The sequence below is a fragment of the Paenibacillus kribbensis genome (assembly GCF_002240415.1).
In the GTDB taxonomy this organism is placed as follows: domain Bacteria; phylum Bacillota; class Bacilli; order Paenibacillales; family Paenibacillaceae; genus Paenibacillus; species Paenibacillus kribbensis.
Genome location: NZ_CP020028.1, coordinates 5,702,672 through 5,760,342, shown reverse-complemented (window position 1 = coordinate 5,760,342; position 57,671 = coordinate 5,702,672). Strand labels below are relative to the sequence as shown.

The 57,671-nt window shown below is 46.4% G+C and carries 43 protein-coding genes (2 of these 43 running past the window's edge); 14 read left to right on the top strand and 29 right to left on the bottom strand.

Translation table 11 applies throughout. The features are described 5' to 3' along the window. Window positions 1-941 carry the 3' portion of a MerR family transcriptional regulator gene (locus B4V02_RS25660; RefSeq protein ID WP_094156900.1) on the top strand. Its footprint begins 268 nt before the window's first position, so only the last 941 of its 1,209 coding nucleotides appear in the window; the start codon falls outside the window, past its left edge; its stop codon occupies window positions 939-941. Window positions 942-1,061: 120 nt separating this feature from the next. After that, on the top strand, window positions 1,062-2,003 hold the full coding sequence (gene nudK, locus B4V02_RS25655; protein ID WP_094156899.1) for a GDP-mannose pyrophosphatase NudK: 942 nt from the start codon (window positions 1,062-1,064) through the stop codon (window positions 2,001-2,003). A 147-nt stretch (window positions 2,004-2,150) separates the two neighbouring features. Here nudK and B4V02_RS25650 read toward each other — a convergent pair whose 3' ends face one another. Further along, entirely contained in the window at window positions 2,151-3,107 is a 957-nt protein-coding gene (locus B4V02_RS25650) for an endo-1,4-beta-xylanase (protein WP_094156898.1), read from the bottom strand. Window positions 3,108-3,599: 492 nt separating this feature from the next. Here B4V02_RS25650 and B4V02_RS25645 point away from each other — a divergent pair, with 492 nt between their 5' ends. Continuing rightward, entirely contained in the window at window positions 3,600-4,190 is a 591-nt protein-coding gene (locus B4V02_RS25645) for an RNA polymerase sigma factor (RefSeq protein ID WP_094156897.1), read from the top strand. Further along, window positions 4,151-5,218, top strand: coding sequence for a DUF4367 domain-containing protein (locus B4V02_RS25640; RefSeq protein ID WP_094156896.1), 1,068 nt, complete (start codon window positions 4,151-4,153; stop codon window positions 5,216-5,218). The genes B4V02_RS25645 and B4V02_RS25640 overlap by 40 nt, the downstream gene beginning before the upstream one ends. A gap of 478 nt (window positions 5,219-5,696) precedes the next feature. Here the strand turns inward: B4V02_RS25640 and B4V02_RS25630 are convergent, their stop codons facing one another. Both B4V02_RS25630 and B4V02_RS25625 read right to left on the bottom strand, forming a co-directional pair. Beyond that, window positions 5,697-9,686, bottom strand: coding sequence for a glycosyl hydrolase 53 family protein (locus B4V02_RS25630; protein WP_094156895.1), 3,990 nt, complete (start codon window positions 9,684-9,686; stop codon window positions 5,697-5,699). Between the two features lie 273 nt (window positions 9,687-9,959). Then, complete coding sequence (locus B4V02_RS25625; protein WP_007433155.1) at window positions 9,960-11,459, bottom strand: malate:quinone oxidoreductase; 1,500 nt, start codon at window positions 11,457-11,459, stop codon at window positions 9,960-9,962. A 479-nt stretch (window positions 11,460-11,938) separates the two neighbouring features. Between B4V02_RS25625 and B4V02_RS25620 the strand changes: the two genes are divergently transcribed. After that, window positions 11,939-12,478, top strand: coding sequence for a DUF4386 domain-containing protein (locus tag B4V02_RS25620; protein WP_094156894.1), 540 nt, complete (start codon window positions 11,939-11,941; stop codon window positions 12,476-12,478). Between the two features lie 8 nt (window positions 12,479-12,486). Here B4V02_RS25620 and B4V02_RS25615 read toward each other — a convergent pair whose 3' ends face one another. Then, window positions 12,487-13,071 carry a Crp/Fnr family transcriptional regulator gene (locus B4V02_RS25615; RefSeq protein WP_094156893.1) on the bottom strand — a complete coding sequence of 195 codons (585 nt, stop codon included), beginning with the start codon at window positions 13,069-13,071 and terminating at the stop codon, window positions 12,487-12,489. Between the two features lie 235 nt (window positions 13,072-13,306). Here B4V02_RS25615 and B4V02_RS25610 point away from each other — a divergent pair, with 235 nt between their 5' ends. Then, window positions 13,307-13,573 (top strand): hypothetical protein, encoded by a 267-nt coding sequence (locus B4V02_RS25610; RefSeq protein ID WP_094156892.1) that lies wholly within the window; start codon window positions 13,307-13,309, stop codon window positions 13,571-13,573. Between the two features lie 152 nt (window positions 13,574-13,725). Here the strand turns inward: B4V02_RS25610 and B4V02_RS27265 are convergent, their stop codons facing one another. Together B4V02_RS27265 and bglS are read right to left on the bottom strand one after the other, a co-directional pair. Continuing rightward, the gene (locus B4V02_RS27265) at window positions 13,726-13,887 is read right to left on the bottom strand and encodes a transposase (RefSeq protein ID WP_425270798.1); all 162 of its coding nucleotides are present in this window, start codon (window positions 13,885-13,887) and stop codon (window positions 13,726-13,728) included. Between the two features lie 105 nt (window positions 13,888-13,992). After that, on the bottom strand, window positions 13,993-14,706 hold the full coding sequence (bglS, locus tag B4V02_RS25600) for a beta-glucanase (RefSeq protein ID WP_094156890.1): 714 nt from the start codon (window positions 14,704-14,706) through the stop codon (window positions 13,993-13,995). A gap of 512 nt (window positions 14,707-15,218) precedes the next feature. Here bglS and B4V02_RS25595 point away from each other — a divergent pair. Next, the gene (locus B4V02_RS25595; RefSeq protein ID WP_094156889.1) at window positions 15,219-18,683 is read left to right on the top strand and encodes an S-layer homology domain-containing protein; all 3,465 of its coding nucleotides are present in this window, start codon (window positions 15,219-15,221) and stop codon (window positions 18,681-18,683) included. Window positions 18,684-19,324: 641 nt separating this feature from the next. Here B4V02_RS25595 and B4V02_RS25590 read toward each other — a convergent pair. The 4 genes from B4V02_RS25590 to B4V02_RS25575 all read right to left on the bottom strand — a co-directional run bounded on the left by B4V02_RS25590 (window position 19,325) and on the right by B4V02_RS25575 (window position 29,174). Continuing rightward, the gene (locus B4V02_RS25590; RefSeq protein WP_094156888.1) at window positions 19,325-20,221 is read right to left on the bottom strand and encodes a class I SAM-dependent methyltransferase; all 897 of its coding nucleotides are present in this window, start codon (window positions 20,219-20,221) and stop codon (window positions 19,325-19,327) included. Window positions 20,222-20,882: 661 nt separating this feature from the next. Beyond that, window positions 20,883-21,419 carry a hypothetical protein gene (locus B4V02_RS25585; protein WP_094156887.1) on the bottom strand — a complete coding sequence of 179 codons (537 nt, stop codon included), beginning with the start codon at window positions 21,417-21,419 and terminating at the stop codon, window positions 20,883-20,885. 703 nt (window positions 21,420-22,122) lie between these two features. Next, the gene (srtB, locus tag B4V02_RS25580) at window positions 22,123-22,902 is read right to left on the bottom strand and encodes a class B sortase (protein ID WP_094156886.1); all 780 of its coding nucleotides are present in this window, start codon (window positions 22,900-22,902) and stop codon (window positions 22,123-22,125) included. Window positions 22,903-22,922: 20 nt separating this feature from the next. Beyond that, window positions 22,923-29,174, bottom strand: coding sequence for a DUF7601 domain-containing protein (locus B4V02_RS25575; RefSeq protein ID WP_094156885.1), 6,252 nt, complete (start codon window positions 29,172-29,174; stop codon window positions 22,923-22,925). A 1,450-nt stretch (window positions 29,175-30,624) separates the two neighbouring features. Between B4V02_RS25575 and B4V02_RS26910 the strand changes: the two genes are divergently transcribed. The 3 genes from B4V02_RS26910 (at window position 30,625) to B4V02_RS25560 (ending at window position 32,298) form a co-directional block, all read left to right on the top strand. Then, window positions 30,625-30,990: a DUF421 domain-containing protein gene (locus B4V02_RS26910; protein ID WP_244188407.1), complete on the top strand. Its 366-nt coding sequence runs from the start codon at window positions 30,625-30,627 to the stop codon at window positions 30,988-30,990. A gap of 74 nt (window positions 30,991-31,064) precedes the next feature. Next, window positions 31,065-31,490 carry an exosporium protein C gene (locus B4V02_RS25565; protein ID WP_094156884.1) on the top strand — a complete coding sequence of 142 codons (426 nt, stop codon included), beginning with the start codon at window positions 31,065-31,067 and terminating at the stop codon, window positions 31,488-31,490. A 241-nt stretch (window positions 31,491-31,731) separates the two neighbouring features. Continuing rightward, window positions 31,732-32,298 (top strand): DUF4062 domain-containing protein, encoded by a 567-nt coding sequence (locus tag B4V02_RS25560; protein WP_094156883.1) that lies wholly within the window; start codon window positions 31,732-31,734, stop codon window positions 32,296-32,298. Window positions 32,299-32,573: 275 nt separating this feature from the next. On the opposite strand, the gene B4V02_RS25555 is transcribed toward B4V02_RS25560, so the two are convergent. The 10 genes from B4V02_RS25555 to B4V02_RS25515 form a co-directional block, all read right to left on the bottom strand. Further along, entirely contained in the window at window positions 32,574-33,953 is a 1,380-nt protein-coding gene (locus B4V02_RS25555; protein WP_094156882.1) for an FAD-binding oxidoreductase, read from the bottom strand. A gap of 544 nt (window positions 33,954-34,497) precedes the next feature. After that, window positions 34,498-36,282 carry a M3 family oligoendopeptidase gene (locus B4V02_RS25550; protein ID WP_094156881.1) on the bottom strand — a complete coding sequence of 595 codons (1,785 nt, stop codon included), beginning with the start codon at window positions 36,280-36,282 and terminating at the stop codon, window positions 34,498-34,500. A gap of 297 nt (window positions 36,283-36,579) precedes the next feature. Beyond that, window positions 36,580-36,693, bottom strand: coding sequence for a phosphotransferase (locus B4V02_RS26905; RefSeq protein WP_244188406.1), 114 nt, complete (start codon window positions 36,691-36,693; stop codon window positions 36,580-36,582). A 510-nt stretch (window positions 36,694-37,203) separates the two neighbouring features. Continuing rightward, window positions 37,204-37,533 (bottom strand): hypothetical protein, encoded by a 330-nt coding sequence (locus B4V02_RS26240; RefSeq protein ID WP_167383730.1) that lies wholly within the window; start codon window positions 37,531-37,533, stop codon window positions 37,204-37,206. 70 nt (window positions 37,534-37,603) lie between these two features. Continuing rightward, window positions 37,604-38,230, bottom strand: a complete 627-nt coding sequence (locus B4V02_RS25540; RefSeq protein WP_058712166.1) for a hypothetical protein — start codon at window positions 38,228-38,230, stop codon at window positions 37,604-37,606. Window positions 38,231-38,732: 502 nt separating this feature from the next. Beyond that, on the bottom strand, window positions 38,733-41,738 hold the full coding sequence (locus tag B4V02_RS25535; protein ID WP_094156880.1) for a type I restriction endonuclease subunit R: 3,006 nt from the start codon (window positions 41,736-41,738) through the stop codon (window positions 38,733-38,735). Beyond that, entirely contained in the window at window positions 41,735-42,997 is a 1,263-nt protein-coding gene (locus B4V02_RS25530) for a restriction endonuclease subunit S domain-containing protein (protein WP_167383786.1), read from the bottom strand. The genes B4V02_RS25535 and B4V02_RS25530 overlap by 4 nt, the downstream gene beginning before the upstream one ends. Further along, the gene (locus B4V02_RS25525; RefSeq protein ID WP_094156878.1) at window positions 42,994-45,105 is read right to left on the bottom strand and encodes a type I restriction-modification system subunit M; all 2,112 of its coding nucleotides are present in this window, start codon (window positions 45,103-45,105) and stop codon (window positions 42,994-42,996) included. Before B4V02_RS25525 ends, B4V02_RS25530 begins: the two co-directional genes overlap by 4 nt. Window positions 45,106-45,545: 440 nt before the next feature. Continuing rightward, on the bottom strand, window positions 45,546-46,025 hold the full coding sequence (gene rlmH, locus B4V02_RS25520) for a 23S rRNA (pseudouridine(1915)-N(3))-methyltransferase RlmH (protein WP_013312768.1): 480 nt from the start codon (window positions 46,023-46,025) through the stop codon (window positions 45,546-45,548). A gap of 147 nt (window positions 46,026-46,172) precedes the next feature. After that, window positions 46,173-47,036 (bottom strand): DNA-binding protein, encoded by an 864-nt coding sequence (locus B4V02_RS25515; RefSeq protein WP_094156877.1) that lies wholly within the window; start codon window positions 47,034-47,036, stop codon window positions 46,173-46,175. 165 nt (window positions 47,037-47,201) lie between these two features. Between B4V02_RS25515 and B4V02_RS25510 the strand changes: the two genes are divergently transcribed. Continuing rightward, window positions 47,202-47,546, top strand: coding sequence for a helix-turn-helix domain-containing protein (locus tag B4V02_RS25510; protein WP_094156876.1), 345 nt, complete (start codon window positions 47,202-47,204; stop codon window positions 47,544-47,546). Between the two features lie 64 nt (window positions 47,547-47,610). Further along, window positions 47,611-47,955: a helix-turn-helix domain-containing protein gene (locus B4V02_RS25505; RefSeq protein ID WP_094156875.1), complete on the top strand. Its 345-nt coding sequence runs from the start codon at window positions 47,611-47,613 to the stop codon at window positions 47,953-47,955. Window positions 47,956-48,059: 104 nt separating this feature from the next. Here B4V02_RS25505 and B4V02_RS25500 read toward each other — a convergent pair whose 3' ends face one another. The 4 genes from B4V02_RS25500 to B4V02_RS25485 form a co-directional block, all read right to left on the bottom strand. Further along, window positions 48,060-48,548, bottom strand: a complete 489-nt coding sequence (locus B4V02_RS25500; RefSeq protein ID WP_094156874.1) for a DinB family protein — start codon at window positions 48,546-48,548, stop codon at window positions 48,060-48,062. A gap of 27 nt (window positions 48,549-48,575) precedes the next feature. Next, window positions 48,576-49,511, bottom strand: coding sequence for a helix-turn-helix domain-containing protein (locus tag B4V02_RS25495; RefSeq protein ID WP_094156873.1), 936 nt, complete (start codon window positions 49,509-49,511; stop codon window positions 48,576-48,578). A gap of 120 nt (window positions 49,512-49,631) precedes the next feature. Continuing rightward, a complete protein-coding gene (locus B4V02_RS25490; RefSeq protein WP_094156872.1) occupies window positions 49,632-49,799 on the bottom strand; it encodes a CxxH/CxxC protein in 168 nt (55 codons plus the stop codon). 107 nt (window positions 49,800-49,906) lie between these two features. Then, complete coding sequence (locus B4V02_RS25485; protein WP_094157089.1) at window positions 49,907-50,671, bottom strand: class I SAM-dependent methyltransferase; 765 nt, start codon at window positions 50,669-50,671, stop codon at window positions 49,907-49,909. A 229-nt stretch (window positions 50,672-50,900) separates the two neighbouring features. Between B4V02_RS25485 and B4V02_RS25480 the strand changes: the two genes are divergently transcribed. Beyond that, window positions 50,901-52,622, top strand: a complete 1,722-nt coding sequence (locus B4V02_RS25480; protein WP_094156871.1) for a cellulase family glycosylhydrolase — start codon at window positions 50,901-50,903, stop codon at window positions 52,620-52,622. 92 nt (window positions 52,623-52,714) lie between these two features. Here B4V02_RS25480 and B4V02_RS25475 read toward each other — a convergent pair whose 3' ends face one another. Next, a complete protein-coding gene (locus B4V02_RS25475) occupies window positions 52,715-53,950 on the bottom strand; it encodes a S1C family serine protease (protein WP_007433187.1) in 1,236 nt (411 codons plus the stop codon). Window positions 53,951-54,453: 503 nt separating this feature from the next. On the opposite strand from B4V02_RS25475, the gene B4V02_RS25470 reads away from it, so the two are divergent. After that, entirely contained in the window at window positions 54,454-54,660 is a 207-nt protein-coding gene (locus B4V02_RS25470) for a hypothetical protein (protein ID WP_007433188.1), read from the top strand. Here the strand turns inward: B4V02_RS25470 and B4V02_RS25465 are convergent. The 4 genes in view from B4V02_RS25465 to walK are tightly spaced (at most 18 nt apart) and all read right to left on the bottom strand, a layout consistent with a single transcriptional unit that may run on beyond the window. After that, the gene (locus tag B4V02_RS25465) at window positions 54,629-55,435 is read right to left on the bottom strand and encodes an MBL fold metallo-hydrolase (RefSeq protein ID WP_007433189.1); all 807 of its coding nucleotides are present in this window, start codon (window positions 55,433-55,435) and stop codon (window positions 54,629-54,631) included. The two genes, B4V02_RS25470 and B4V02_RS25465, sit on opposite strands and share 32 nt — an antisense overlap. 5 nt (window positions 55,436-55,440) lie before the next feature. Continuing rightward, window positions 55,441-56,205, bottom strand: a complete 765-nt coding sequence (gene yycI, locus B4V02_RS25460) for a two-component system regulatory protein YycI (RefSeq protein WP_094156870.1) — start codon at window positions 56,203-56,205, stop codon at window positions 55,441-55,443. Window positions 56,206-56,223: 18 nt separating this feature from the next. Then, a complete protein-coding gene (locus B4V02_RS25455) occupies window positions 56,224-57,573 on the bottom strand; it encodes a YycH family regulatory protein (protein ID WP_094156869.1) in 1,350 nt (449 codons plus the stop codon). Then, window positions 57,570-57,671 carry the 3' portion of a cell wall metabolism sensor histidine kinase WalK gene (gene walK / locus B4V02_RS25450; RefSeq protein ID WP_425270797.1) on the bottom strand. The gene runs 1,653 nt beyond the window's last position, so the window shows 102 of its 1,755 coding nt (coding positions 1,654-1,755); the start codon falls outside the window, past its right edge; its stop codon occupies window positions 57,570-57,572. Before walK ends, B4V02_RS25455 begins: the two co-directional genes overlap by 4 nt.

Sequence of the window (57,671 nt, the reverse complement as noted above, 5' to 3'; positions counted from 1 at the left end):
CATTAAAAATGCAACGAGAGATCATTTTACAAAAGACAGCTCATCTGCAATTCGTTTTTAAAGCTATAGACGAAGCTATAGAAAAGTTAATTCATACAGGGGAAGAACACGTGGATTGGATGGCACTGGCTGAGCTTATTCATGCGGTACACATAGAGAAGGATTGGGTGGAGCAGTACCACACGGCAAATCGGTTACAAACTAGAATTGAATTATATGAAAAATGCGGCGTGAATAAACAGGGATGGCATCGATGGTTTTTTGAACATTTAGGCAATCGATCGAATATCAGAATTTTAGAAATAGGTTGTGGAGATGGAACTTTATGGTCTAGGAATGCGGACAGAATATCTGAATCATGGAAAATAACACTCACCGATCTTTCACCCGGTATGTTGGAAGAAGCTCGCAAAAATATCCGTGACACGACAGGGCAAATCAAATTCGTTGTAGCCGACGTTCAGTCGATTCCTTTTCACAACGAAGAATTCGATATCGTGATCGCCAATCACATGCTGTATCATGTGCCGGATATTCCAAAGGCAGTCTCCGAAATATACCGTGTGATGAAACCAAAGGCACTTTTCTATGCATCCACGATGAGTAAAAGCCACTTGCATGAAATTGACCTGATCGCACAATCATTCGATCCAGAGATTAAGGTACTAGATCCTATTATGAAGCGGTTCGAACTTTACAATGGACAAGAACTACTATTAAAAAATTTCTCGGAAGTTAAGTCAATACGTTATAAAGATCATTTAATTGTAGACGAAGTACAGCCGCTATTGAGCTATATAACATCAACACCTATGAATGCAAGAAATATACTGGTTAATACAAAACTGGAGCAATTCATTGCATTTATTCAAAACAAACTGAATCTTGATGGAACTATTCGGATTACGATGGATTCCGGTTTTTTCCTTGCACGTAAATAATGCTATTCAGGACTGTTCTATAGTAATTATCTCTTTTGTGGATTGGGCAAAAAAAGTCTTGCAGTTGACGTAACGTAACCCAATATAATGAGAGCCATCGAAAGAGAGGGGATACTTGGAATGAATCCGAAAATCAGAATTGTAAACGAAGAAATTTTGTCCGATAACTGGTATGTGCTTAAGAAAATTACTTACATGAGCGAAGCAAAGGACGGCTCTTGGAAAAGCCAGGCCCGGGAATCATATGACCGTGGGAACGGGGCAACCATTCTGCTCTATAATCGGGAGCAGCATACCGTAATTTTGACGCGACAGTTTCGGATACCGACTTATCTGAACGGGAACGAGACGGGGTTATTAATTGAAGCTTGCGCCGGATTGTTAGACAAGGAAAGCGCAGAAGACAGCATACGCCGGGAGGCCGAGGAAGAGACCGGTTACAGAGTGACAAAAGTACAAAAAATCTGCGAGGCCTACATGTCGCCAGGTTCCGTAACGGAAATTTTACATTTTTTTGTTGCAGAATACACGCCCACCATGAAGGTAGGAGAGGGAGGAGGGGTTGCTGAAGAGCAAGAAAACATCGAAGTAATGGAAATTCCTTTCCAGCAAGCACTCGAAATGATAAAAGAAGGCGAGATTAAAGACGCAAAAACGATGCTGCTGCTACAATATGCTCAAATAAACCGGCTACTGGACCCCGTTCCAAGTCAGCAGCATATACTCATAGCCGGCCCTTATCGTTCAGGGACGGGAGACGATCCACATTTGATTCAACGGAACATAGATTTTATGAATGATATTGCACTTAAAGTATACGAGGCCGGTCATTTACCTATACTTGGTGAATGGTATGCACTCCCATTAATCGAGAAAGCGGGATCACAAAGAATCGGAGACGAAATCTTTAATCGTATATTTCATCCATCCTCTGTTCGACTCTTGAAGTATTGTGATGCCGTTCTTCGTGTTGGAGGCCCTTCACAAGGCGCAGATGAAATGGTGAAAGCAGCGCTCAGCATGGGGAAGATCGTTTATAGAGAGTTAGGTGATATTTCTTAGATTATATATGCAGAGTCATCGAAATAAACAAGCGTCTGAGCGAGTAGAATTCGTTCAGACGCTTGTTGTACATTAAGGGAAATGAGCAAATATGCGTGCCAACCTAAATGATGCACACTGTTTTCCTTCAAGGCCTCGCCCATGGCACTAACTGCGCAGATATTGTCTCAACCATTGAAGCGCGGGGCGTTCCGTGCCGTTTGAATTCAGCAGATGTGTGTTCGCCTTCCAGGTTTGTCCCTGGATATACCCCCAGAGCGTAACCCCCTTCACTGAAGGATGCTGCCAGAGTACCGGGAACTTCTCCTTGTATCTGGCAAGTTGGGTGTTGTCATCACCAGTTATATCCAGTTCCGACACATAGATTGGCAACCCTGTTGCCGCTAGCTTGTTCAGTACAGTGTTCATCGTGTTGACTGAGACGGTATCCATATTGAACTGGTGGCATTGAATGCCAATTCCGTCAATCAAGCCTCTACTCTTGAGCTGATTAATAATATTGACATATTGATCGGTTAATGAAGGATCGCTGATAATTCCATATTCATTGATAAGCAGCTTGGAATTCGGAAAAGCTTGTCTAGCCTGTTGGAACGACCATATGACCCAATCCCATCCGGTCGATCCATCACCGCCAATAGCATTGCGGAAGGACGGCTTCGCATGCAGCGGCTCATTCACCACATCTACAAACGCTGCATTCGGATAGCGCTGGCCGGCTGCTTTGATCCACTGAGTCACTTCCGCTTTCTGATCGGCAGCCGACAGTCCGCTTACCCATCCTGGCTCCTGACTGCCCCATACCAAGGTGTGAAACTTGAACGGGAAGCCATTGCTACGAGCATAATTGTAGGCGGTATCGGCCTGCGACCAGTTCATGTTGTTACGGCTGCCTTCAACCGAGCCCCACTTGGTCGAATTCTCCGGCGTCACCTGATTCCAGTACGTTCCGTAACTTGCAGGGACACTGCCGGCAATAACATTTCCGAGGAATTTGCTTCCATTCACCAGACCAGCATCAGCCTGATTCACCAGAACAGACGATAACAGCACACCCGCCAACGCCAAACTGCTTACCAACTTGCCTACTTTAAGCCTCAACATTATCATTTCCTCCTCACACGTATAGTTTTTTGATACCTCTCACCTAAAAATAAAACACTTACATTCCCAATTATAATAATTAGTGGCTGTTTCTCGCAACGTGTGAAAATAAAGATCTTACCCAAGAAACTTTACATCATTGCGAGATAGCTAAACATCTGGCACTTCCTTTGATACATCGTTTCGAATAAATCCAGCTTCCTATAACCTCTTACGTATCCGGGATGACAGAGTCAGCCATTTTTGCGGACCAGGGTACGGTTCATCACGCTATCTGTAACAGCAAATTCAAAGGGCACCCAACCGGGTGCCCTTTGTGCGCAACACATGTTTTCACACATGCGGATATGGAAACATTCGTTCTGCTTTATCGTATTCTCTTAGAGAGTTGATATAACACCTAAATAGTTTTAGAAGGGGTGTCCCTTTTGGTCATCTTCATTTGTTATACAGATATAGTTTTCTTTTTGATCAGAGGAGGTGCCTAAATCCTTGAATGAGGAAATCGAATACAGAATCAAACGAGTTCAAGCTGGTGAAATCCAGGATTACGCCTACATTGTAAAGGAGCATCAGCGTCAGATTTTTGTGTACTGCTGGAGGCTATTAGGAAGTGAGCAGGAGGCGGAAGAAGCTGTGCAGGATATTTTCGTCAATGCTTTTGAGAAAATCAACATGTACAAGCCCACAGCGGGCTTCTCCTTCTGGCTGTATAAAATGGCTTATCGTCACTGCCTGAACCTAATTCGCAGGAGGAATCTACAGCGTAAATTTAGGACTATCCTATACACCTCAGCTAACATGATTTCAGACAGTGCAGCGCAGGTTATGGAACGTCAGCTTTTCAGTGAACCGCTGAGCCGGGCGCTGGACCAACTGAATGCAGAGGAGCGAAACTTGCTGGTGCTGCGCATTTTTGAAGAAAAATCGTTTGGGGAAATCGGAGAGATCATGAACAAAAGCGAGGGCGCTATCAAGAAAAAATACGGCAGAACAAAAACAAAGCTCAAAAAAATTATGGAACCCATAGAGGAGGAACAAAAATGCGTGAATTACAAAACAGAAATCAAGAACAAAGCCTGAAATACACCGATTTGCAAGACAGGGGATTAAAAAACATGGACACACTGACCGAGCCAGAGAACATTTTAAAAATCCAGGCATTTGACGTCTCTGACAAAGTGATGGAACATGTCTACCAAAAGGCGAAACCCCAAAAGGGATTCATTGTGAAAATGCGTTTTCAGCCGCGTATCACCGCCCCCATAATGATCATGCTTTTTGTATTAGGCGCCTCTGTGACAGGATACGCCGCTTCGCAATATCTTGAATTCCGAAACAGCAAGGGCGATGTCGTGTTAAGTACTGCCAAAACACCTACCGAAACGGACGCCTCCAAAACGTATACATACACCTACGCAAAGTGGAACGAAGAGGTGAGAGACCGCTTGCAGCCCGGAGAGTATGCCGCCTATTACATCAAGGACGATTCTATGAATCAAAGAAACCTGTCTAATCCGGTCCTATTTGCATACAAACCGACCGAACTTTCTAGCTTCAGCAGCTTGCAGGATGAGATCAAGCGGACAAAAGCTCCATTATTCCGTAATCCCACTCATCTACCGGATGGCTACCGGTTTGATTTCGGATACGTCTATCCAGTCGCTGCATATCCTGGGATGATGGACAAAAAGGAATATCGGGCTTTAACGGATAAACTGATGCATCAAGCCGAAACCGCACCGAAAGGTGAAAATCTGTTTACTCAGAAGCTAAGCTGGGACAAATCAGACTTCTCCTTCGCACGGTATGCGAGAGGAAACGACTATGTAAACATCACTGTCACCAAATACGCTCCTGAAGTCACGAAGACGATCGTGATGCAAAATGGACAGGATTCGGCTGAGGAACTGACGATCAAAGGAACCAAGGCCTATTACATCAGGGCAAGCGAAACAAGCAAGTCCTTGGAGGTAGGAAAAAACCGACTGGGCTGGCTCGATGAAAAAAGACGTTTACACTACAACATATCTGATAACCAGAACAGTCCGCTGACCAAGGAAGATCTAGTAAAAATAGCTGAGGATTTGCTTAACAGTTCACCACAATAGCTGTAACGTCAAAAATTTATACACTAGTTAGAAACCGCTTGGTGGCCAAAACGGGATATAGAGCTTCCCCCTCCCTATATCATCAGCGTCGCTTGGTCATTTGTTTTTGAATTTTATTTTTGATGCGCATACACTTATGCAAATGCAAAAAATGATGTCTGGTTGCCGGCATCAAGACCAATCCGGCAATAGTCTTTTTGCTCCAATATTCACCGATATCACATGCTTCATATAGAAGTGCATGTTCATCAAACAACCTTTTGATTCTGCCGGGATGGGCTTCCTTTCAATATAACATTTGACGGATTGATTTAATGGGCATTTCCTCACTAACTGTTTACCTTGATATTTTTTGTATTTATTCTGCATGTACGGATTATCCTATTGCAACAGGCCAGGTCTCTTGGGGAATCACCAACCGAATGTGATCCGTACATGCAGATAGAAAATGCAGATTGGCTTCGCCTATCGGTATATCCTAGTGAATCGGGGTTGTTGCTGCGGCAATGTCCCGGAAAGCCCAATGCCCGGCCGGGACATCGGACCACCTGGCCGAATCGGCGAAGGATACCGGCTCTCTCTTCCCTACCCGATTGAACAAAGTGACCGCCTCTGCCCGGCTCAGAGTCTGGTCCGGCTTGAAACTGCCGTCCGGCATGCCATGCATATATCCGGCTTGCTGCACCCGGGCAATATCACCTTCCGCCCAGTGTCCGGCCGTATCCGGGAAGGCAGTCGAAGCTGGACCGCTCAGATTCTGCCAGCGTGCCAGCACTGTCGCCATCTCCGCTCTAGTGATCGGACGCTCCAGTCCAAAAGTGCTGCCGCTATAGCCCTTCATCCATCCGGCCATTGTCACGGTATCAATCGCTCCGGTAGCCCAGTTCTGCCCTGCAACATCCGTATAGTTGACGCGCTTCTGCGATACTGGCGATTCCACCAATGGCTGCTCGGACCGTTCAGCAGCCAGACGGGACAGAATCGCTGCCAGCTCCGCCCGTGTCATCGTACGTGCTGGTTGGAAAGTCCCGTTCGGGTAGCCGTGCATATACGGCTGCGAACGCTTATTTTCCTGCGCTCTGCCTATGCTCGCGGTCTGCTTGTCTAGATGCAACACCGTAAAGGTACTGAACTTGTTTACACTAAAGCTAAGCCCTGCCGGCTGGTTCCCGTCCCATAGCAGCATCGGCTGCAACAGCTCCCTGGTTCCGTCGCTATGCTCCACATACACGGCCAGCTTGGTCAGGAAAGCCTGGAGTTCTTCGGCAGAGGCAGAGCTTGGCAGCGACTGCTGCGGGAGTGGCAGCACCAGCTCTACAGGCTGCCCCTGGAGATTCGTCTCGATCATCACCGGTCGGCCGATAACACGAACTTCACCCTGACCTGCCGCTGCTTGCACGAGGCCATTCTGCTTGGCCCGTTCCGCTATCGTCTGGATCGCCGCTGCACCCTTTACCGGACTGAGCGTAAACTGACGGTTCCCGTCCATCGAAGCAAGCGTTGATGGAGACAGAATCAGACGCGCATGGTTCGTGTATACTTCCAGACCAACCCCCGCATCCGCCAGCGTCTTCGCTGTATCCTGTGGCAGGGCGAATTCAAGCTCGGCGATCTCATCCTTTGGATCAGGCATCACCAGCCGCACGCTGGGACGTCCTTCGGCTTTCACGCTGCTCAATGCCTCCCGTGCCTGAGCAGCTCCATAGCTGACACGATCTTTTTTCGACCCATCGGACAGCGTTGTCCGCTGAATGACAACATTGGAGAGCAAAGTACTACTGTTCTTGCCGCCATCCACTCTAGCTGTCACATTCTCACTCTGTCCGCCATATGTACCGCCGTCGTCAGTAGACGAATTCCTGGAGGAGTCTTTGCCTGGTGCTGGCGTCGGTGTCGGTACTGGAGCCGGAGATGGATCTGGTGTCGAACCCGGTGCCGGGGTTGGTGTAGGTACTGGCTCAGGTGTTGGCGTTGTACCCTCACCCGGGTTCGTCGCCTCTGCATCCCTGACGAACGTCAGATAGAAATCATCCAGCGTTCCCCACGCCCCGCCGTCTGCCTGGATGGAAGCCCCCACCGTCAGCTTGCCGTCGATTACCCGTATATCACGAATGACCGGCTGCTTCCACTGTACCCAGCCATTTACACCGGTATCCACTGTATCTTCCTTGCCGCTGGTCGTGGCAAACAATTTCATCTGCGCGTTCTTCGCATCGCCGCCCTGGATTGACATCGAGAGATCATAGTAGCCCGGCTTCAAACCGTAGACAGCCTGTTCCACCCGGAAATTGACCGCATCCGCCGAATAAAAATGCAGCGAATACTGGCCCGACTTCGCATCGGAAGCTTTGTGCTGGTAGTCCGTGTGCGGCGCGCTTTCGTTACCAGCACTTTCGTTACCATAGGTAATCTTCCACATGCTCCGGTCGCTCTGTTCAAAGCTGCCGTTCACCAGCAGATTCGGCCGCCGAATCTCCAGCGTCGCCTGCACCGGATAACCGCCTTTGGCTGTGCCGTTAATCACGTAACTGCCCGCTCCCTGGCTCACCGCTTGCTCCAAGGCCGCTTGATCCCACTCCACAGCGAGTGTTCCGGTGCTGCCATCGTTATACGTGACGGTGACTGAATCCGGCAGCGAGATGTTCTCGCCCGCGCCCGCCGTTACCGTTACCGCTTGGACCTCGTCGATCTGGAGTGCAGCAACCGCTCCGGTGTTGACGTACTTAAACACATTCAGCGAAGAAAGCGGATGGCCTGTAAAATCAAACAACGCCTGGTTGTCTACCGCGCTGCCACCGTACCATTTTCCTGCATCGTCAGGGTCATATTCCGCAGCATAGCTGGCCGCCCAGCCGGAACCATATTGTTCCCACAGCCGTTTGTTCTGCTCGACATCTGCTTTCGGTCCCACTGGCAGCCAGGCCGGCTCCCAATAAAATACACCAATGCCTGCATCGCCTACATTGGACACCGCTTCAATGACATTACGGACTGACGTAGCCTGCCCCTGAGCACTGATCGGATAGTCCAGCGTCTGTCCCGAGCTTCTCGGAGCGGTGTTCTCATGTCCATCGCCATCTTCAGATGTATACGCATAGGATGTTTCTGCCACCATCACTTTTTTACCATACGTATCTGCAACCTGCTTCAGCACTGCTGTGAGATTGCTCAGCGAACCGTGCCAGAACGGATAATACGAGCTGGCAAAGACATCATAGTCCACATGATTGTCCGACAGCGCCTTCGCATAGGAAGCATAACGGCCCGGCGTCTCCGGGTTGGTAAAATGCAGTGCCACAAGAATATTCGGATCGACAGCACGCACCGCCTGGCTTCCCTTATTAAATAAAGCACTAATCCTCGTCCAATCCTTCTCCCCGACAAACGACTGATTCGTCTCATTGCCGACCTGCACCATCCCTACATCTATGCCCTGATCAAGCAATTGCTGCAGACTATTCCGGGTATAGTCGTACACCGCCTGCTCCTTGTCAGCAAAACTCAGGCTCTGCCAGGCCTTCGGCACATGCTGCTTGCCCGGATCGGCCCAGAAATCGGAATAGTGGAAATCTACCAGCAGCTTCAGGCCGTTGGCAGTCGCCCGCTTGCCGATTTCAACCGCTTTGGCCAGATCGTTATTCCCGCCGCCATAGCCGTTGCCTTTGGCATCATACGGATGATTCCACACACGCACCCGGATATAGTTTACGCCCGATTCCTTCAGCGTCCGGAATATGTCCTGCTCGGTGCCCTGTTCGTTATAAAAGCGTACTCCACTCTGCTCCAGGGAAAGAATACTGGATATATCGACACCTTTGATAAAATCAGGCTTCAATCCCTCAACCTTCTTCACGAAAATATCCGCTGCCACCGGCTGGGTCGTATCCGTGCTGACCTGCTTTAAGGAAAAACGGTCCAGATAGCCCCACGCAGCCGCAGCGCCGCTGATCCTCGCTCCAATGACCAGATCGGAAGTTTGCTCGGTCAGCACGAATTTCAAGGTCACGCTTCCCCATTGGTTGTAGCCTGACGTTGACACCTCACTGCTCTGATCGATACCTGCGAATACCTGTACATGTCCCGCTGCAGCATCGGAGCCGCCCATCGATTGCACCGACAGCTCATAGCTGCCTGGCTGCAACGTCAGAAGCTTTTGGCTGACTGTGACCTGCTGATTCGCCGGCGCAGCGTCGTTGATCCAATACTTGAACGCATACGTGTCTTCGGACGGCGTAATAAATGGATCACTGGCATAGGCATAATGCTGAATATCCACCTGCTTCCAATCCGATGCTTCGACCTGCCACGATTGATCACTCCAGAAGTTCGTCTCGAACCCCCCGTTTACGACTGCCGAAGGATCGGCCGATTCTGCCGCCGCTGCTGGTGTCAGCCGCATCGGCCACGAACCGAACACGAACACGATCGCCACCACCAGCAACAACCATGCCTGTCTCTTTCTTCTCATCTCCCTGTCCCCTTTCTTCAAACCCGAATAACCATAAGTGATTCCACTTTATAAAGCGCTTACACAATTACTGTGAACACTATATCAGACACCTATGATCGGAAACATGGGAGGATTGCAACATTTTGTATTCTTAAGCAAGCATTTTAGCGGTGGGAAGACCTCCCACCGCTTGGCGTTGTTGCTGATGTGATTTTAATGCATATCGTAGGATTATTTACCAGTGAATTGGGCCTGAGTCATTGCATATTTCATTATTCCTGCATTCAAAAATTAACGATGGAGCGGTTCTTTTTGTCCCAGACCAAGCGTCTGCGTTGTGGAAGCATGAATTTCTTGGAAAAGCTCCGGGTTTTCCGCTAGTGACACACCGTAAGAAGGAATCATTTCTTTTATTTTCGGCTCCCATTCTTTCATATGTTGTGGGAAGCATTTTTCTAATACTTTCAGCATCACGTTAACAGCAGTAGAAGCACCTGGAGAAGCACCGAGCAATGCAGCTACCGAGCCATCAGCCGCACTAACCACTTCTGTACCAAATTGAAGGGCTCCTTTACCAGCCTCCGTATCTTTGATCACCTGCACACGTTGGCCGGCTACTACGATCTCCCAGTCCTCGATTTTGGCGTTCGGAATAAACTCGCGTAATTCTTCCAGGCGCTTTTCATTCGATAACATCACTTGCTGGATCAGGTATTTGGTCAATGCCATCTCTTTTGCGCCTGCCGCCAACATCGTACAGAGGTTATTTGGTTTTACAGAACAGATCAGATCCAAATTTGAACCCGTTTTCAAAAACTTGGGTGAGAAACCGGCAAACGGTCCAAACAGCAGTGCTTTTTGGTTGCCGATGTATCTCGTATCCAGATGTGGAACAGACATGGGAGGCGCACCAATCTTGGCTTTACCGTATACTTTGGCATGGTGCTGCGCGACAACTGCAGGATTTTTACATACCATAAAAAGCCCACTTACCGGAAATCCTCCGATATGCTTGGACTCAGGAATACCGGTTCTTTGTAGTAAAGGCAGACTTCCGCCCCCACCGCCGATAAAGACGAACTTGGCAGTATGGTATTCGATTTTGCCGTTATCCAGATTTTGCACTTTGACTTCCCACGAGCCATCGCTCGTACGTTTAATATCTTTAATTTTATGCTTGTAATAAATCTCGACATTTTTACTTTTTAAATGATCAAACAACATGCGTGTTAAAGCACCAAAATTGACATCTGTTCCAGAGTCGACTTTGGTCGCCGCAATCGGTTCATTTAATGTACGGCCTTCCATGATCAGCGGAATCCATTCCTTCAGTTTTTCAGGATCATCGGAAAATTCCATTCCCTGAAACAGAGGAACATCTGAAAGCGCTTTAAACCTTTTTTTCAAAAAAGATACATTTTCATCACCTGTTACCAAACTCATATGAGGTATTGGCTTGATAAAGTCCTGTGGGTTACGAATTAAATTGCTGCTTACAAGAAAAGACCAAAACTGTCTTGAGAGCTGAAACTGTTCATTAATGTTTACAGCTTTACGAATATCTATAGATCCGTCAGCTTTTTCGGATGTATAGTTCAGCTCGCATAGTGCAGCATGGCCTGTACCCGCATTATTCCATTCGTTAGTGCTTTCTTCTCCTGCGTTTGCGAGTTTCTCAAACACTTTAATTTCCCATTCTGGTGCTAACTCTTTCAGCAATGATCCCAGAGTCGCGCTCATGACTCCGGCACCAATTAAGATAACGTCTGTTTTTTTCTGCATTCCGCTCATAAAAACCTTCCTTATCTTTTTGAATTTGCAAAAAAAGAGCAGGCCCTCCTGCTTAGGTGATACAAGAAGCAAGGCTCCACTCAGGAACATATCTTTTCTTTTCTGTCTCCATTATAGCTTAAATATAAGCATTTAAAAATTATATCGTCTTTCCTCTGATAATTATAAACTACTTTTGCTAAAAAGTGAGAATTCTCTTCAGAAAAAAAGGATTTAGCGTTAGAACTATTTTAACCGAAAATGGGGCCTTCGCAATAATCCATGACATACTAATGATGAGTGGATTATTGCTGATGGGTAATATTTTATCTTGCTGGAGATGGAATTATGTCTTAATCATATCCATATTATGCGGGCAGAGTTGTCGGGTGATTCATAAAAACAGTTAAAAATCTCTATGTCCCCTTGATTTAAGTCAATGATCGGTCTTACTCCTCCTATTAAAATAAAATTAACAATGTGTTATAGGAGGCTACTTTATGGCTACCTCAGTGAGAGAACTATCCAATGAGCGAAAATCCGCTTTAACTGCTGGTACATTACTTATCATCATGGCACTCGCTGCATTTTTTTCCTATGGTTTTGTCCATAGAAGTCTTGTGATGGAGGGTGATGCCAGCACCACATTTAACAACATCCTGTCATCAAATGGTCTTTTTGACGCCGAAATTTTGGGGTGGATCATCATCCTGATCGAACAAATTCAATCACTCATGATGCTGTTTCTTGAAGCATTCGAATTTATTTGGTCTATTGGTTTGATCTTTTTTGGAGGGCATCTGTTGATTGTGGGCTATGTGGCTTTAAAATCAGACAGCATTCCTAAAGTTATCAGCATTTTATTGTTGCTTGCTTCAATAGGCTATATTGTCATTCACCTAAGCAAAACGTTTCTTTCACAATATGATGGGGTAATTGCAATACTTAATCTTGTTTTTGCTATACCCATGATTGCAGGAGAACTGGGCTTTGGGATATGGCTGCTGCTCAGAGGAGCAAAACTTCTCAAAAGAGCATGACAGCTTTTCTAAAAATCATGGGTATTGATCCGCTTCTTGATTCTACTTAATGACTCTGGAGTAATACCAAGATAGCTTGCCAATTGATGCTGAGGTACACGATTGACTAGATGAGGTCTTTTTCGTAATAGTGCTTTGTAGCGTTCTTCAGGTGTAGAAGCTATAAATGAAGCCAATTCATCTTGTACCTCGCCCAGGTTTTCTTCCACCATCTTGCGTATCATGGATTCCAATTGTGAAAATTCGTCCAACATGTCTTTTTTGGCAATAAGATCACCAACAACTAATACACAGTCTTCTAGGCAAGTGAAGGTGTACGCAGATGGCTTAATTTGTTGATGACGGTTGAAAATCGAGACCGCTTGCTCTTCTGTGTAGAAATTGGATGTGACCTCTTTTCCCGTTTCATCTATCGAGTACTGCCTTACGCATCCTTTCAACACGAAATAACATGTTGTGGGTACGTCCCCTTGTCTAAGGAACACGGTTCCCTTTTTATATTCCTCAATAAGGATTTTTTCAGCGATAGCCTGTTGTTCCTCATCGTTAAAATATGTAAATTTCATCATATGATTGAACAATATGCTTTTCATTGTCCTCTCCCTTCAGCTCATACATTCGTTATTATGGTCAGTGTCATTCCATCTGAATCTCCAATTTATATCATGAACCTAGTTCCCAAGTAAAAATAGGAGTCGGTGCATGTTTGCTCCGTAAATCCGATTGGAGAGTCAATGTAAACAAAATAGGCCTGCCAAGCCTTGATCATTGTCCATTCCAATCTGCAGGACATGAATACGATGATATTGACAGGAGGTGACATTCTGCATGCCCAAAAAAACAGCAGCCCGCAATGTCGAGAATCAAGTCTATTCCAACCGTGTCGTCAGATCTGAGTTCGACCGGAATTGGCGAACCGTTGTGTCAAGAAGCGGCTACGTGATCTATATTGCAACAGCCAACCACGCGAAAGTGACCGTCTTGTTGGCTAACGGTTCGAGCAAGTTGCTCATCTTCAACAAAGGCGGACGAGTATTGGTTGGCGGCGGCGGAACAAGCCACTACAGCAAGCCGCATATAGCGAGAAATTTGTAGGTAGAATGTAAATAAAAAAAAATTGTCCTGCTTTCACCTTTATAGGGAAGCGGGGCTTCTTCCATCTGGACGGCTCATTAGACTTGCTGGCTGAAGTCAATCGCGAACAACCGCTGCTGCTCCCCTCCATCGGCAGACTGAACCGTCCTTCTTTATGCATCCCGATCGGCACGACACTTTCTTTCAATTCGGTTTATGCCGTGATATTCGCATTGCTTAATCCACATACGTAAGACTTCATGATGAACTCCTAATGATTCCGCTATGGATTTCACGCCTTCATTACCAGTCTGATATCTATGAATGACTTCCAATTTCTGTCCTAAACTGAATTTAGACAAAAAAACCGCACCTCCATTGTTAGTTGCGTCTAACAAATGGGGTGCAGTTCATATATAGGGCTGCTTTTGTATTGTGGGCTAATTGCTTGTATATTTCACCCAATCGTATTCCGCGTATAGCGGGTTAGCTCCGTTATACGGTCCTAACCAGTCGTCAACGCCAGTGCCATTCCATAAATTCATCATAATCTTGCCTGGAGTGCTCGGTATGTTCGTAGTTGCTGTATGCTTTAGAACCCCGTCAACGTACCACTTAATGTACCCTGGCTGCCAATCGAAAGCATAGGTGTGAAAGCCTGTTGATGCATCAAAGCCCAGATCGATAATCTTCTCATGACCACCAACCCCGTTTGTAAAATAGTTAAATTGTACTTTTGTCGTGTCTTTTCCTAAAAATTCAATATCTATTTCATCCCATTGCGTACCGTGAGCAGGTCCGGTATACGTGAAAAAGGAAGATACGATTCCTGTATTTTTAGCAGGCTTCATGCTGACCTCGTATAAGCCGTATCTGTAAGTATTAGTCGATCGATACTCTCCGCTGTCAAATTGATTGTACGCAGAGCTCGTTAGACCAAGCTTCATTTTGCCATCGTTAGTAAAATTGACATTGTTGGCGCGCCAAGTGCAATTAAACATGTTTCCATTGGAATATCCATCCGCCTTTTGCCATGCACCAGAATTGAAACCATCAAGTGGTTCCCAAAAAACATTCTCCGCATAAACGCTTACCGAAAAAAACAGAGAGACCATACCAATCGTCACTAGAGTGAACCAAGACTTCTTCTTCATCTTACACCTCCATAAAAGATTGTCCGAACATGAAAGAAGTCGCGAAAAACGATGAACTATTGCAAATATTCGCCATTTTGCTGCACAAAAATAGAACGCTTTCATACTCGGTATCTTCACTATATATCGATTTACTAAAAAAAAGCAATATTAGATTATTCTTCCCTCTCTTATTCCAACAAAAAAATTTCTTTTTTAACCTGCCAGAGCGCTAATCCAACGGACCTTCAAACCTTGAATCCGCTTCCATTATATACGCTATGCAAAGTTAACAATACTATGACATCTCGAAAACATAAAAATGATAAAGTGAGCTACGCAGCCGCGGAAAAGTATTTCCGCTTCTGCATGCATTCATCCATTTTAAATGAACAAGGAAGGAAGAACGGAAAATATGCCGAAAAATATCAGCCCCAAACGATCAACCAAAACAGGTAGTAGCTTCACATTTGGATTTTAAATGTACACGATGAACAGCATGAGAAAACATAACAGTTGGAGGCTTATTTAAAATGATACCCAAAAAACGGTTTTTTCGATTATTTTCGCTCTCCCTGGTGTGCAGCATGCTCGTTACAGGGCTCCCTATATCTAAAGGATACGCTGCTCCTGAAGCTCAGATTCAGACCGAAACTAGTAACGGAAAATGGATGACAGGTGAGTATCATACACACACCTATCAGTCTGATGATGCACAGGAATCCCTTACGAGCGTGTTGGACCATGCGTTTGAGCAAAACCACCTCGATTGGCTGGCCCTTTCCGATCATCTGCGGATGTCAAGCCGAGACGATAACGGAACTACGCTGTCTGGAGGTGCAATTCCGTTATCCAAGGGACTGGCACTTTACCAGGTGCCTAAAATAAAAGAGCTGCAAAACTCAGGAAAATACAAAGATAAAATTATCTTTTCCGGCTTTGAGTGGGACATGCCTCAATATGATCATGCAGGGGTAGGCCTCCTCACGGATCATCCGGGATCGGAAGAGGAACTAAAGGCGATTAACCAGTTCGAATATATGTTTACCAATCGAAGCGAAAGCTCGTTTGATCCCGCAAATGTAGCCGAGTGGAAGCTACAAGGCAACAGAGCTTACTCGACAAAACAAGATACCCGGACCGCCATACAATGGCTCAAAGATCACTACCCCGACAGCTATGTTTTCATCAATCATCCTTCGAGAAAAAAAGGGAGCAGCTCGGAAATTAAAATATCGGATATCCGTGATTTTAATAATCTTGCCCCTAATATTGCTTTTGGGTTTGAAGGCATGCCCGGCAACCAGATGTCTCCAGACAGAGGGGAAACCGTCGATGTGTATGGCGGGGCAGATATCACGCTTGCCAAAGTTGGCGGCGTCTGGGATGCGCTGCTTGGAGAAGGGCGTAAATTCTGGACTTTCTCCAATTCTGATTTCCATTTCAATATCAGCAAAGACCGGAAATACTCTAGTGGTTACTGGCCCGGCGAATACTCTAAAAATTACACATGGGTGAACGGTAACACCATGAAAGCCGTTGTGGACGGTATGCGATCAGGAAAATCATTTTCCGTCTATGGCGATTTAATTAACGCACTTGATTTTAACATCACCAGCGGTGGAAAAAAGGAAGAGACAGGCGGCAATCTTCAGGTCACACAAGGAGATAATCTTCAGCTTACGATCCGGTTCAAGAGCCCTGAAAAAAACAATAACGGGGAGCCTGTTCAGGTTGACCATGTGGATCTGATTGCAGGGGATGTTACCGGACCGGCAGCGTCTGGAACTGCTGAATATACCAAGAGCACCAATGATTCAACCAAGGTGCTTCGTCGATTTACCAGCAATGACTGGACGACAGACGCCGAGGGTTACCATGTCATCACTTATAAATTGGATGCTGCGAGCAAAAATCAATATTTCCGGCTGAGAGGCACCAACCTGGGAATCAACGTACCTGGAGAAACCAGTAACGGGGAACCTCTGATTGATCCAAAGAATACGACCACTGATAACGAAACCCGTTTTTCGGAAATTAACAAACGCAACTATTCCGATATGTGGTTCTATTCCAATCCGATTTTTGTGAGCGTTGAGCCTTACAGTGACCAACAGGCCGTCGATCATACAGCAGCCACCTTGAGCTTGGGTGATACAAGTCAAGTCACCGATGATATTACACTGCCGCAAGAAGGCGAGCACGGGACGATGATTCAATGGGAAAGCTCCAATCCGGACCTCCTGAGCCATGATGGACATCTGCTTGTTCGTTATCCGCGGGAGAACCAGCCGCTTACGTTGAAAGCTACCATTACGCGTGGAGACGTAAGTGTAACCAAACTGTTCGATGTAACGGTCAAAGGTCTTGACGACATAACATCCGTAGAACTTTTGGGCTCCATGAAAACAGCCGATGGACAAGGCTATACAGGTGGACAATGGACAAACCAAAGCGTTACCGCCAGTGTGTATTCAAGTGTATACGCCGAGCCTGTGACGTCCGTCAAGCTGGAGTTATCCATGGACAAAGGCGAGTATCAGCCTTATATAGCTAACCAACCTATTGAGGTTTCCCAAGAAGGCAAGCATACGCTTGATTTCAGAGCAACGGATAATTTGGATAGACAAGCCGTACTTTCCCTGCCGATAATTATCGACCATACGGCCCCGGTAATTACGCTAAAAGGGACCCATCACGTGACTCTGAAACAAGGGTCCTTATACAGCGAGCAAGGGGCCGATGCTACCGATAATTTCGGGGTTTCGGGAGACGTTCTGGTGAGCGGTACGGTAGATACCACAAGACCAGGGACATACACTCTACGTTACAACGTGAACGATCTGGCGAGGAACGCAGCACAAGAAGTCGTACGCACCGTATCTGTAGAGGCTGGGAAGAAAAACGATTCAAATGATAATGACAGCCAATCTGGGGGTAGCTCGAATAGCGGTTCAAACAACAGTTCCTCCGGCCAGACTAGTGGCGGTGGCGGTAGTGGTAGTGGAGAAACGAACACTAGCAGCAAGCCTGCAAACGAACAGCCTTCAACTATGCAAATAGATGTAAAGGCGCAGCAGGGATCGAAGGGGGCTCTCAACGGTGTGTTCAGCATAGACATTCCGACAGGGGCCGTGAATTCGGACGGTCAAGTTCGCGCTGTCGTTCTGCCGAAGGATCAAGCCCCAGCAGCGGGAAATCTTCAATTGTTAAGCCAGGTACTTGAATTGAACAGCACATCCGGTAATAACTTGAGCAAGCCTGTGAATCTCACCGTTCATTATCAAGCAGATAAAGTTGCCCAGGACAGCAAGCCAGCAGTCTATTATTATAACGAATCACAGCAAAAATGGATCTACCTTGGCGGAACTCCAAACGAAGACGGAACCGTCACCGTCAGCTTCAATCGCTTGGCTAAATTCGCCGTATACGATTATAAACCATTGGCACTCAGCGATTTGAATGGACACTGGGCGCAATCGTATACTGACCGTTTGATCGGTATGAATGTCATCCAGGGATTTGAGAACCAGACGTTCCGTCCCAATGATCAAATCACACGCGCTCAATTTGCCAAAATTCTCGTTAACGCATTGGGGCTGCGTCTGTCCGATGAGGAAACCACCTTTGCCGACGACGGCAAAATTCCTTCCTGGGCCAAGGCTCAAGTGGCAGCGGCTGCCAATGCCGGACTGATCACTGGCTACAAGGAGCAAGGAAAAACGGTCTTTAAAGCAAATCAGGTCATCACCAGAGCAGAAATGGCCGTCATGATCTCCAAAGCGCTGAACTCAAATGCTAGCGGCTCTCAAGGTACAGTGAATCCGTTCCGGGATACATCCAGTATTCCAGCATGGGCGCAATCATCGGTGAATACTGCGGTTTCCGCAGGCATCCTGAACGGATACGAAGATAGCACCTTCCAGCCGGATGCCGAGGCCACCCGAGCGGAAACGACCGCGATGATCTACAAGCTGCTTGACGCATTGCATATCTAACAGGTTTCCGAGAATATGATAGCTCCCCTTACAGTAGACAGGTTAAATCATAAAACCTGCTGCCTGCGAGGGGAGCTTTTTCATGTCAAAAATACAATCTAGTGCACCAGAGGGCAGAAATGCATACCGGGCAGATGGGTGTTAAGGCAGTGACTGTAAAAACGGCATAACTAAAAACCACCTTGGCAAAGTGGCGTCGTCGTTATAAATTTACAGATAAGAGGGATTAGAGACACGAAAAGCTTCAAGCGGTGTATGAATCTCTGCTTAAGCTTGAAGAAAGTGCCAACGCCATCTCTCTCAGTTTCTGAAAATGAACAACCAGGAAAAATTTTATTATAATTGATAAACCCAAGGACATGTGATGCGAATCGCCGCTGCATGTCCTTTTCATTTTGTCGCGGCATTCAAACGACTCTGGACCACCCTGCTGTGTCCGGATGGGATGGGAAGATCATGAGTTTCAAAACCGTGGTCCCGTTCTGCAAGAAGAATACCAAAAAGAGAGCCCGTCAAGGCAAGCTTTATGCCTTGACGGGCAGCAGGGGGAGATTTTAACGCTTTTCCTTTACTTGACTAATGGTAGTAATTTGACCGCATTTCATATTTAGTAATTTCGAATTTCATTATAAAATTATTGACTATAAGTTACATTCTTTCTTTTGGAAAAATCCAGTTAATTGCCTTCCAAATCCTAATTCCCCTAGTGCCGAATACAAATTTAATGTTTTTTCTATAGAAAGATCATTTAATAAATTTTCAATTGCAATTCGTTCTTTATGACACGAGTTCCCTTTTGTTGAATCATTAATATAATTAGTATTTGGATTAAACAAGTTTAAATCAATAGGATAATCACCGATGAAATATTCTTCAGAAAATCCCGCTTCTTTACATAAGCTTGCTAATCCCATTCTATTAAAATATGAAATATGATCGGGACTTACAACCCAATAATTTCTTGAAACATAATTTTCCTCATATAGTTTCTTTTGAATAGGCGAAAAGTCGTTTGGAACTTCTATGATAAGAACTCCATTGGGCTCAAGTAGGCTCGAGCAATACTTTAAGGTTTCCAAAGGATCGAGAAGGTGCTCAAGTACATTATCCAACAAAATACAATGGTATTTTCCCTTATTAAGACTTGATTTAATGGTCTTTTCAATATCCCCGACCAAAATGTCTTCTACACAATCCGGGTTAAACTGCTTACAGCCGTAATTACTAAAATCCATTCCTGTTACTTGCCATGACTTCTCCCTAAAAAACTTTAATGCCCAGCCTTCACCACAACCGATATCCAAAAATTTATAAGATTGATTAGAGTCCAATTCACCAATTAGTTTTCGAATAAGATAATATTTTCTTTCCAATTGATTATTGGAATAAGTAATTTCTTCGGGAGAATAGCTTGCTTCATAGCTCCCCTTAGGATCCTGATAATATTTTTTAGAATAATATTCATCAAGTTCGTCTTTAGTAGGCTTATTTTTCAATTCATAATAACCATATTGATTCAAAAACACATGTTCATACATTGAGCGGCTCCCCTTTTAGCAATGAAGGTATGATAAAAATTGAATAAATGAAAAATCAAAACGATCACATTGCTGATAAATAAATATAATCTACGTTTGCAAAGTCCTCTGGAAGAAAATTTAACAGGGGATAGTGGAACCAACTATAAAAAGCACCATCTATTAACCACGAATCACATAAAACACGTGTATTACACATGCGCTAGAAATATATTAACACGCATTCGAAAAGCTCTCCTCATTGTGAGATATAGTATTGACAACTTATTTATCGTCAAAACACGTCGACTATCTTAGACATTTTTCATAAACATAACAAATCCAAAATGAGTGTAAACTATGTTTCTATGTTCTCCTTATACGCTATAACGGCTAAATTTTGTTAAAGCCTTTGAAGCAGGCTGATTAACACCTTGATAACCCTAATTATTTCTCTCAAAAGAAAAAGACCTCACAGCTTGGTTAATAATTATCGGCAATTTTTCAACGATATCAAAAGAGGAAATAAACATGTATGGCGGCCATGAATATGTCAGGGTGCGGACACTTGGCAAATTTGATGACGAAGACCGGGATCATTTTTATTCCTTGTTAGAAAGTGATGGTGTGGGCTAGCCCCCTTCGAGTGGTCAAAGGGGGCTTAAAGTCCGCAGGTATACGATTATTCGTCATCCTGCGTGGCCGGACCAGCCGAAGGCATCAAGCCTTTAACGGCGCCGAGGAACGGACGAATGGACTTGATCATGCCATAGCCCATCTTCACGACCGGGACAAATTTCTGGATCATGCCGAACAGCCGCAGGCCGCCCCCAAGCATACCACCAAGCCCTCCTGCGCCCGCAGTGGCGCCGCCAAGCCCGCCCAGGCCGCCTAACAGCGAGCCCATCATCGGTAGGAATGCCGACACCTGGGCGTCCGGCTTGTGGGAGCGCGAACGGCCAGACGATTTACGCGCGCCGCTTCTTCGGTTACCGAGACGGACGCCCGGGGCATGCGCACCAGCTCTGCGTTTGAGAGATCGGGAGTCTTGCTTCCCGGAAGAAGCACGTGGAGGGGCTCCAGCGCTGGCAAGTACCAACCCGCCGCAATTAACGTCGGTGATGTAGCCGACGTAAGTCTCTCCGCTATGCAGAGTGACGCAGACCGGACGGCCCTGAAACTTCTTAGCCCGTGCACGCATCCCCTTCGATTGTGCCATGGAAGTTCACCTCGCTCACTGATTATAATTCAGTTTACGCCAGGGGCGGGCTGCCTGCCTGTGCGAATGGGGCATGCGCACCCCGAAAATCGCTTAATGGGCTCGCCGCCGCTCAAGTCCTCCCAAGGATAACCCCACTAACCATGGCTCCACTTTGGGGTCTCTAAGCCGAAACGCCTCACTTGTGCCTCCGCTTCGCTCGTCGCTTGTTTAGCTATTTAACGAGTAAAGCTTCAAAAAATCAGAATAGTATAACCGAGAAAAGACACGTCTCTAGCCTGCTGGGCTGGAGCCTTTTTTATGAACCCCACACAAAGAGTAAAAAAAGTAGGTGTTAAGAAGGAAATCGGCTATTGAGCATGTGATGGAGCAACAAGCGAATGAAAACGTGGATATTATGTATGTATGGGGATGCTAAAGGATTCACACAGCTATGGGATCAAATGAGTAGTGAGAAGAAAGGGCGCCCGCGGCCTTCACTTATGATACAGCTCAGTTTAACGGGTCTATCAGCGAAGAATAAGGGCACCTAAATGGGTGCCCCCTAAACTGGATCAATTGAAATAATTACTCGAACTTTGGCTCTCCTAAGGAAATGCTTAATAAGGTGCCGACTATAGCGAGGTTAGACCTACTTAAAAAAAATCACGTCCTCCAAGGGAGAACGCGATATGAAGCAACTTGACCCTGTGTTTCAACATCGTCATTTACGCTTTCGGGCGATTACCGCTAACCGGCCGTTTTCGGTCGAGTACTCACACGTTGACAGTACAATAAGCCTGTCGCCATACCGGGCTGTTACGCCCGTGTCGTAAAGAGCAAGTTTTTTGATGTTCTGAACATACGAATTGAACTCGGCTGGCGTATTTACCTTCTCAATCTGGTAGTATTTAAAAACGTCGTCCGATTTGCGATAAACTTTTGACAGAATAACGGCAACAATCTCATACTCTCCCTTTTCGTAAAGCGTACTGAACTGCAACGTAGCATGCTCTTTATAGAAGCTTTCTTTCTTGTACTTCATCAAATCTTTAAACATCCAGCCGCTGTTCATGTGATGCCCGTGAATCAGCAAAATGTCCGAACCGTTGATCTGGCTATGCTCGTCCAAAAAGGGGAGGCCGCTTTTGCTTTCCTTTTTATTGAAATCATGATTGAGATAGTACTGCGCATCCTGTGGATTCTGCATGACCGGGTACTCAATTCGTGTGCCGTCAATCTTCAGCCAACCGACGATGTCTGGGTTTCTCTCGTAAAGCTCTCGAAATTCGGGAAGCATGATCGACCCATGTGCTTTCGTGATTAAAGAGGAGGGGAGCGCCTCCCCTCCTCTTTTGTTCGATCCTTCCTCCCAAACTTTTGTCAGCTCTTCAATTTTCTGTTGCTCGGCATAATCCCACAGGAGTATTCTCGCAATATTGACGAGAGAAAATACCAACACAAGGAAGGAAACGACGATAAGAATTTTTTTAATTTTACTCATTTTCTTACCGCCTTTTCCGGTTACTGGATGTGTTTTTTCTTCTTGCTACTGAGTAAACAGAACCCGATCGTAATCAAGGACATCAGCGCCAAAGCCATATAGAACATTGGCGGTGCGCTGCTATCTCCTGTTTTCGGAACATTGTCCAGCTCGTTGTCGACGTTGCCGACTCGGTTGTCGCCTTCGTCGGTTCCATTGTCGACGTTGCCAGCTCCGTTGTTGACGTCGCCGGTTCCGTTGTCGACGTTACCAGCTCCGTTGTTGACGTTGCCGGTTCCGTTGTCGACGTTACCAGCTCCGTTGTTGACGTCACTGGTTCCGTTACCGACGTTACCAGCTCCGTTGTTGACATCGCCGGTTCCGCTGTCGACGTTACCAGCTCCGTTGTTGACATCGCTGGTTCCATTGCCGACGTTGCCAGTTCCGTTGTTGACATTGCCGGTTCCATTGCCGACGTTGCCAGCTCCGTTGTTGCCGTTGTCGGTTCCGCTATTGCTGTTGCCGGATCCAGTTCCGCCACCGCCACCGCCACCGCCGCCGCCATTGCCGCCGGAACTTACCGGCTTCAACTGTATATTGTAGGGTACGATGTCGCTTCCGACCGAGATAGTTGGGCTTGTATGCGTCTCATACCCGGCTTTCGTTACAACCAAATAGTAATCCGTGTCCGGGAACACCATATACGCATATGCGCCGTTTGCGTCGCTGTTCTGACTTGGGCTGACGTTATCGTTCGGCGCAAAGCCTGGAATCATAGGCAACGTTACTTTCATGCCTGGCACGATGCCTTTCGCCTTGTTCTCCGGTGTATCAGCATAGTACAGCGTCACTTCGGCACCTTCAATCGTTGTACCGGTCGTTGCATCCGTAATGATGCCATACGGGTCAACAAGCTCCTGAGAAATATTCAATTCCCCGTTCGCCTTCACGTCCAGCTCCGCATCCCGAATGATCGTCAGTTCTTTGCCCGGCGCAACTTCGTAACGCACTTCCATTTTGTAGTTCTTCGCGGATAAGCCATCCACAGAGAATGCCCCGTTCGGTTGCAAGTTGAATGCTTTCAGAGCGCCGTTCTCATCCACAACATATTGGCCGTTCGCATCCCGTAAATAAATGCGCATCTTCCCGGCGAGTTCGCCGTTCAGCAGCGAAGACTGCCCTGCAGGCTGCTTCAGAAGCACGACGCCTACAGCCGTAATGTGCGCTGGAACCAGCTCGCCGCCCTTCACCTCGCCGTCAACTTCCGCTTTTTGCGTGAAAGTGATCGACTCGTCAGTACCATTCACTTTGATCTGTTTCGTAAAGCTAATCGTATAGTCGCCACCATACTCCACAGGGTGGAAGTACGCGCCATTGGCATCGGTCGTGATCTCGTGCTTCTCGCCATTCTTTTCATCGGTGATGACAACGGTCGCATTCGGAATCACTTCTCCCGTTGTATTGTCGCGCAGCACTCCGGTGACAGCCGCCGGTACGGCGGTTACCTTCGTGTCAGCGGTCAATTTCCCTTCCGTCAGACTGTCCACCTTGGCCGTGATGTGATGCTCCTCGGGCGTTGTGGTGTTCAGCTTTGGCGGTGTATAAGGGATGACCGCTTTTCCTTGCGCATCGGTCTTGGCTGTTACTTCCGATTGATCAGGCAGTGTGAAGACGACATCCTGGTTCGCAACCGGCTTCCCTTCATAATCAGTCAACGTTGCCGTCAACTGCGAAGGCGTCGTGCCGTTGCCGGGAACGACCGCAGGATCTGCCGTCAGCGTCAGTTGGCCCGTGAGATACTTCGCATTGACGAAGCGGGCTTCGGCAATCTTCTTCTCCACGATCGTGCCGCTATACGTCCGATTCGCCGGATCGGTGGTGTAATCCTCGGCCGTATAATCGGTCTCGGTGACGATATAGCTGTCACCGCTCGGAATACCTTCAATAGCAATGGTTTCCCCATGCTTGAGAGTAATCTTATCGTCGGACTTGATCGTTCCCTGCGTGCCGTCCGACTTCGTGTAGGCGTACGCCTTACCTGTGGCGGCATCCGGGAATTGGACAGTAAACTCAAATTCTTTATTCTTGTCCGCCCCGGTGCCTTCCACCGTCTCCCCGATCAGCAGGCCGCCGTACACCATCCTCGTGTTGACGACCTCGGCTTTATGTTCGCCCTCCTCGGCAATGGTGCCGGTCGTTTGCCGGTCCGGCCAAGTTGTCGTGTAGCCTTCGTTCATATAATCGGCCTCGGTGACGGTGTAGGTTGTATCCTTGGGAATCCCAGCGATGACGGCGGTTTCCCCATGCTTGAGGGAGATCATGCCGCCGGACCCGACAGTTCCCGTCGCTCCGCCCGATGTCGTATACGTATACGTTTTACCCGCACCCGGGCCACCGAAAGTGACAGTGAACTCGAACGCCTTGTTCTTGTCCCCGCGGTTGCCCGCGACCGTCTTCCCGATCGTCAGCTTGCCGGGAAGGTACTTGGCATTGACGAACTTCGCTTCGGCAGTTTCCTTCGCCACAATGCTGCCGGTACGCGTCAGACTCTCCGGATTGGTAGCGTAGCCTTCGCCCGTGTAATCCTTCTGGACGATGGTGTAGGTGATGCCATCCGGGATATTCTTGATGGTAATGGCCTGGCCGCCTTTCAGCTTAACGGTTCCGCCGCTGGCCATGGTCCCGCTTACTGAGCCGGAATAGGCATAAGACTTGCCGTTGCTGAAGGTAACCGTATATTCAAAGTCCTTGTTCGGGTCTGCCCCTTTCCCCTCTATCGCCGTGTCCAGCTTCAGATCGCCGGGCACCCACACAGGGGTTGGCACAACCAGCGGTTTGGCGCTGGTTACCTCCACCCCGTCCACCCAGATGGGGTTCCAGGGAGTTGAAGCTACACGCACCTGATACACCGTCGTGGTCGGAAGATAGGTGATCGGGTCAATATAGGTTTGTTTGAGCACGTAAAGCCCCGCTTTGACAAACAGGCTAAGCTTGCCGTCCGCACCCGTAGTTCCACCAGTGACCTCAGTTACGCCGTCGGGCTCATACAACGTGAATACTACACCACTGAGCGGCTTGCCTGCAGGGTCGACCTTGAGCAGATCCAGCTTGCCCTGGGTCTCCGCGCTGCCGCCTACGTCACTGTTATCAACCGCGTGTTCGCTTTTGGCGCCAATGTTCTTCAGGGTGTCATCGCCCATCAGCTTAATCTCGTTGCCCGCCTTTCCGCCGCTAGGCACTGCGGTGATCTCCGTCTGATATACCAGCTGGTAGAGCTGATTCGGATTTTCCATGCGGAAGATCAGCCGGGTTGCGCCGCCTTCTGTGACGGCCTCCACCTTGACCTCACTGTTCGGGTCGTACAGGTTCAGCGCGTCGCCGTCCTTTGTCAGTTCACCGCTCGGGGTCAGCTTGGCGCGGTACACCGCCATGTCAGGGCGCCGCAGCGAAAGGTTCCCATTCTCGTCCTTACGCAGCGCCAGCCCCTCGCCAAGGGTATCCTGCAGATAGACGCCGTCCTTCACCTCGAAGGGCGGGGTGTAATTCACCGTCCACTCCAGCACGCCGGGGTTCGGCTTCGTCACTGATTTGCCCAGTGTCTGCATCGGAACAATGACCTTGCGGCTGGCTGCAACCGTGGTAGGCTCATCCCCCCATGTGATTTTCATCTCGGCGTTGTTCGTCATCTCATGCTTTGCTCCGCCGGTTTCAAAGTATTGACGGAGGGCCGCCTCGCTAGGTCTTGCTTTGACCAGAACGACATAGGGACTTTCCAGCTTGGTAAAGGAAAAGGTACCTATGTTCCCTGCGGCGGAGAAGCTCACGAGACCACTTGGGTCGGGAATAAGCGACGCAGCGCTAACAGTCGCTCCATAGTCTGCCCGGTTTCCTTTGTAAATCGCAAAACTCTGCCCCTCCGAATAGGGCACAAACTCCCAGCCCTCGGGCAGGGTATCGACGAGTTTGATGTCGCTGGCAACGTGATTGCCGCCATCCTTAGCCATCTCCTCGGTCTTCATGCCGTTCATATTGACCGAAAACCGGAAGGTCACCGTCTTGGTCACCTGATCATAGGCTGCCAGTGTATATGCTTGGTTAGCATCGTCTCGGATGTAGCTTCTGACATCGTTAGGAATAACGCTTGTTCCATTGGGTTTGGACGCATAGAGCATCTCTTTGGCCAGCATGCCGCTGTTGACCCGGTTAGAAGGCCGAGTTGAATCAATTGTTCGATTTGTACCTTCAAACAGGGACGCCCGATTAAACTGATCTGTGCTCTTATTGCCCGCGAAGTGCTCCCACTGTGTCATCAAGGAATTATATATGAAGGAAGCGGGCTTATCGGTATTGTATCCGGTGACCTGAAGCAAGTCCGCGACAGGCTTCCCGTCCTGTGAAAGGGTGTATACCTTATGCGTTAAGCCGTCACTTGACTGAAAGGAACCGGACTGAAAACGCTGGTAGTAATTCTCCCTATAGTTTCCCTTCAACTGATTCAGAATTCCAGAGTCAAGCGCCGGGCTGGCAGTAACCTTGGCGAAGTCGATTGAGTTCGCATCCCCATACACCAGCAGATCGTACACCGCACCGTCCGGCAGGGCCTCCTGAGGTGTGAGGGTAACCTTCCACGGCAATATGCCCAAACCAAGGGTATTACCGGTACCTACGCTCTTTGTCAAAGTATGGGCGCCAATGGTGATAACGGCGGTGTCCCATACGCTAGCTTGGTCATTGTTCTGCACAGTATTGACATCCAGCTTCCACTGGGCGGTGGCCTTGTTGGTGAAGCCGGTAGTACTGCCCGTAACTTCGGACACAATGACCAGCCGAATCGGGCCGTTTACCTCACCGAAAGAATACACATTATTTGCGTCGGGGGTAATCGGCGTTGTTGTCGCTGACCATGTCTTATTGACACTGTCCCACGACTGCCATGCGGCTGATTTCCAGGTAAGTCCGATCGGCAGGGCATCGGTGATCGTGAAGTCTTTCAGACCCTGCTTGCTGTAATTCTTGTTGACATCAATTGTCCATGTAATGGTGCGTGGATCTGTGGAGCTCGACCGCTTGTCCAGTGTACCGCTCTTCTGAATCCAGTCGGGCTTGAAAGTAACGCGCCACGGATCCGAAGAATGCAGTTTACTGTCCGACGCGTCCCTCAGCTCTGCGGTATTGGTGATGGTCTGATACCCATTATTACCGCTGTTATACTCATAGTAATATTTCGCCTTGGGAATCCACGTCTTGAAGGTGACGATCGCCTTGTCACCGAAACCCGCGGGGAAGGTGTAGGCCAGCGCGTTCGCGGTGCCGCTGTCCGGTGTCGCCGCGCTGCCGTTGACTTTGAGTGAACCCTCCACATAGGTGCCCACCTGGGCCGGATCGAGCGCGTCATACAGCTTCAGTCTGTCCAGCGGCTGCGGGATGGCAGGGTCAAACATATCCGTGGCGGCAATTTCCAACTGCCACTCGATTGCCCCCTCTACAAAAGCCGCCTGATCGATCCAGCCATTTTCGGAAGCGTTGCTGTTGGATCTCTTTGTGATGCTGTACGCAGGCGTGATCTCGGGGTTTTCGAGCATGTAGCTCGACCCGAAAATGCCAATCGGCTTTTTATCGCCATAGTTTATGTTCGACACATCCGCCTTTGCGGTGGATTCAAAGCCGAAGGTAACGTTCTTGCCCTGGCCATTGAAAAAACGTTCTTCGCCGTCAAACACAACCTTGACGCCCGCTTCGGAGAAGTGGGCGGTTCCGATTTTGAAACCCGACTTTTCCGTCAGCGTCATGGTGGCAGTCGGCAGAATCACTTCCGAAAAGTAGGTCGCTTTGTCCAGCATCACATAATCGCCATACAAAATGACCGTGTTGTCATCCACCGTGTTCGGGTCGGTGGCGTCCCCCTTCACCGGAACCTTGATGCCGGTCGACTTAAGGGAGAAGGGTTTTCTGCCGTGAATGGTGTCACCCGTCTTTAAGACATTCCCATCCTGTATGACTTCCAGCGGAAAGGACGAATTCGCCCCCATGAGCACCGCCGTTTTGTCAGCCGGATCTGCCGCCACCGCTGCGAGACTGGCCGACATAGCGTACACCGCCTCAGGTACTGACGACGGTTCGGTCGACGCAGCGTACACTGCCTCAGATACCGATGACGGTTCGTCCACCGTCCCGAAACCGTCTGGCGCGCTCCCCGCAAATGCGACAGCAGAGAACGTCACCGTCTGCAAGACAAGCAAAACTGCTAGGCAGAAAGATAGCACAGTTTTGCCCATACTGCGTTTTCTTTTCAAATAAATTTCCCCTTCATTCCCAAAATTTCGGGGATATCTGGCTCATCTCCCCGATTTAATCGCTCAAGCGAATAGACATATGCTATTTGCTTGATCCCAGCGGCCCTTTATATCATCGAAATCTTGAGGAGTCCCAGATGAACGTGTAAGTGCCGTGGGGTGCAGGCCGTTGATCATGCTTAGCAGCTATCTTCCCCTCTCCTTCGATTATCTTCGCCACTTACATACTGCAAATGGCAGAATGCACCCCGTTTACACGGCGTATTTCAACATTATATTACGAGGGACCTATACAAAATCTAAACAACCGCTCGACAATAAGTAGCGTGAAACTCGATCCCCACCATCACATGCAGTCCAGTCCGATCCGATCGGCATAAAACCGACTGCACGAAGAAAGTAATACCTCACCGAAACACGTGATTGCGCCGGGCCTTCTAAATGATGCTCATTCGCTTTGCCGCAGTACCTCCAGATCGTAGTAACTTGCTAAATTTCCTCTTTTTCACCTCCTCCTAGAGACTGATTGGCTTACTGGTTCATGTAGTAGTGTTCTCTTCCTGGTATCTTAATTTCGCTGTGAGCTACCATCACAAAAATCCTTTCAGATTGTAGAACACCGATTATAGGAAATCTACATATAACCAGCCTGTCTTAGTTCTTTTTTAATAATTAAAATTTGAAGAGTTTTCCTGTTCAGTGTAAGTCAATAAACTTTTTTCGACAAGACCCGAAAAACATATTTCTGGTATCTTGTCTAACAATGTTGAAAGAAGAATATATAGTTTAAATCTTAGCTTTTACAGAATCTCTATAAAATGCAGACCGTGCCCTCTCCTTGCAAATCTCAATAAAAAACAACCACTGACAGACTTCAAAGCGTCAGTGGTTGTTGGTCCATCAAGCAGAAACACAAATAGGCGAAGTTAATTGTTATATATCGACAATTCATCATTGAGATTTGCCATGGAAGTTCACCTCGCTCATTGATTTCAGTTCAGTCTACGCCGGGGGCGGGCTGCCTGTGCGAATGGGGCATGCGTACGCCAAAAATCGCTTGATGGGCTCGCCGCCGTTCAAATCCTCCCAAGAATAACACTGCTTTCATGACAATCTCCCCTCCCTAAATCTACCTACTTTTTACCTGAACCCTGGAAATATGTCGTTCATGTTCATTAGGTTCCTTTCACTGAACAAGTATAGGGGATGGGAATAAAGGCCAATCTAAAACTATCTGTTATGCAAGGAGTTCAGCACATGACGTATGAAGAAATTCTATTTCGTACGGCAACGTCCTTCGTTGCTCTACTCGTTTTGACGCGTCTGCTCGGTAAAAAAACAAGTCGGACATCTAACGTTTTTTAATTATGTAACAGGGATCGCCTTCGGCTCCACCACTGCCGAGATTATCGTCAACAGACAAATCACGCTGCTGCAAGGAATATCTAGCTTGGTCTTATGGTCGCTCTTGGCGTTCATCATCGCATTGATCGGATTGTACTCCGTCAAAGCTCGTGAGATTCTCGACGGCCAGCCTACGATTCTCATCAAAAAAGGAGAGATTTTGGAAAAGGCATTGGCTAAACAACACCTCAACATCGACGATTTAATCATGATGCTTCGGAACAAAGATGTCTTCTCACCCAAAGAAGTCGAATTTGCAATTCTGGAACCTGACGGTAAACTCAGTGTGTTGAGAAAAGAAGAACTACTGCCTGCAACAAAAAAAGATATAAAAGCAACCGTTACGCCTATTCAAAGAATCCCGACTGAGCTTATCATTGACGGCAAAATCGTCGAAAAACAAACTTATTAATTATGTTAATTTGGCCCAATCACTCTCTCTGAATCTTACATAAATTAGAGCATCACATAGGAGGAGTTGATATTGTGGTACGTATCCTTGATAAATCGGCCGTACAGTCGCTTAGTCGCTTTAACCCGGCCAAATCGTTTACTATTCGACGTTCCCCACAAAAATCTGGTATAGCAACGATCGCAATACGGATTCCAGTGAATTCTCAACCGAACCGGGTAGATTTGGTAGCATCCGTTGGTGTCAGAGGTATCAAAGGCATTGGGCAAGTTCTCTTTAGAGTCTTCCGCGGTAATACAGAAATTTTCAACACACAGCAAGGTATCGAATCTACGGGTTCAGAGCAAAATTATATCGTTACCTTCCAAGCTGAAGATAGAAATGTAAAAGCAGGTACTCATTCTTACACAGTCACAGCAGAAAACCGTACTGCAAATACAAGAGTAGATGTTGTAGGACCAATATCATTTAGTGGGTTAGCTGTTAAAACCAGAAACTAACATCGCCTCTTATCATCGATGTCACGCACAAACAGGCAGTTCACGTCCAAAACAACTGATTACTGCTGCAATAACCAGAGCACCTCAATTAGGAGGTGCTCTGGTTTCCTAAAAGAAATACGATTCTATTCGTTTCTCCACATGGGGAAAACATTCCCACATGAAACCCCCAGTCATTTTGACAAATAAAGCGAGCGAGTGGTAGATTCTATCTATACTAATTCTTTAATTTAGGTGGCCTATGAGAAAAAAATTACAAATTTACATATCGTCTACTTACTACGATCTTATTGAGGAAAGACATACCGCTGTTGAAGCCGTACTTCAAGCCGGTCATATCCCTGCTGGAATCGAGCAATCTTTCAAGGAAAGTCCAATGAAAATTAGGAAGAGATGGATTGACGAGTCCGATGTATATATCCTGATTCTCGGAGGATTCTATGGCTTAACGCTTCCTGATGAATCCAAGAGCTATACGCATTGGGAATATGAGTATGCCGGAGAAGCGGGCAAGCCTAGATTTGCTTTTGTTGTCACAGACGAAGCATTAAGACAAAAGCCATACGACTTCGCAGCAATTGAATACTATCAGGAGTTTCAAGAGTTTAAGCAATCGGTCATGGAACAAATCCCGATCTATTATGTTGAAGATGTACGGCACATTAAAATGGTACTTCGTGATCAATTGCCGGAGTATGCAGCAAGAGACGATTTGTATGGCTGGGTTTCCGGCAAGGTTGTCCCGGACGTTCAAAAGCTGTTGGAAGAGAATGCAAGATTAAAGGCGGAGTTGGAGAAAAAGAAATGAAAGAGGGGCTGGCACAACCAGCCCCTTTCTCCTGTCTTCCTTTAATATTCTCCTTTAATGAGAAAACGAACCCCGAAATGGTCCCCGCCTGCTTCTCAAAGGAATTCATCAATCTATGTCCTGCTTGAGTTGAATCTCCTTCCATTTCTCCTTCAAAGCTTTCAAATCTTGTCCTTATTTAGGATACAGTTCAGCTTAACGTCACTATCAGCGAAATGGCTAAAGGAGCTGCCGCCGTCAGCTCCTTGTTTTAATTCGATCTGGTGTGCGTATTGTCATTTTTTGACCTGTTTACCCACTGGAATACTCTGAGCAAAACGAAACACATTATGAGGATCGTACTTTCGTTTCACCTGCTTCAATCTGCCAAAGTTCTCGCCATAATACGCCTTGGGCCAGTTCTTAATCTGCAGATCGGGAAAATTCACATAATCCCCTTTAACAAAGGGACGCAACGCTCTACGGAACCTTTCCACCCACTGAATATTCCGCTCCTGCTCCCTGTTGTTTCTCCAGCGGGCTGACAGTTCGTAGATTGTCTCAGCCTTCCTATGAGGATAGGTCGTTGCAGTAGGCGATACTCGACTCACCGCGCTTCCTGTACCACCCAAGCTCTGACTCCACACGTTAGAATGCCTGTTGGGTGCTTTGGATAAAAAGTCGCGTATAATTCGTACTCCTTCAGGCGGCAAAGGTTGGAACCCGTAGGCCCCGGTTATTTTAAACTTTGGTTCCAAATTCAGGTCTGATTCGGCAAAAAATTTGGTTGCTTCAATAAAAGGCACTGTCTTCACCATCACCTTCACCGGAGTACCTGTTCGCAAGAGCGGTCTAATCAATCGACGCAGCTCCTCTGCACCGCCAAGCAATTGCCCGGTAGATACAATGGTCCCCACCTGCTTGGCAGCCACCTCAATGGTTGAGGTTAAGCGGTTCGTGACAGACGGAGCCCAGCGCTGCCAAGCCGGGAACACCTTCTCAAGATCACTCCATTTCCACGTAATACTATATATAGAAACCGATGAAATCGGTCTAACCCGAAATGTATATTCTGTAGCAACACCAAAGTTCCCTCCCCCTCCGCCTTGTGATGCCCACAACAGATCGGAATGTTTCTTCCTGTTTGCCACAATCGTCTTTGCCCCATACCGTCCCGAAGCTACGACCATCTTCACTTGTTTCAAGTTATCGCACGTAAGTCCATATTTGCGGGAAAGAAGTCCAATGCCTCCTCCCAGGGTAAGCCCAGCTACGCCTACGTCGGGCGCGGTTCCCGCCGGAATTGTCACACGCTTATTCCACAGCTTTTTGTACACACGGGCAAGTGGATTTCCCGTTTGTACAATGGCCACTCTATTTTTTCGATCAACCTTAACCTTATTCATCTCGCTCACATCGATAATAATACCGCCATTTACAGTTGAGAAGCCTTCATAGCTATGCCGTCCGCTGCGCACTCGCAGCCGTATGCCCCGCTCACGAGCCCATTTGACTGCGTTGATTACATCCTGAGTTCGTTGGCAAAAAACAATAACCCTTGGAAATTTGGAAAAGCGCCTGTTGAACTCCATTCTGGCCGTATTGTATGACGGATTGCCCGGGATTACGATCCTTCCGGTTAATCGTGTACTTTTCTTTTTCAACTTTTGTGCCATCTACTTTACACCATCCCTGCTTATGGCTTAAGCCTTCCTCATCAGCTTATTTCTATGTAGGGACACCTGTCCTAGTAACGGCAAACGCCCAGCTTGAATCGTAAAAGTAGCACATTATTAAAGTAGCACATTATTAGATTTACTACTCACGATAATTTCTTAGTTGCTTAGTTTCCTAATAGAGATTATTCAAGGTGCTAATTCCAGGTGCATCTTGGCTTCCGCCTCATCCCATGGCAGCGGTCGTAGCCGCTGAATACGCACCCTTAATCCAAGCATTTAAAATATCTTGCCGTTTATTCATGAGTCTCCCCCCATTATCATCTTGTAATCACTATTATAAAGCGCTCACCCTGTCATCTAAAGACAAAGAGAAAAGCTCCCCAACTTAGAGAGCTTACCAATGTACCATTCAATTATATTAGATTTCACTGCTTTTAACAGTGTATTGTATTCTATTCTTATTCCAGCTCTGTCTTTGAGTTAATCTTAATGACATTGTGCATGTGCAGGTTTACTAAATGCTTGTCATTTCCTGTTGTTATTATTCCCCATGGCGCCCAACGAAGCGCTGAATATCTTCCCCAATCAAGGCCAGCGCATCTCTCCAGAACTCTGGTGAACGCACATCGATACCCATTAACTGCCCGGCATCTGCAACCATGGTGGTGCTGCTGGCGGCCAAGAAGGCTTGAAATTGCTCGGCGAATCCGCCTTCACGTTTCTTATACTGCGCGAATAGCCCTTTAGAGAACAACAGCCCAAACGAATACGGGAAATTCAGAAACTCATTGCCTGTCATATAATAACCAGCCTTGCTAATCCACTGGTAGGAATGAATAGAATCCGGGTCAATACTGCTTCCATAGGCCGCAGACATGGCATCCTGCATCAGGCTGTTCAGTTCTTCCACCGTTAGCGAGCCTGATTTCCTATGCTCATAAAGCTGGCTTTCAAACAGATAACGGGCATAGAAATCAACGATATAATAACCGGCATCCGAGAGGCTCCGCTCCAGGATCGGCAAGACTTCTCCTTCCGATGCACTCAGCAGTAACTCTTGATTAATCAGACCCTCACAAAAGATCGACGCCGTCTCGGCAATCGGAATCGGATAATCTATATTGACCATAGTCTTTCCGGCAAGACAGTTGCTATGGTAGGCATGACCAATCTCATGCGCCAGTATACCAACATCCATATAGCTCCCGGTGAAGCTGGTTATAATCCGGCTCTCTTGGATTGGTGCGATATCAATGCACATGCCAAAGTTCCCTTTTCCTGCCCGTGACTCCGCATCGATCCATCTGGAGATGAACACCTTGCGGGCGAACGCACCCAGTTCTGTACTGAACGAGTTAAACCCGGCAACAATAAGCTCTTGTGCCTCCGGGTAGCTAATTTTGACGGAAGAGTCCTCGCCAACCGGAGCAAAGATATCATGGAAAGGGAGCGGTCCCGCGTGGCCCAGAAGCTTTGCTTTGTGAAGATAATACTGATGAAAGGCAGGCAGGCTCTCCTTAATCGCTTGCAGCATTGCTTCCAGCGTCTCCTGATCCATACGTGAGGTCTCCAGTACTTTATGCAGCGGCGATTTGTACCCTCTTAGCTCATAGATTCCTATCGCCTCTCCACACACCGCATTAAGACAAGCTGCACTCTGTTCGGCAACACTGCGGCAAGCCTTGGCTTCCGCTTCATATGCCGCCTGCCTAACCTGAGAATCATGGTCGTACACCAGATTGCGCAGCTCCGTCAAAGACAGCTGATGCATTGCCCCTTTCATCTCCACCTCTACACGCAAGGTAGACTGTATCTTCATGTACAGTCTCTCCCACGCTTTGGCGCCGGTAAGCTGCATCCGGGCAATGACTGCCTCAGCTTCTTCACTGAGCAAATACCTTGACTGCTGCTGCAGCTGACGCAAATAAAAAGCATGCTGACCCACATACTCACCCGAGCCAATAATAGTATCAAGCTCTTCCCCACTCATGCTTGCCAGCCATTTGCTGAAATTTGCTAGAGCTTCTTCGGAACCCGCAGCCATTTCTTCCAATGCATCCATCTGATTTGCTGCTTCTGTATTCCCGTTGTCAATGCTGAATACCAGTTCTGCATAGCTGAATAAGCACAGATACACGCTCCTGAATGCATTATATTGCCTAAGAAAATCTTCCGTTAGAATCGCAGCCTTCTCTTGAGTGTGTAAATGAAGCTTTTCCCTCGCACCAAGTTCATCTGCAAGCTCTGCTGCATGTTTATAATCCTTTTGATATTTCTCCGACTGGAATGAGGGATACAGACTCTCCAAGTCCCATGTTAAGTTCATCGCCGTTAATCTCCTTATCGTAAACACAAGCGATGCTATACGTATCCCGGCAACCGACCATATCGAACGTATAGCAGGCTGCGTTATATTTTATTGGGATAATTCGAATATTGTATTCTGCGGCTAAGACTTACATGTTTCCACCTCTTCCGGTACTTTGTTAAGCAAAGTTAATGTCAAGTATAACACGCCCACTTATTCCCTAATATGTGATAAGTCGCTGACCAATCTTCTTCTTCACTCACACCAAAAAGCCCCGCATCCGCAGGACTCGTCTCATTTTATCTTATTCATACCCTACAAATTGGTTGTAAAATCTATTTCCGACGATCCTCCACGGGCACTCTCGAAATCAATAATGCCAGCAACCTCATTACCATTCACCAATATATTACCTGGTCTAAAATCCATGTGAACAATGCATGGTCCGTCAGGATCCGGTAAAGCAGAGAAAACTCCATCAAAGTGAAGAATACATCTTTCATACTAGCTTAAAACCATCAGTCACATGGTAACCATATCCAGCAGTTTTAACCTCGTGGAGCATAGCATGATACACGCCAATTTGAAAAGAGAGTTTCTCATCAATGTCTCCTGTACAAGGCATACCTTGAATTGCTGAAAGAAGCAATGCTCCAGTAGTACTTTCATCCCCGTACCAAATGTCCAATACCCTAGGAACAGGTATTATACCCTTCAATGCTTCAAGCATCTGAAATTCACGGAATAGTTCATCCTTGTTAATGACTCTGGGACATCTTCAATATTCAAGACGTTCAACTTTAGCTTTTCTATAACTTTTAGAATAGAACTCATATGTAACCTCCTGTTTTGGAGCGATTCTTCCGGTTTGTTTCTCTGAAAATCGACTCAAATCCGACTACTTTTTCTCTTCTTCTTGTAAGGTGGCTGCCCCGCCTATTAAACAGGGAATCTGATATCATCAATGTCCATCATCTTATCTTTCTCTGCATCATAATACTCCCCGAATAAAAACAATGACTCATTTTTCCTATTCAATAAATAGGGGATAATTTTTTCACAAAATTCTGTGACACTTTTAAACATACACTCTGGGGCAATCCCCGATTCATCGATAACCAACAATTCCTTGTGTTCAATACGAGCAGGGTTGCGATTTAAATGATACAGTTGAAAAGAGTTACCCTCGCGATACACTTTATAAATTGGAACTTCTATGGTTTCAATGAAATCTCCATCCGTATAATTCAAAGTAAACTTTACGGTCATCTCTATTCTCCTTTCAACAAACCTCATCATTGTTATAGTCGTCGCTGCTTTTCAACTTCTTGGACTCAGCTTATCGAAGATTTCGTGATTCATAAAAACGATCTATCATTTGCTTTATTTTCATCGGAGTTCTCAACGAAACTTGCTTCCCATCTTCATCAAAGGTCAAGTGCCCCTTAAATGCTTCTGGCATATCCTGATATTGTTTCTCGACTTGTTGATATACCTTTTCAAAACAGGAATACCCGTATTTTTTAATTAGAAGAGGAAACCCGAAAGCAGACCTTAGAAACTCATATTCATAGTAGTTATAAGGAGTTGTCTCTGCTCTTTTTATTAAGAGCTTTAAGAAATGATTGATGACCTTGTCGATCTCTTGTTCGGTAGCATATTGGGCCAGTCCATGGATCGTGAGTAGTTTCATATCTAAGTATCGTTCTTTTTTATAAGCTTTCTGAAAAAAATCTTTCAACTCTAATTCCTTGCATTGGATGAGACCTCTCAGAATTTTATTTCGCCATGCGGCATTCTTAGATTTAAAATACAAGATTTCTATTAAGTCTGCCTCTTCTTTTGTTAAAAACTCATAGACTACATCATCTAATGCGCTCATAAACCTAGGATCATTTTCGCGAATCGGCGCAGTTGTGAGGTACTTAATCGATTCCTTGTGAAGCTCTTGATTATTTAAAGACATAGCGCATGCCCCTTTATAAACTTATTCAACATGAATGCTACATTTAGATACAAATCCATTAAGACAATAACAGATTGTAGAGTTAGCTTCAGCAAATCACTGTGACGGCCAATTTTGCCTCTGAAGTAAGTATGTCTCCTAAAACTTCCCTAAGCAAAGCAAATTATCAGGATTGAATAGAAAGTCATTAACCATTTTCGTGTACTCAGCTTTCCACCCTTTAGCATCACCTTTCAATACTACAAATCATATTTCCTCTAAACCTAACGTTATTCAGGAACTTTATATTTCTATAAGCATACGCTATAAAAATTTCGCCCTACTTATGATACGGTTCACCGTATCGGGTCTATCGGCGAATTTTTCTGGTAATTTCAAAAAAAAGCAGGTCACAGTAGCTAAGTGACCTGCTTCTTCGTCCGATGATTTGGCGAATAATCACGCCCACTAACAGAACGACTATAACTATGCCTATTGCAAGTAATACTGCGTCTATAAAGATTTACTCCCCTACTTCACGCAGACTCATATATATTTCATCAGTGAATATACCAAGCATTTGTTTCTTGATTTCATCGTTATCCAGCAACAACGAGAAGAAGTCCTTGTTTTGCTCAAGCCCCTCAATAAGCGCATCGTCAATGCTGTCTAAATAAGAAAACTCGAAGTCTTTAATCGTGTTGTTTTTTGCGGTTGTTTTCAGTTTAGAGGATTTCAGCAAAATATCCCTAATCTGTAACATTGCTTTCACGGCTACATCGTTATCGTAGTTTTTGCCTGTGCGTGAGTTAATTTCGGCGATAATCTGCGAAAGCCGCTCCTCCTTGACTTCGGTCAAGCCGAACTTATCTGCCACAGGCAGTTTTACTATAGGCTGCGCCACGAGGTTAGGGGTCTGGTGTTCCTCCGCTTTTTTCTGTACGAAGTTAGTCGCTTTAATCTTACCGTCAAGGTCAAAACCGCCGCCGGGGTGTTTAATATTGATATACGACAGCAAGTAAGTGATGAAGTTATACTTCTTATGTAAGTCCACATCTTCGAAAGAGGACACTTGAATTAAGAATTCATAAAACCGATTGAAATTCCGCATAAGTGAAACTATCTGAGTTTGCTCCATAAGATCGTAGTTTTCAATTTGTTTCTTTGCTTTCGAGAAATAGAAAGTCAGCTTTTTCTTATCCCTGGCATCAATGATGCTTTTGTAAAGCAGATCATTGGCGGCATCGATGTCGGAGGGGTCAAGTACATAATAAGCATCAATCTGTGCTTCCAAATCATAGATGGCCGTAGGAGTTACAGAATTGGAAAGCAACGTGGTCGTAAAGTACGGAGCAAACGCCGCCTTTATATCCTCGTAGCTGTTGGAAAAGTCCAGTATAAAAGATTTCTTTTCAAACGGCGGACAGATACGGTTAAGCCTTGAGAGTGTTTGAACCGCAGTCACACCTTTCAGTGTTTTCAGAACATACATAGCGCAGAGTTTGGGTTGGTCAAAACCCGTCTGGTACTTATTCGCCACAAGCAGTACATTGTAATCATCTTTATCAAACTGCTTTGCAAGTTTATCTTCCGAAAACCCATTCATACCCGCTTCGGAATACTCTTTTTCTTCTTTATTGCCGTTTTCATCTTTGATTTTAACTTTAACCTTGCCGGAAAAAGCCACTAGAGCGTGAATGTCGGTATAGCCTTTCTTGGTGATGTAATCTTCCAGAGCCTTGCGATATTTTACAGCTGCTTCACGGGAGGCGGTTACCACCATAGACTTTGCCATACCGCCGAGTTCTGACATTACGCTTGTGCGAAAATGCTCGACTATAACCTCAATGCGTTGCCCGATGTTCGTTTCGTGTAGCTCGACAAAGCGGGCGATTTGCCTTTTAGCATCGTTTGTTTTGCAACGAGGGTCATCCTCGACTTCTTTGTTAATCTGGTAGAACGTGTTGTACGTCGTATAGTTTTGAAGTACATCGAGAATAAAGCCTTCTTCGATTGCCTGTTTCATCGAATAAATATGGAATGCCTCACGCTGTCCTTTGTAGTTCAGCTTACCGAACAGTTGTAGAGTAGTCGGCTTAGGAGTAGCGGTAAAGGCAAATATAGACACATTTTCCTGTTTGCCGTTGCGAGCGATTTCGTCAACAATCTCGTCCTGAATGTCATCGTATTCTTGCTCACCCGCACCGAGCGATTTTGTAACCGCCGCCATATCTTTGCCGGCTGTTGAGGAATGCGCTTCGTCAATAATCACGGCGAAATGCTTATCTTTCAGTCCCTTAACAGAATCCACTATGTAAGGGAACTTTTGAATTGTCGTAGCTATAATTTTGGTATTGCTTGCAAGGGCTTTAGCAAGGTCGGCGGAGTTGCACTTATCGTCCATAACCTTAATAAGTCCGCTTTTATGCTCAAGCCCCATAACCGCCGCTTGTAATTGACGGTCAACAATAACACGGTCGGTGACAATAATGATGTTATCAAAGATGATTCTGTTATCTGCATCGTGGAGTGAGGTCAGCCTATGAGCAAGCCAAGCGATAGAATTGGTTTTGCCGGAACCTGCACTATGCTGAATCAGATAATTCTGAGAGGTTAAGTTTTCGTAAACATCACCGAGAATCTTGCGGATAACATCAAGCTGATGGTAGCGAGGGAAGATAACATTCTCGCTCTTCTTCTTCTTACCAGTGAGTTCATCTTCCTTTTCTTTCGTCTCGATAAAGATAAACTTCGTGATAAGGTTGATGATGGTATCCTTTTTTAGAATATCATTCCACATATACGACACGCTATAGTCGCTGTTTTCGTCTCTGCGTGGCGGGTTACCCTTGCCGGCATTCACGCCTGTACCGTTACCAGTATTAAACGGCAAAAAGAACGTATCGCTGCCGGACAGCTTTGTGGTCATATAGACTTCTTCCAAGTCCATAGCAAAATTGACGAGAACCCCCGCCTTAAAGCGGAACAGTCTCGTCTTGGGGTTACGTTCGGCACGATACTGATAGATTGCATCTCCATAGGATTGCCCTGCCATATTGCATTTGAGTTCAAAACTCATAATAGCGAGACCATTTAGGAAGATAACAAGGTCGATGCGCTCGGAGTCGCTTGCCCAGACTTCTTCCATAACAGAGAAGATATTTTTCTCATAGTTAGCCAGTAACTCTTTATTAAAGTCAGTGGCGGGTTTGTTGTACATCAGTTTCAACGGCATATTTGAGATTTCAATGCCGTTCTTTAAGACATTAAGTAAGCTGCCGCCGCTCTTTGTGGTTTCGGTGTTTATGAAGTTGATGATGGTTTCTTCTAAGTTATCTTTGTAAATATTGGCAATAGCATCCATCATTTCCTTTTGCGTATCGTTAAGAAACTGAAAAAGCAGTTCACGATCAAGGCCAAAGAGGCGGTCAAAATTAGTGGCTTTGCGCGGCTCAAGATAGCCGTTGTCTTTATGCAACCGCTCCATTATAAATGCTTGGTATTCTTTTTCGCTCAGTATCATATTCATACTGTGACCTCCTTTTTGCCTGTAACATATTCGTATATGAGGGACTTCTTGCACTCGTCAAGAATGCTTATTTGAGATTTTTTGAATGCAACAACAGCATCTATGTCTTCACATTTATTATCTAAAAACTCCACAATAGCATCCTGTTCCTTTTGGGGTGGTACTAAAATGGTAAATCTCCCCAGACTGCTGAAATTGCGAAAATCACTTGACCTTACCCGAACCCCGTTAGCATAGAACCAAAGTACATCATTTTTTGCCATGCTTCGCAAACAGTACATAAAATATCTATTGTTTCCACTTGTTTTACAGACATGGACAACAGGGGAACATTTTCCTCGACTGTCGGAGCATCCAATAGCCCCGGCAAAAGTATCCATTCCATGAATGACCAAGTCCCCCTCATTAACACCTTGATATCCATTTTCAGTATACGATACCGTAAAACCGTCTTCTCGTCTGTTTTTTCTTAGTGTGACTTGTCCATCTCTAAAGCACGTAATGACTTCGTCATCATTTTCGACATTTCTATTTAGTGGTATAATTTCGTATTTTATTTTGCTCATTCGCCAACCACGAGGTATACCAGAAATCCAAGGAACCTCATGCGAAACTGTCATAGGGTGTCCATCGATTCCCTTAGATATGGATTCGGTAATTAATGATTGCTTATACTGTTCAAGCAAATCAATTTGAGATTGAATTTCAAAGGTTACTGAATCAATTTCCGAACATTTTTCCGCAAGATAATTCGAGATGCGTTCTTGTTCTTCTAACGACGGATATGGTATAGGTCTTTTAAGTATCCCATCTGCCGAAACACGTAGGCGAATTTCAAGAATTCCATTTGCATATTTTCTTAATTCTTTCTGAAACCCCACGGTTTGAAAAACATAGTTAATAAACTCAATGCTTTCTTTTGCTAGAGGTTTAAAAACGTAATAAACAGGGCTAACACAGCCAAAATAATTAGAAATTCCAACCGAACCAATAATTACATTCATGCTATTTGCAACTATTGTGTTGGGGTAAGCCAATTTATACTCTGAATAGTTTTCCTTTGACTTATTGCCCTGATTGCCTTTCTCTTCATAAGGTATTACACCGAGTTTATTTGTAAGAGAAAGAATCTGTTCAGTCTTTATGGGGTTATTGGAAATATTCACTTCATTCAAATGCCATTGCAATCTCTCTAAGTGCCAATCTTTGGGGATCGAACCCAACCATTCAATCCCGCTGTCTTTCATCTCTCTCATCATTTCACCCCGCTAAACAGCTTCTTAATTCGCGCAGAAACGGCAGACTCCAATTCCAAGAATCTGGCTTCCAGCTCCTCGCTTGGCGTCGGTTGTTGGTATTCATAGAAGTAGCGGGTAAACGGTATCTGCGCGCCGGTCTTGATTACGGGCTTCTTCTTGGATAGGTCTTCCTCAAAGAACGCCTTTGCATCCGGAATATGCGGATAGACCTCTCGCGCCATATAGGTTTCGATATCCTCTTCGTACTTGACGATTTCGGTATCCTTGGTTTCCTTGTCGTATATAATCTCGCCTTTTTTGTCGCGCTGAATCTCTGCGGTTTTGTCCATCACGGAAAGCCCGTCGGCTATTTTGTTCAGTAGCTTCTTGTCGGCGGTGTGAAGCAACAACATGTCTGCCAATACAGGCTCAAACGCCTTCGGCGAGAGATACACTTTGTCAGATATAGCCGCTTCAAGCGCAGCGACAATGCTGTCATACAAAGGCTTTTTCTCTTGGTAACCTTCAAGTTTCTTTTGGTCTTTACCGCCCAGTTCCTCAGCGCTTTCCAGTTCGGCGACTTTCGCCTCGTCATAGAGAGATGAGAGTGCACCCTTGGAAAGCATAGCGGTTATCCGCTCTGCGGTTATGGCGTAGCTGCGCTGCAACGGCTGCATTACCGTATATTCACGATAGAGAAACTCTTCATTCTTGAATATTTTGCAAAGTTCGTTTTCCTCAAAATCCGCGTAAAGCTTTGTGATGACAGAGCGGTCTTCGGGACTGATTTCATTCTTCTTATCGCCGAGGGATTTGCGAAGTTTATGGTAAATGCCCGTGGCGTTTATAAGCTGAATCTTGCCTTGGCGCTCTTTGCGTTTATTTTTTGAAAGCACCCACACGTAGGTGGCAATGCCTGTGTTGTAGAAAAGGTCGGTCGGCAGAGCGATAATCGCCTCTATTAAATCTTCCTCAATAAGCCAACGGCGGATTTGACTCTCACCCGATGACGTGCCGCCGGAAAACAGCGGACTGCCGTTTTGGATAATAGCACATCGTCCAAGTTTATCATCCAGCTTATTTACAGCAGACTGTACGAACAGCATTTGTGCATCACCGGAGCTGGGCAATCCCGCTCCCCAACGTCCGTCAAAGCCTTTTAAGCTTTCTTTCCTAACAGCATCTTCCATGCCCTCCGGCGCATCTTTGCCGCCCCACGGCGTTCCGAACGGAGGATTTTCAAGTACAAACCGCATTTTAGTGTCTCGGAAGCAATCTTCCTCCATCGTGTTACGGTAGCGAATATTTTCGGCGTTTTGCCCTTTGATAAGCATTTCCGCTAGGCACATTGCATATGATTCAGGGTTTACTTCTTGCCCGAACAGCCGCACATCGGCGGTCGGATTATAACGCTTAATGAAGTTTAGTCCAGTCGTGAGCATGCCACCCGTTCCACAGGCTTGGTCTAATATAGTGATGATTTTACCGTCATCGAAGATGTCTTCGCAGCCTTCCGCAAGCAGAATGTTTACCATCGTCTTAACAATGTCCCTACCTGTGTAGTGGTCGCCTGCCTCGGCATTTTCTGAGAACTTTTTTATTAGTTCCTCGAATATATACCCCATCTTCACATTGTCTATGGTCTGTGGATTCAAGTCGAGTTCAGAGAACGCTTTTATGACGGACAAGAGCCGGTTACTCTTATCCATCTTATCTATTTGAGTCTTAAAATCTAAGCCTTTGTCGTTGGAGAGGATAATCTCCTGCACGTTTGCCGAGAAACCTTGAATGTAGCTTTTGAAGTTAGCGGCAAGATTCTCGGAATCGTTAATGAGTTCTGCAAGGTCATATTCGCTCGTGTTGTAAAACTGAAAGCCGGATACACGGTACATAGCCTTAGCCGGATAGTTCGGGTTTGCTTTATGCTGGGCAACAACCGCATTTTTGGTCGGTTCAAGAGCGCACTCAAAACGGCGAATAATCGTCATCGGGATGATGACATCTTTATATTTATCACTTTGATAGGGTCCGCGCAGTTTGTTTGCGATAGACCATATAAAATTCACTTCTGCGGATACATCTATGGGTGCATCATCCCACATCGCATCGATTACAAGTTTAGTCGCCATTGGGTGACTCCTCCTATGATTTTCTTCATCATTTTCCTATTTACACCAATAGTCAGCGATGGAAGTCTTGAATTATATTGTTTTCCTGCATAGTAGTAAGGGATAGTTCCTTTTAGCTACATACATATAGTATGAAACTTGAATAATTTGAATCACAAAATACATCTTACAATCAAAGTTTTATATATTTTGTCATATAATGCTTGGATCTACTTACAGAAAATTCTGACTTAAAAATAAAAAGGCAGCTATCGGAATCTCTGATTGAACGCACCAACCTCAGTCCAGACACGACATTAAAATACACCAAATTAAACTTTGAACTCCCCAATCAACTATATCATAGAATATTCTAAGAAATCGTTACATTCACTTGTAATGCACTCAAGAGAATTATTGACAAATCAAATTTCTATTTCTGTCACTTTGCAATTTTCGCCCTACTTATGATACGGTTCACCGCGATTAATCTTCACCGCCCGATAAATCTGCTCCACCAGCACCAATCGCATCAGCTGATGTGGCAAAGTCATTCTTCCGAAGCTCAGCTTCTGCTGGGCGCGGCGGAGAACTTCGTCAGAAAGGCCGTGGCTACCGCCAATAACAAAGACGACATGGCTTGTACCGTAGGTTCCGAGCTTATCCAATTCCTCTGCGAGTTCTTCCGAGCTCCAGAGTTTGCCGTCAATGGCGAGCACAATGACATGTGCTTCACTTTTCACATGAGCAAGAATGCGCTCTCCCTCTCGCTCCTTGACCTGTCGAACCTCCGCCTCGCTCAGTGTATCAGGAGCCTTTTCATCGGCTACTTCGATCATTTGAAATTTGATGTATGGCCCTAGCCGTTTTGCGTATTCCTGAATGCCCATGACCAAATATTTCTCTTTTAACTTGCCCACACCTATAAGCTGAATAAACAAATTCCATACCCCTATCTATGTCGAATGATAATGTAAAATCGTATTTACGATCCCTAACATGAAAAGATACCTTTAACACTATTTTAGCATCTGAAACGCCTCTTACCTATCTATTTCCTCTCAGTTACGAGCCTATTCCCTGTTCAATTATAGCGGATTATCCATTACGCTCTTCACAATGAAATGCCTATCCGTTTCGTATTCATCAAGACACTGCATTAGCATCTGTCGATATTCTCTGATTTGTTCCGCTGTCGCTGACTCCCGTAATGATTCAAACAATGCTGTACATTTCTTGAAATTACGATCGTTACCCGACTGATCGGCTAGTTGCATCGCCCGTACAGTAATTCCCACTGCATCCTGTAATCTGCCACAATTCCGATAGTACAAAGCCAAGTGATAGCAGTAGCTATAATAGTAAGATACGTTCTCTGCGTCTTCATAACTCCCGAATTCATCAATCTGCTCTGCAAATGTATGTAAAATATCCCCTACATCCAAATGATACATAAGCGCTGCCTGTAATATGGTATTCAGCCCCGGTAATATTTCCTCTAGATTATCCTGCAAAAAGGCTACGTATTCCTCGACCAGCTTTATATTTCCAGACAAAATATCCACAGCATATAAATTAGTCTTCGCTAAAAACCTGAATTCCTCAACAACCTGGATGTCTTCTTCTCCCTTTAGATCCTCCATCCATCCCAGCTCAGCATACTTATAGATGCACTCCCTTGCCTGCTCATATGCACCCTGGTGCTGGTGTGACATTCCACCCATCAGGTGACTGAGCCCAAAATAATATACCAGCGGACGCTCTAATTGCACATGCGGGATGGGTAATTTCATCGCTTTATGATACTGCCGATCTTCATAGATATGCAGTACACATTGGTACAAAATATCCGCCGTCTCCATCACCTTTTTCCAATTCTCAAAAGCCACAGCCATCTCCAACATTTCAACAATGATGTCCGGTTTGAGTGATTCCAGGATAGATGTTTTCAAGAGTAGTCTCTCCTTATATTTCCATTTAGGACCAATTGTATAGAAAGTGAAAAAGGAGGTCAATATAAAAAGTACTTAAAAGTACAATTTTATATGTTTTTATTTTGCATAAGATGGTCTGTAACGATATTCTCTCCTCTTCTAACCTTAAGTGGAGGTGATTACATGAGTTTACCAGAAAGTGTCGGAAATCGGATACGGGAGCTAAGAAAGGCTAAAGGATGGACACAGGAACAACTGGCAGAAGCCGCAGGACTTCATTACAGTTATATTGGCGGAGTAGAACGTGGGGATCGAAATATTTCATTGGAGACGTTGGAAAAAATAATTTTAGCGTTACAAGTTCCACCCTTTGAACTTTTCCAATTCGATGAAAATACGGATCGAAAAGAAATCATAAATAAACTTATGCTACTCATAAATTCAAGAGAAACAACAGAGCTTGAAATTCTTACTACTATTACAAAAAATATTGTTGATTTAATTGAGTTACAACAAAAAATTAATTGAACTATTCTCTTTCTACCTGACTTTTACACTTCATCTTCCATAAGCTTGTTATGAGGTGGTTATTATGACAAAATTACGGAATTCGGTTGGAGAAAGAATTAGAGCAATTCGGAAGGCTAAGGGATTAACACAGCAACAACTTGCGGAACTTTCTGGATTGGATGATGCATATATCGGATCGGTAGAGCGTGGCGAAAGAAACTTTTCGATTGATACCTTGGAGAAAGTGCTAACTGCCTTAAACGTGTCTATCAGTGAATTGATGTTTTCCGAAGAACATGTGACTAAGGACGAAACCATTCGGCAAGAGGCGATAGATGAGTTTGTTGCGTTGACCAGCGGATTGAATGAAAAGCAAATCGGGATTCTCAGACGAGTTAGTAAAGAAGTTTCACGCGCGTTCGAGTAAGTCATTCCACCCTAAAAAACTAAATACCCTTGAATACAACAAAAAAAGAGCACCCCTTAGGTGCTCCAGCTTGTACGTTCCCATTTTTCACAGCTATCTCATACTTAAGCATAAAGCATAAAAAAACTCACATCATGCCCCAACTGCTTCAAATAATTATAGATCTGCGAACGATGATGGAACACATGTGTCATGGTCTCGATCTGCCATTGGACCTGCAAATGTCCATGCTCCATATAAAAGGCCTTCGTCGAGCGGTTCAAATAATCGTCTTCACTAAGCGAAAGAATGTAGGCTTTATAGGCCTCAAAGTTCTCCCTGAAAGTCACAGCCAAGCGCTCGGGATCTTCCACCCCGGACAGGCTGTTTTCAATGCTTCCCACTTCTCCCTCAGACTTCTCCTGCATAATCGCAAGATCCGAGGCCGGAATAAGCACAAAATGATGCACTAACTCCAGCAGCGAGCGGAAATTGTCCTGCGGCCGAAAGCTCCAGTCCTCTGGACGTATTTTGCGGATCAGGGCTTCCCCTGTCCGTACTCCGGTCTCCAGCTCATTCAGCAGATGATCCCGAATTCGCAGCGTTCCAGTCATGTTCGCATCTCTCCTTTGCCATTCTCTTCATGTTTTGAGTATAATCGAAGGCTCTGCGCGTGTATTGTAAAAATCGGACAACCTCCGAAGATCCTTGGCCGCAGTAAGCGGGGAATCGCCATAAAACCTGCGAAAGTCGCGGCTTAGATGCGCCTGATCGAAAAATCCATGCTCTAGCGCAAGCTCCGTCCAATCCAGAGGGCCGCCGTTTTGAATCGTACGCAGAACGCTCTGGAAGCGGACAACTTCACTGAACTTTTTGGGGCTGATCCCTATCCACTGCCCAAACTTGCGGTTAAGCTGTCTTTCACTGATCGCTTCTCGCTCGGCAAGCTCCTTAATTCCCACGCTTCCACCGCTTACAAAAATACGATGCAGCAGATTTTTCATCAAATCGCAATCGTTCGTCCTATGGCGCAGCAGAAGCTGGCTGAGATACTCATCCATTATGCGCACCCGTTCATTGAAATCCTGCGCTTCCAAAATGCGCTCACCTATAATTGCGATGCTTTCGGGCCAGATATCTTCGAGGCGAAAATGGCTACCTGTAAACAAATCAATCGGCATGCCGTGAAAATAATGTCCCCCGCCCGGAAAAAATCGCACAGCAAAAATACGTGTCTCGGCACCTGCTTGTCTGGCAGACACGAATGGATGCGTAAACGTCCCACAGTACGAGATATCCTGATGCTCCGTCACCGGATTGTATTCTAATAGAATATCCGTACAGCCATCAGGTAACACCCGGTCCACCGCCGCTTCGTCCAGCTGGCTTAATGAAGCGGCGTCCTCACACGAAGCTGCAAAATCCCCCTCTACCACCCTAGCAGCCGGACCGGACTCCCAATAACAAGCTACGTAAGCCCTTAGCGCGGCAGACGGCTTTTTTTCGATATAGGTTGTGGAGGAATCACTTCCATTGACTTGAAGCGGACAAAATAGTGAATGCAGTAAAGGGTCCATCCATCGTTCACTCCTGTCTCAGCACGTGTAGGGAATAAATATAGCTTTATGTATGAGGATTTTGCAAAAATCCTGGTATACAAAAAGGACGTTTCTGCCCGAAACGCCCGTGCTCGTTTTTTATACGACCAAAAATTCCGCTTTGTTCTCACATTCCCTGCACTTCACCGGAGGGTCCCAATCCGAAAATTTCGTTTCCTTGAGATCGACGACATCCGGTGCATCCTCGTATTCATCGACGAACATATCAATTGCCAGTTCCACATGCTCTTTACATACCACGTACATTCCAGTTGCATCCCTTTCCGTTTGAAGCTCTTCCTGTTGTAGGTGTCTGTTTCAACCGCCTTCTCTTGTTCTACCATACTTGACGCGGAAAGGAAAGGGCCTGCTTCCTAAGCCTGACGTTTGGTGTTAAAAATAAGAAAATGGCTGACATTCAGGTCTTCCCGGAAATGGGGATATCTCTCCAGCATTTCGGCAGACGGCTTCGGTTCGATCATCCCTTCCAACAGCAAACCCGCCCCAATAATGGTCTGTACGTAGCTACCCAGCGTGCGGTGAAAATACAAGAACTTTTCCTCCTGATCATAAGGGATAGCCTGCTCCAAGGGGCCTTCACTGAAATATCGATCCACTTTCCAATACAGCTTTTTCCCTGCCTCATCCTTCACCCATCCACTCTGCGGCGTCAGAAAGCACGGATGCAGAATCGAAAAAATAAAGCGGCCTTCCGGCACCAGCAGCCGCCGCATTTCGGCAATCGCCAGCTCATAATGGGCCAAATCCTGGATGACCATATTCGAAACGATCAGATCAAAGCTCTGATCTCTGAACAGGTCCAGCTTCTCCAGATTGCCGTGGTGATATGTAATGCCCAATGCTGGCGGTGTCCGCTCTCTTGCAAGCTTCAGCATCTCTGTCGAATAATCGACAGCCTCCACCAACGCACCCGCCTTGGCCATTTTTCTGCTCAGATAACCTTCACCACAGCCGGCATCCAGCACTTTTAGGCCCGCGAGAGTTCCCATACATTGTTGCAATGCAGGATTGAGCAGTACTTCGCGAGAGCGATCCCCTTCTTCAGTGTACTTGGAGGTAAAGTTCTCTGCATGCATATCCCAGCGTCGGATGGCCTCTTCGGTATCCCACTTATTCATATTCATCTCCTTCTTTCTCCTGTCTTGGCTAATCCACGCTACTCTAATTTCCACGTAGGGCCATAGATTCTACACTCATTCCTGCTTTTTTGCAATGATAACGTTTACAATAATAAAATATCTAATTATGACATGATTCTTCCATTAATTATATATGTATTATATAATGGAATAGTATGGTAGTATCTCTTTAGAAAGCGCTTTCAAAAAACTTGTAAAGGAGACAATTATGTTAAAACGAAAACCCGTTTCATTACTGTCGTTGACTCTTGCCATCACTCTATTATTATCTGCGTTCGCGTCCGTTGCCGCCGCTGCGGAATCTGACGGACAAGCACCACAAGCCACCGCCACAAGGAATATGCAATCGTATGTGGAAGCCATGCAGCCGGGATGGAATTTAGGAAATTCCCTGGATGCTACCGGAGCAGATGAGACATCCTGGGGCAATCCGCGCATTACCCAGGCGTTGATCCAGCAAATTGCTGCCCAAGGATACAAAAGCATTCGTATTCCCGTCACCTGGGATAAGCACATTGGAGCAGCACCCAATTATACCGTTGACTCTGCCTACATGAACCGTGTGGATGAGGTTGTTCGCTGGGCACTGGATGCCAATCTGTACGTCATGATCAATGTTCATCATGATTCATGGATGTGGGTAAGCAGTATGGAGCCCAAGCACGATGAAGTGCTGGCTCGCTATAACGCAATATGGACACAAATTGCCAAGCACTTTAAAGATAAGCCGGACAAGCTGATGTTCGAAAGCATTAACGAGCCCCGTTTCACCGAAGGCGGAACAACCGATGAAGCGAAAGCGAACCAGATGCTCCAGGAACTGAATGTGTCCTTCCACAAAATTGTCCGCGCCTCCGGTGGCAACAATGCCACTCGCCCACTTGTTCTGCCGGGCTTGGATACTTCACCTGCCCAAAACAAAATCAATGAGCTGTACAACACGATGACCAAGCTTAAAGATCCCAACCTGATTGCCACCGTTCACTATTATGGTTATTGGCCTTTCAGTGTGAATATTGCGGGCCATACTACTTTTGATCAAGATACCAAAAACGATATTACTCAAACCTTTGATAACGTCTATAACACCTTTGTAGCCAAAGGTATTCCGGTTATTGTAGGTGAATTCGGTCTACTCGGCTTCGATAAAAATACAGGCGTTATAGAACAAGGTGAAAAGCTGAAATTCTTTGAATTCTTGACCTATTATTTGAAAGAGAAGAAAATAACAGGCATACTTTGGGATAACGGCCAGCATTTTAACCGTACAACGTACAAGTGGTCTGATCCTGAACTCTTTAACGTCATCCGGGCCAGCCTGAAAGGTCGTTCCTCCAATGCAGTCAGTGACCTCATTCACTTGAAGAAAGGCGCTTCCGTTCAGGATGCCAAGGTCACCTTAAACCTGAATGGCAATCAGCTGAGCACACTCAGCGCCAACGGCAAGCAACTGAAACAGGGCACCGACTACACGCTGAGCGGTAACACATTAACGTTCAAGGCCAGCTTGCTTACCAGCCTGATCACTTCCGGCAAATATGGCGAGAATACAGTCATTAACGCCAAATTTAACAAGGGTGCAGACTGGAATTTTAAAGTAGTCGTCTATGATACACCAAAATTAAGCGCTACCGAGGGGACTACGCAAGCCTTTACCATTCCAACCGACTTCCGTGGCAGCCAGCTTGCCACAATGGAGGCTGTTTATACCAATGGCGGCAATGCCGGTCCGCAGGACTGGACATCGTATAAGGAGTTTGGCAATACCTTTACTCCCGCCTATGATGCCAATGGCATCAAGCTGCTGCCTGAATTCTTTAACAGCGTGAAGGATGGTGAAGTCACACTGAAATTCCATTTCTGGAGCGGCGATGTGGTGACATACAAGATCACCAAGAGCGGAACCCGTGTGACGGGAAAGGTATCTTAAGCTAAAACAATACAACCGACAAACTAAAAAGGCGTTCCCGGATACTAAGCCGGAGAACGCCTTTTTTTATAGTTATGCCTACAAGCTAAATCCTAGCCTTCCGGCTTATCCGTTAATTTTAACGTCACCGTTTCTTCCTTGCCTGCCCGGTAAAAGGTAACCTCCAGCTCATCGCCAATCTTCTTGGTATCATACAAGTAGCGGCGCAGATCAAGCGTGGAGTTGATCGGCTCACCATCAAAAGCCGTGATGACATCGTTCAGCTTCAAGCCTGCCTCTTTGGCAGGACCGTGGGCTTCCAGAACCACTGCCCCGTCCTTCACGCTATCGGGTAGCTTGAGTTCCTTGCGCTGTGTTTCATCCAGCGGTGCGTACTCATTATTGAGGTCAACCGTGTAGACCCCCAGATAAGGGCGGGTGATCTTGCCGTCCTCAACCAGTTCATTCACCGTCTTCATCACCTCATTGGCGGGAATGGCGAACCCAAGTCCTTCAACCCCTGTATCGGCGATTTTCATCGTATTGATGCCAATCACACGTCCGTCGAGATCGACCAGCGCACCGCCGCTATTTCCCTCATTAATCGCTGCATCGGTCTGGATTACGTGCTGCTCCCAGTCATATACGCCATCCTGATTAATGGAAATGGGAATGATCCGATTCGTATAGCTCACAATGCCGGAGGTAAGCGTGTCACCCAAGCCGAGCGGGTTGCCAATAGCAATGACGGTCTCGCCCAGACGAAGCTTGCTGGAGTCACCGATATCGGCTACCGTGCTAATGCCTTTATCATCAACCGCCAACACAGCAATGTCGCTGATGCGATCCTTTCCGATCAGCTTTGCCTCTTTTCTGACACCGTCCACGGTTACAATATCCAGATCGTCCGAGCCTTCGATGACATGGTTGTTCGTCATAATGAAAGCTTTGCCAGAGCTCACCCGGAAAATAACACCCGATCCAAGCGCCGATTGCTCTGTGCTGGTGCCGTTTTCCCCTTTCAGGTTCACGATGCTGACGACAGCCGGGCGCACCTTGGCTGCGGCCTGCACAATCCGGTCATACGGATCACCAGCTGCTTGCCGCAAGGAATAATGGCTTGCTCCGGTTACCGCTGTAGTGGAAGGCAAACCTGTAATAAAGCTGAACAGCAGCACAGCAACCACTGCACTGACGACCCCGCTAATGACAGCAGCCTGCATCGGACTCACTCCACGGTTCCGGTGTGGCCAACGTCCCCTTCCTCCACGGCGTGCCTTGAATGCCGTTTTCTTAGCCGCGCGTGTAGATACCTTTGTTGAATAAAAATCGTCTCCAAACAAGCCCATACTAATCCTCTCCCCTTCGTTGTCATGCACCGACACTCACTAAAAAATTAGGGCTATTCGGGCTTGCGCCAACCTATGCTACAGAGAACCTGCTCCGTTGAACATCTCAAGTGGATGGAATATCCCCCATCATCGGAATTCAGCAACCAATCGTTCCAGCCTACTTATCTATCACCACAACTGGCGACTTCCTAAGCAACCGGATCTCATAAAATAGCATACACGCCGAATCTGACCCCGAATAGAGGAAAAAGGAGGAATGATTTCCAAACCAATGGACTACAATAGTAACAAGTCTTCTATTCTATTACAAAATGACCGTCTCATAGAGACGTTCTGGCCTGTTCCCGTCTGCTTCAAGCAGCCTATACTTTTGGATGAGAGCCTTCCTTCAGAAAGCTATCTGTTGTTAGCTTCATTGTATCACAGCACCCAGCAAAACCACAGGCATAACCAAGCTTACCACACGCCATTTTCAAAATATTTTTCAGGAGGAATATATGATGAATTCACATCGTTCAGCTATGGATGAAGTTCGTATGGCTGCCAAGCTTGCGGATTTAAAAGACGAGCATTACCGCAACACACTGGCGCTAAGTACATTGATTGAACTACTGGTGGATAAAGGCGTCGTGACCCGTGAAGAGGTAGAACGCAAAGCCGCCGAGCTGGACAGCTTTATGACTCACTTACCTTATCCCAAGGTGTAGGACGATCATAATACGTATCGCACAACCGGAATTCACTGTCCTTGTAAAAGCAGCCGCGGTCCTCCATTGCGCCGCGTACGGTCAGCTTCGCAAGCTCCATCATATTGTGGTCACGGCTCAAATGTGCCAAATACGTTCGCTTCGTCCGTCCTGTCAGCAGCTCGCTAAGAATCGCACCCGCCATCTCATTGGATAAGTGACCGATATCACTCAGAATACGACGCTTGATGTTCCACGGATAACGCCCCATCCGCAGCATCTCCACATCATGATTAGCCTCCAGCACCAATACGTCTGCGTCTGATATCGCCTGCTTCACCTTGTCGCTGACATAGCCGAGATCGGTCGCTACACTGAGCTTCTCGGCCCCATCGTAAAAGCTATACCCTACGGGCTCGGCTGCATCATGGGATATGCCAAAAGACTCCACGCGCAATGACTCGAATTCCCGCGTCGCGCCTGTCTCCAATATTCTGCGGTTCTCGTCCGCAATTTGCCCGACAGCATTGCTGATGGCAAACCACGTCTTCTCATTGGCATACACAGGTAAATTATATTTACGCGCCATGGCGCCTAGTCCTTTAACATGATCGGAATGCTCATGCGTGACCAAAATACCATCCAGCTCTTCTCCGCTCAGGTCGCGTTCCTTCAGCAATTCATCAATACGCTTCGCGCTGAGACCTGCGTCGATGAGTAATGTCGTGTCTTCGTTCCGCACAACGGTAGCGTTGCCGGTCGAACCGCTCGACAGCACGGTAAATGAAATCCCCATATCGTTCAAGACCCTTCTGTATGTTCTGTCTTTGGACTAATGACATCTCCGTTCATCTGTACATAATAAACGCCTTTTCCGTTATCCAGCATAAACCGCCACACGGGGGCGGCCACCTGGCTATCCGAGTTAAAGGTCTGTCCATAATAACCGAGCCGAATATCCTTCACAATCGAGTCACGCGGCAAATAGCTGTCGATCAAGCGTGCCAAGGCCTTGGACGCAGGCAGCATTTTCTTCGCCTCGTCTGAGGGCTGGAGAATCACCTGAATTTTACGATACCCTGTAATCTTCTGATTGCTGTAAAACAGAGCCAGCTTCACATTAAACAGCGGCCACTTGTCCTGTACCAACGGATGCAGCACAAAAGCGTCCGTCTGTCCGGATGCCGGCTCCTCCTGAACATCCAGTGGATCATACTGGTAGTTGTCGATATCCTTGATTTGCGGCTCCAATGCCTCAACCAGCGCATCATGGGTGAATACAAGCTTGCTGTCTACCGGTTTTACCAACTGCACGCGATCATCCTTTTCCCCACTATGAACATACGTGTAGGAAAGCTTGGGCAGCTGCGGGGTGTCCCCGGGAATCGGAGCCAGCACCTGAATGCTCTTTTCTTCCATTAAACGCTGCGTATTTTCATCCAATGAGGTAAAATCCAGATTCGGCCCTGCCGTTTCCTGCGCATCATGCCACAACTGGTAGCCCAGCACCGCATTGAGCAGCAAAAATGTACAGATCAGTACGTTTTTCGCGCGGCTCCAATCCATTCCCGTTCCCCCTTCCTGTCACTTTTTTGTCTCCTGAGATAGCTGCGTTTGTGGTGAATTCAATGCTGTCGATGCTGTCGTTACCGGAACTGCATGAATCTCTGCGACAGAACCGTCGCCCAGCGTAACGCGCCACTCAGGAACAAGCTTCAACCCATCATTGGTCAGCTCCGGCTGATATACAGGAGTTAGATCCCTGATGGTTTTTCCTTTGCCTATCGTCTCCAATTGCTTCTTTAAGGTTTCGCCGCCTGGAAGCATGACCTTCTTCGAGGATTGCTCCCCACCCTTGAGGTACAGCAGCGAACGATCATAGACAGATGCCGTTTCCTGCTGGATTTGCAGCGCAATCGTACCAAAGCGGAATGACGGTGTATCCAGCACAGGATAAGCCCCGTAATACTGCTGAAACAGCACACTCGTACGATTTTCATCACTGCTTCTCATTTTCAGCTGATAAGAAGCATCCCAGCCACCATGTTGATTTACAAAATCAACTGCGGCCAATACATCCCTGATCGGGCTGCTTCCACTCGCCCCCGGGGCGCTGGGATCGGTATAGCTCATCCATCGCTGATCCTGCTTGATTTGCAGACTCCGCTTGCTGTCCGTATAAATTTGGGAGCCGTCCTTCTCCTGAATATTGCGCGTAATCCCCGGATCGAAAAACAAGTTGCGCTGCATCTGCTCTGTCGTAAACAACCCGGCATACACCACAGGCTGTACCGTCTCCAGATCGTTTACGGGGATGTAATACTGATTATCCACCAGTTCGTACAACGGGGCATTTTTGCCAAAATTCACATGCTGTTTTACATCCTCCACCGTCATGTCGAACTGGTTCGCCTCATACACGACATCGCCTCTGGCACTGAAAAAGAGCGCATGCGGCTTGGCATTCTTTTCGTCGATATAGATCCAGATGCGGTTAATCGTCTCTCCCTGAAACACCGAATCCGGCGTCAGACGCATGACACGCTCCAGTAATGAAACGGGAACGCCGCCCGAAAAAGACAATTCAATCCCCTCATTTTCGCTGCGAATCCGCGCCCAGTCCGCCGACTGGATACTCCGACGCTGGAAATTGTTAAAGCTCCGGCTTTCCAGCCGCGTGTAAATCAAGTCGTAAAAAGCAACACCCGGATAAAAAACAGTATGTTTTTTGCCCCCTTGGTGAATGAGCATTTTATCGGGAAACACGAGGTTTTCAATCTTTTTCTCCTGCCCCATGCTTTCGGTCTTCACATAGTTTGTTTCTGAAGTGAGTACAGAATCACTGCCTGGAAGGCGGTAGATCAAAAAATAAGTCTGTACCAGGCTGGAAGCCACCAGAAAAACAAGCGCCCCTGACTTCAAACGTTCCTTCACTGTGCTTCCCTCCCTTCACCCGACATGGGGAGCGTAAAGGTTGTGCAGGTCCCTTGACCATATTCTGACTCCAGAAAAATCTGGCCTCCATGAGCCTT

What these genes read in the sequence shown, in the direction of transcription:
- yycI (WP_094156870.1), bottom strand. Translation starts at nt 56,205, where the DNA reads ATGGATTGGAGCCGCGCGAAAAACGTACTGATCTGTACATTTTTGCTG.
- B4V02_RS25560 (WP_094156883.1), top strand. Translation starts at nt 31,732, where the DNA reads ATGAGAAAAAAATTACAAATTTACATATCGTCTACTTACTACGATCTT.
- B4V02_RS25540 (WP_058712166.1), bottom strand. Translation starts at nt 38,230, where the DNA reads ATGTCTTTAAATAATCAAGAGCTTCACAAGGAATCGATTAAGTACCTC.
- B4V02_RS25500 (WP_094156874.1), bottom strand. Translation starts at nt 48,548, where the DNA reads ATGACTGGAACGCTGCGAATTCGGGATCATCTGCTGAATGAGCTGGAG.
- B4V02_RS25555 (WP_094156882.1), bottom strand. Translation starts at nt 33,953, where the DNA reads ATGGCACAAAAGTTGAAAAAGAAAAGTACACGATTAACCGGAAGGATC.
- B4V02_RS25475 (WP_007433187.1), bottom strand. Translation starts at nt 53,950, where the DNA reads ATGGGCTTGTTTGGAGACGATTTTTATTCAACAAAGGTATCTACACGC.
- B4V02_RS25620 (WP_094156894.1), top strand. Translation starts at nt 11,939, where the DNA reads ATGGCTACCTCAGTGAGAGAACTATCCAATGAGCGAAAATCCGCTTTA.
- nudK (WP_094156899.1), top strand. Translation starts at nt 1,062, where the DNA reads ATGAATCCGAAAATCAGAATTGTAAACGAAGAAATTTTGTCCGATAAC.
- B4V02_RS25530 (WP_167383786.1), bottom strand. Translation starts at nt 42,997, where the DNA reads ATGATGAGAGAGATGAAAGACAGCGGGATTGAATGGTTGGGTTCGATC.
- B4V02_RS25550 (WP_094156881.1), bottom strand. Translation starts at nt 36,282, where the DNA reads ATGAACTTAACATGGGACTTGGAGAGTCTGTATCCCTCATTCCAGTCG.
- B4V02_RS25495 (WP_094156873.1), bottom strand. Translation starts at nt 49,511, where the DNA reads ATGGACCCTTTACTGCATTCACTATTTTGTCCGCTTCAAGTCAATGGA.
- B4V02_RS25585 (WP_094156887.1), bottom strand. Translation starts at nt 21,419, where the DNA reads ATGGCACAATCGAAGGGGATGCGTGCACGGGCTAAGAAGTTTCAGGGC.
- B4V02_RS25485 (WP_094157089.1), bottom strand. Translation starts at nt 50,671, where the DNA reads ATGAATAAGTGGGATACCGAAGAGGCCATCCGACGCTGGGATATGCAT.
- B4V02_RS25480 (WP_094156871.1), top strand. Translation starts at nt 50,901, where the DNA reads ATGTTAAAACGAAAACCCGTTTCATTACTGTCGTTGACTCTTGCCATC.
- B4V02_RS25590 (WP_094156888.1), bottom strand. Translation starts at nt 20,221, where the DNA reads ATGTATGAACATGTGTTTTTGAATCAATATGGTTATTATGAATTGAAA.
- B4V02_RS25625 (WP_007433155.1), bottom strand. Translation starts at nt 11,459, where the DNA reads ATGAGCGGAATGCAGAAAAAAACAGACGTTATCTTAATTGGTGCCGGA.
- B4V02_RS25630 (WP_094156895.1), bottom strand. Translation starts at nt 9,686, where the DNA reads ATGAGAAGAAAGAGACAGGCATGGTTGTTGCTGGTGGTGGCGATCGTG.
- B4V02_RS25650 (WP_094156898.1), bottom strand. Translation starts at nt 3,107, where the DNA reads ATGTTGAGGCTTAAAGTAGGCAAGTTGGTAAGCAGTTTGGCGTTGGCG.
- B4V02_RS25610 (WP_094156892.1), top strand. Translation starts at nt 13,307, where the DNA reads ATGCCCAAAAAAACAGCAGCCCGCAATGTCGAGAATCAAGTCTATTCC.
- B4V02_RS25535 (WP_094156880.1), bottom strand. Translation starts at nt 41,738, where the DNA reads ATGAATATGATACTGAGCGAAAAAGAATACCAAGCATTTATAATGGAG.
- B4V02_RS25505 (WP_094156875.1), top strand. Translation starts at nt 47,611, where the DNA reads ATGACAAAATTACGGAATTCGGTTGGAGAAAGAATTAGAGCAATTCGG.
- B4V02_RS25510 (WP_094156876.1), top strand. Translation starts at nt 47,202, where the DNA reads ATGAGTTTACCAGAAAGTGTCGGAAATCGGATACGGGAGCTAAGAAAG.
- B4V02_RS25465 (WP_007433189.1), bottom strand. Translation starts at nt 55,435, where the DNA reads ATGGGGATTTCATTTACCGTGCTGTCGAGCGGTTCGACCGGCAACGCT.
- B4V02_RS26905 (WP_244188406.1), bottom strand. Translation starts at nt 36,693, where the DNA reads ATGGATTTTAGACCAGGTAATATATTGGTGAATGGTAATGAGGTTGCT.
- bglS (WP_094156890.1), bottom strand. Translation starts at nt 14,706, where the DNA reads ATGAAGAAGAAGTCTTGGTTCACTCTAGTGACGATTGGTATGGTCTCT.
- B4V02_RS26240 (WP_167383730.1), bottom strand. Translation starts at nt 37,533, where the DNA reads ATGACCGTAAAGTTTACTTTGAATTATACGGATGGAGATTTCATTGAA.
- B4V02_RS25595 (WP_094156889.1), top strand. Translation starts at nt 15,219, where the DNA reads ATGATACCCAAAAAACGGTTTTTTCGATTATTTTCGCTCTCCCTGGTG.
- B4V02_RS25640 (WP_094156896.1), top strand. Translation starts at nt 4,151, where the DNA reads ATGCGTGAATTACAAAACAGAAATCAAGAACAAAGCCTGAAATACACC.
- B4V02_RS25470 (WP_007433188.1), top strand. Translation starts at nt 54,454, where the DNA reads ATGAATTCACATCGTTCAGCTATGGATGAAGTTCGTATGGCTGCCAAG.
- B4V02_RS25490 (WP_094156872.1), bottom strand. Translation starts at nt 49,799, where the DNA reads ATGTACGTGGTATGTAAAGAGCATGTGGAACTGGCAATTGATATGTTC.
- srtB (WP_094156886.1), bottom strand. Translation starts at nt 22,902, where the DNA reads ATGAGTAAAATTAAAAAAATTCTTATCGTCGTTTCCTTCCTTGTGTTG.
- B4V02_RS25525 (WP_094156878.1), bottom strand. Translation starts at nt 45,105, where the DNA reads ATGGCGACTAAACTTGTAATCGATGCGATGTGGGATGATGCACCCATA.
- B4V02_RS25615 (WP_094156893.1), bottom strand. Translation starts at nt 13,071, where the DNA reads ATGAAAAGCATATTGTTCAATCATATGATGAAATTTACATATTTTAAC.